Origin of the sequence: Micromonospora sp. WMMA1947, from assembly GCF_027497355.1 — a bacterium.
In the GTDB taxonomy this organism is placed as follows: Bacteria; Actinomycetota; Actinomycetes; order Mycobacteriales; family Micromonosporaceae; genus Micromonospora.
Window position 1 is genome coordinate 3,758,631 of the sequence record NZ_CP114909.1, and the last position, 57,142, is coordinate 3,815,772.

The 57,142-nt window shown below is 74.0% G+C and carries 55 protein-coding genes (2 of these 55 only partly in view); 42 read left to right on the forward strand and 13 right to left on the reverse strand.

The window, feature by feature from the left end:
* The 3 genes in view from O7604_RS18065 to O7604_RS18075 are tightly spaced (at most 16 nt apart) and all read right to left on the reverse strand, a layout consistent with a single transcriptional unit that may run on beyond the window.
* On the reverse strand, positions 1–938 hold the start of the coding sequence (locus tag O7604_RS18065) for a DUF3488 and transglutaminase-like domain-containing protein (protein ID WP_281577182.1). It extends 1,525 nt beyond the left edge of the window; 938 of the gene's 2,463 nt are visible here — the first part of the coding sequence; the start codon lies at positions 936–938; its stop codon lies beyond the left edge, outside the window.
* Positions 939–954: 16 nt separating this feature from the next.
* Positions 955–2,253, reverse strand: a complete 1,299-nt coding sequence (locus tag O7604_RS18070; RefSeq protein ID WP_269704887.1) for a DUF58 domain-containing protein — start codon at positions 2,251–2,253, stop codon at positions 955–957.
* Between the two features lies 1 nt (position 2,254).
* Positions 2,255–3,310 carry a MoxR family ATPase gene (locus O7604_RS18075; protein ID WP_269704888.1) on the reverse strand — a complete coding sequence of 352 codons (1,056 nt, stop codon included), beginning with the start codon at positions 3,308–3,310 and terminating at the stop codon, positions 2,255–2,257.
* 397 nt (positions 3,311–3,707) lie between these two features.
* Here O7604_RS18075 and leuS point away from each other — a divergent pair, with 397 nt between their 5' ends.
* On the forward strand, positions 3,708–6,548 hold the full coding sequence (gene leuS / locus O7604_RS18080; RefSeq protein WP_281577183.1) for a leucine--tRNA ligase: 2,841 nt from the start codon (positions 3,708–3,710) through the stop codon (positions 6,546–6,548).
* Positions 6,549–6,622: 74 nt separating this feature from the next.
* Here the strand turns inward: leuS and O7604_RS18085 are convergent, their stop codons facing one another.
* From O7604_RS18085 to O7604_RS18100, 4 genes are all read right to left on the reverse strand, one after another.
* Entirely contained in the window at positions 6,623–7,819 is a 1,197-nt protein-coding gene (locus tag O7604_RS18085) for a hypothetical protein (RefSeq protein ID WP_281577184.1), read from the reverse strand.
* Positions 7,820–7,937: 118 nt separating this feature from the next.
* Positions 7,938–8,657 carry a VTT domain-containing protein gene (locus O7604_RS18090; RefSeq protein WP_269704890.1) on the reverse strand — a complete coding sequence of 240 codons (720 nt, stop codon included), beginning with the start codon at positions 8,655–8,657 and terminating at the stop codon, positions 7,938–7,940.
* On the reverse strand, positions 8,654–9,376 hold the full coding sequence (locus tag O7604_RS18095; RefSeq protein ID WP_013287612.1) for a glutamine amidotransferase: 723 nt from the start codon (positions 9,374–9,376) through the stop codon (positions 8,654–8,656). The genes O7604_RS18090 and O7604_RS18095 overlap by 4 nt, the downstream gene beginning before the upstream one ends.
* Positions 9,366–10,613 (reverse strand): MurT ligase domain-containing protein, encoded by a 1,248-nt coding sequence (locus tag O7604_RS18100; protein ID WP_281579979.1) that lies wholly within the window; start codon positions 10,611–10,613, stop codon positions 9,366–9,368. Before O7604_RS18100 ends, O7604_RS18095 begins: the two co-directional genes overlap by 11 nt.
* A gap of 355 nt (positions 10,614–10,968) precedes the next feature.
* Between O7604_RS18100 and mraZ the strand changes: the two genes are divergently transcribed.
* From mraZ to O7604_RS18225, 25 genes are all read left to right on the forward strand, one after another.
* Positions 10,969–11,400: a division/cell wall cluster transcriptional repressor MraZ gene (gene mraZ, locus O7604_RS18105; protein WP_013287610.1), complete on the forward strand. Its 432-nt coding sequence runs from the start codon at positions 10,969–10,971 to the stop codon at positions 11,398–11,400.
* Between the two features lie 204 nt (positions 11,401–11,604).
* Complete coding sequence (rsmH, locus tag O7604_RS18110) at positions 11,605–12,714, forward strand: 16S rRNA (cytosine(1402)-N(4))-methyltransferase RsmH (RefSeq protein ID WP_269707050.1); 1,110 nt, start codon at positions 11,605–11,607, stop codon at positions 12,712–12,714.
* Complete coding sequence (locus O7604_RS18115; protein WP_269704891.1) at positions 12,711–13,292, forward strand: hypothetical protein; 582 nt, start codon at positions 12,711–12,713, stop codon at positions 13,290–13,292. Before rsmH ends, O7604_RS18115 begins: the two co-directional genes overlap by 4 nt.
* A gap of 3 nt (positions 13,293–13,295) precedes the next feature.
* The gene (locus O7604_RS18120; protein ID WP_269704892.1) at positions 13,296–15,509 is read left to right on the forward strand and encodes a penicillin-binding protein 2; all 2,214 of its coding nucleotides are present in this window, start codon (positions 13,296–13,298) and stop codon (positions 15,507–15,509) included.
* A gap of 52 nt (positions 15,510–15,561) precedes the next feature.
* On the forward strand, positions 15,562–17,124 hold the full coding sequence (locus O7604_RS18125) for a UDP-N-acetylmuramoyl-L-alanyl-D-glutamate--2,6-diaminopimelate ligase (RefSeq protein ID WP_269704893.1): 1,563 nt from the start codon (positions 15,562–15,564) through the stop codon (positions 17,122–17,124).
* The gene (gene murF / locus O7604_RS18130) at positions 17,121–18,530 is read left to right on the forward strand and encodes a UDP-N-acetylmuramoyl-tripeptide--D-alanyl-D-alanine ligase (protein WP_269704894.1); all 1,410 of its coding nucleotides are present in this window, start codon (positions 17,121–17,123) and stop codon (positions 18,528–18,530) included. The genes O7604_RS18125 and murF overlap by 4 nt, the downstream gene beginning before the upstream one ends.
* Complete coding sequence (gene mraY / locus O7604_RS18135; protein WP_047893347.1) at positions 18,527–19,654, forward strand: phospho-N-acetylmuramoyl-pentapeptide-transferase; 1,128 nt, start codon at positions 18,527–18,529, stop codon at positions 19,652–19,654. The genes murF and mraY overlap by 4 nt, the downstream gene beginning before the upstream one ends.
* A gap of 231 nt (positions 19,655–19,885) precedes the next feature.
* Positions 19,886–21,301: a putative peptidoglycan glycosyltransferase FtsW gene (locus O7604_RS18140; RefSeq protein WP_269707051.1), complete on the forward strand. Its 1,416-nt coding sequence runs from the start codon at positions 19,886–19,888 to the stop codon at positions 21,299–21,301.
* Positions 21,301–22,407 carry an undecaprenyldiphospho-muramoylpentapeptide beta-N-acetylglucosaminyltransferase gene (gene murG, locus O7604_RS18145; RefSeq protein WP_269704895.1) on the forward strand — a complete coding sequence of 369 codons (1,107 nt, stop codon included), beginning with the start codon at positions 21,301–21,303 and terminating at the stop codon, positions 22,405–22,407. The genes O7604_RS18140 and murG overlap by 1 nt, the downstream gene beginning before the upstream one ends.
* Before the next feature lie 31 nt (positions 22,408–22,438).
* Positions 22,439–23,920: a UDP-N-acetylmuramate--L-alanine ligase gene (gene murC / locus O7604_RS18150; RefSeq protein ID WP_281577185.1), complete on the forward strand. Its 1,482-nt coding sequence runs from the start codon at positions 22,439–22,441 to the stop codon at positions 23,918–23,920.
* Positions 23,917–24,735, forward strand: coding sequence for an FtsQ-type POTRA domain-containing protein (locus tag O7604_RS18155; protein ID WP_269704897.1), 819 nt, complete (start codon positions 23,917–23,919; stop codon positions 24,733–24,735). The genes murC and O7604_RS18155 overlap by 4 nt, the downstream gene beginning before the upstream one ends.
* 246 nt (positions 24,736–24,981) lie before the next feature.
* A complete protein-coding gene (ftsZ, locus tag O7604_RS18160; protein WP_135241281.1) occupies positions 24,982–26,097 on the forward strand; it encodes a cell division protein FtsZ in 1,116 nt (371 codons plus the stop codon).
* 9 nt (positions 26,098–26,106) lie between these two features.
* Positions 26,107–26,853 (forward strand): YggS family pyridoxal phosphate-dependent enzyme, encoded by a 747-nt coding sequence (locus tag O7604_RS18165; protein ID WP_269704898.1) that lies wholly within the window; start codon positions 26,107–26,109, stop codon positions 26,851–26,853.
* A gap of 193 nt (positions 26,854–27,046) precedes the next feature.
* A complete protein-coding gene (gene sepF, locus O7604_RS18170; protein WP_269704899.1) occupies positions 27,047–27,748 on the forward strand; it encodes a cell division protein SepF in 702 nt (233 codons plus the stop codon).
* A 28-nt stretch (positions 27,749–27,776) separates the two neighbouring features.
* Positions 27,777–28,082, forward strand: coding sequence for a YggT family protein (locus O7604_RS18175; RefSeq protein ID WP_013287596.1), 306 nt, complete (start codon positions 27,777–27,779; stop codon positions 28,080–28,082).
* 41 nt (positions 28,083–28,123) lie between these two features.
* Positions 28,124–28,927 carry a DivIVA domain-containing protein gene (locus tag O7604_RS18180; RefSeq protein ID WP_269704900.1) on the forward strand — a complete coding sequence of 268 codons (804 nt, stop codon included), beginning with the start codon at positions 28,124–28,126 and terminating at the stop codon, positions 28,925–28,927.
* 72 nt (positions 28,928–28,999) lie between these two features.
* A complete protein-coding gene (locus O7604_RS18185) occupies positions 29,000–29,803 on the forward strand; it encodes a hypothetical protein (RefSeq protein WP_281577186.1) in 804 nt (267 codons plus the stop codon).
* A 2-nt stretch (positions 29,804–29,805) separates the two neighbouring features.
* Entirely contained in the window at positions 29,806–30,114 is a 309-nt protein-coding gene (locus O7604_RS18190; RefSeq protein WP_091420767.1) for a DUF167 domain-containing protein, read from the forward strand.
* 22 nt (positions 30,115–30,136) lie between these two features.
* A complete protein-coding gene (locus O7604_RS18195; protein ID WP_281577187.1) occupies positions 30,137–31,642 on the forward strand; it encodes a potassium/proton antiporter in 1,506 nt (501 codons plus the stop codon).
* A 224-nt stretch (positions 31,643–31,866) separates the two neighbouring features.
* Positions 31,867–32,286: a TraR/DksA C4-type zinc finger protein gene (locus O7604_RS18200; protein ID WP_269704903.1), complete on the forward strand. Its 420-nt coding sequence runs from the start codon at positions 31,867–31,869 to the stop codon at positions 32,284–32,286.
* Positions 32,287–32,352: 66 nt separating this feature from the next.
* Positions 32,353–32,955 (forward strand): signal peptidase II, encoded by a 603-nt coding sequence (gene lspA / locus O7604_RS18205; RefSeq protein WP_269704904.1) that lies wholly within the window; start codon positions 32,353–32,355, stop codon positions 32,953–32,955.
* A complete protein-coding gene (locus tag O7604_RS18210; RefSeq protein ID WP_269704905.1) occupies positions 32,952–33,896 on the forward strand; it encodes an RluA family pseudouridine synthase in 945 nt (314 codons plus the stop codon). Before lspA ends, O7604_RS18210 begins: the two co-directional genes overlap by 4 nt.
* A gap of 1 nt (position 33,897) precedes the next feature.
* Complete coding sequence (locus O7604_RS18215; protein ID WP_281577188.1) at positions 33,898–34,746, forward strand: hypothetical protein; 849 nt, start codon at positions 33,898–33,900, stop codon at positions 34,744–34,746.
* Positions 34,747–34,886: 140 nt separating this feature from the next.
* Complete coding sequence (locus tag O7604_RS18220) at positions 34,887–36,425, forward strand: ATPase (RefSeq protein WP_281577189.1); 1,539 nt, start codon at positions 34,887–34,889, stop codon at positions 36,423–36,425.
* 48 nt (positions 36,426–36,473) lie between these two features.
* Complete coding sequence (locus O7604_RS18225) at positions 36,474–37,334, forward strand: DUF2567 domain-containing protein (protein WP_281577190.1); 861 nt, start codon at positions 36,474–36,476, stop codon at positions 37,332–37,334.
* Here the strand turns inward: O7604_RS18225 and O7604_RS18230 are convergent.
* Positions 37,300–38,004: an LON peptidase substrate-binding domain-containing protein gene (locus O7604_RS18230; RefSeq protein ID WP_269704909.1), complete on the reverse strand. Its 705-nt coding sequence runs from the start codon at positions 38,002–38,004 to the stop codon at positions 37,300–37,302. The genes O7604_RS18225 and O7604_RS18230 overlap by 35 nt on opposite strands.
* Positions 38,005–38,112: 108 nt before the next feature.
* Here O7604_RS18230 and hisD point away from each other — a divergent pair, with 108 nt between their 5' ends.
* From hisD to hisF, 12 genes are all read left to right on the forward strand, one after another.
* Positions 38,113–39,438 (forward strand): histidinol dehydrogenase, encoded by a 1,326-nt coding sequence (gene hisD / locus O7604_RS18235; protein WP_281577191.1) that lies wholly within the window; start codon positions 38,113–38,115, stop codon positions 39,436–39,438.
* On the forward strand, positions 39,435–40,508 hold the full coding sequence (locus O7604_RS18240) for a histidinol-phosphate transaminase (RefSeq protein ID WP_194801232.1): 1,074 nt from the start codon (positions 39,435–39,437) through the stop codon (positions 40,506–40,508). The genes hisD and O7604_RS18240 overlap by 4 nt, the downstream gene beginning before the upstream one ends.
* Positions 40,505–41,116: an imidazoleglycerol-phosphate dehydratase HisB gene (gene hisB, locus O7604_RS18245; RefSeq protein WP_030500263.1), complete on the forward strand. Its 612-nt coding sequence runs from the start codon at positions 40,505–40,507 to the stop codon at positions 41,114–41,116. Before O7604_RS18240 ends, hisB begins: the two co-directional genes overlap by 4 nt.
* Positions 41,117–41,121: 5 nt before the next feature.
* Complete coding sequence (locus O7604_RS18250; RefSeq protein ID WP_216936508.1) at positions 41,122–41,283, forward strand: hypothetical protein; 162 nt, start codon at positions 41,122–41,124, stop codon at positions 41,281–41,283.
* The gene (gene hisH / locus O7604_RS18255) at positions 41,283–41,903 is read left to right on the forward strand and encodes an imidazole glycerol phosphate synthase subunit HisH (RefSeq protein ID WP_269704912.1); all 621 of its coding nucleotides are present in this window, start codon (positions 41,283–41,285) and stop codon (positions 41,901–41,903) included. The genes O7604_RS18250 and hisH overlap by 1 nt, the downstream gene beginning before the upstream one ends.
* Positions 41,904–41,922: 19 nt before the next feature.
* Positions 41,923–42,243: a hypothetical protein gene (locus tag O7604_RS18260; RefSeq protein ID WP_269704913.1), complete on the forward strand. Its 321-nt coding sequence runs from the start codon at positions 41,923–41,925 to the stop codon at positions 42,241–42,243.
* A 19-nt stretch (positions 42,244–42,262) separates the two neighbouring features.
* Positions 42,263–42,991, forward strand: a complete 729-nt coding sequence (gene priA / locus O7604_RS18265) for a bifunctional 1-(5-phosphoribosyl)-5-((5-phosphoribosylamino)methylideneamino)imidazole-4-carboxamide isomerase/phosphoribosylanthranilate isomerase PriA (RefSeq protein ID WP_269704914.1) — start codon at positions 42,263–42,265, stop codon at positions 42,989–42,991.
* Positions 42,988–43,404 carry a RidA family protein gene (locus tag O7604_RS18270; RefSeq protein WP_269704915.1) on the forward strand — a complete coding sequence of 139 codons (417 nt, stop codon included), beginning with the start codon at positions 42,988–42,990 and terminating at the stop codon, positions 43,402–43,404. The genes priA and O7604_RS18270 overlap by 4 nt, the downstream gene beginning before the upstream one ends.
* 82 nt (positions 43,405–43,486) lie before the next feature.
* A complete protein-coding gene (locus tag O7604_RS18275; protein ID WP_281577192.1) occupies positions 43,487–43,933 on the forward strand; it encodes a MarR family transcriptional regulator in 447 nt (148 codons plus the stop codon).
* Between the two features lies 1 nt (position 43,934).
* Positions 43,935–44,360, forward strand: coding sequence for an organic hydroperoxide resistance protein (locus tag O7604_RS18280; protein WP_281577193.1), 426 nt, complete (start codon positions 43,935–43,937; stop codon positions 44,358–44,360).
* Complete coding sequence (locus O7604_RS18285; RefSeq protein ID WP_281577194.1) at positions 44,357–45,349, forward strand: NADP-dependent oxidoreductase; 993 nt, start codon at positions 44,357–44,359, stop codon at positions 45,347–45,349. Before O7604_RS18280 ends, O7604_RS18285 begins: the two co-directional genes overlap by 4 nt.
* Positions 45,350–45,434: 85 nt before the next feature.
* Positions 45,435–46,202, forward strand: a complete 768-nt coding sequence (hisF, locus tag O7604_RS18290) for an imidazole glycerol phosphate synthase subunit HisF (RefSeq protein ID WP_281577195.1) — start codon at positions 45,435–45,437, stop codon at positions 46,200–46,202.
* Between the two features lie 16 nt (positions 46,203–46,218).
* On the opposite strand, the gene O7604_RS18295 is transcribed toward hisF, so the two are convergent.
* On the reverse strand, positions 46,219–46,680 hold the full coding sequence (locus O7604_RS18295) for a hypothetical protein (protein WP_269704919.1): 462 nt from the start codon (positions 46,678–46,680) through the stop codon (positions 46,219–46,221).
* A gap of 116 nt (positions 46,681–46,796) precedes the next feature.
* The gene (locus O7604_RS18300) at positions 46,797–47,432 is read right to left on the reverse strand and encodes a hypothetical protein (protein WP_281577196.1); all 636 of its coding nucleotides are present in this window, start codon (positions 47,430–47,432) and stop codon (positions 46,797–46,799) included.
* 59 nt (positions 47,433–47,491) lie between these two features.
* Here O7604_RS18300 and O7604_RS18305 point away from each other — a divergent pair, with 59 nt between their 5' ends.
* Both O7604_RS18305 and O7604_RS18310 read left to right on the forward strand, forming a co-directional pair.
* On the forward strand, positions 47,492–48,943 hold the full coding sequence (locus O7604_RS18305) for a PLP-dependent aminotransferase family protein (protein WP_281577197.1): 1,452 nt from the start codon (positions 47,492–47,494) through the stop codon (positions 48,941–48,943).
* A gap of 78 nt (positions 48,944–49,021) precedes the next feature.
* Entirely contained in the window at positions 49,022–50,323 is a 1,302-nt protein-coding gene (locus O7604_RS18310) for a low temperature requirement protein A (RefSeq protein WP_281577198.1), read from the forward strand.
* A gap of 63 nt (positions 50,324–50,386) precedes the next feature.
* Here the strand turns inward: O7604_RS18310 and O7604_RS18315 are convergent, their stop codons facing one another.
* From O7604_RS18315 to O7604_RS18325, 3 genes are all read right to left on the reverse strand, one after another.
* On the reverse strand, positions 50,387–52,213 hold the full coding sequence (locus O7604_RS18315) for a long-chain fatty acid--CoA ligase (RefSeq protein ID WP_281577199.1): 1,827 nt from the start codon (positions 52,211–52,213) through the stop codon (positions 50,387–50,389).
* A gap of 138 nt (positions 52,214–52,351) precedes the next feature.
* Complete coding sequence (locus O7604_RS18320; protein WP_281577200.1) at positions 52,352–53,302, reverse strand: terpene synthase; 951 nt, start codon at positions 53,300–53,302, stop codon at positions 52,352–52,354.
* A 128-nt stretch (positions 53,303–53,430) separates the two neighbouring features.
* Positions 53,431–54,060, reverse strand: coding sequence for a TIGR03085 family metal-binding protein (locus tag O7604_RS18325; RefSeq protein ID WP_281577201.1), 630 nt, complete (start codon positions 54,058–54,060; stop codon positions 53,431–53,433).
* 193 nt (positions 54,061–54,253) lie between these two features.
* Here O7604_RS18325 and O7604_RS18330 point away from each other — a divergent pair, with 193 nt between their 5' ends.
* Together O7604_RS18330 and O7604_RS18335 are read left to right on the forward strand one after the other, a co-directional pair.
* On the forward strand, positions 54,254–56,128 hold the full coding sequence (locus O7604_RS18330; protein ID WP_281577202.1) for an ABC transporter ATP-binding protein: 1,875 nt from the start codon (positions 54,254–54,256) through the stop codon (positions 56,126–56,128).
* Positions 56,125–57,142: the 5' portion of an ABC transporter ATP-binding protein gene (locus O7604_RS18335; RefSeq protein ID WP_281577203.1), read on the forward strand. 758 nt of this gene lie beyond the right edge of the window; only the first 1,018 of its 1,776 coding nucleotides appear in the window; the start codon lies at positions 56,125–56,127; the stop codon falls past the right edge of the window. The genes O7604_RS18330 and O7604_RS18335 overlap by 4 nt, the downstream gene beginning before the upstream one ends.

The following is a 57,142-nucleotide window of genomic DNA, read 5'->3' on the forward strand; positions in this document are numbered from 1 at the left end:
GGCACCCGCGCCTGGAAGCCGCTCGGCCGCAGGTCGTCCACCACGCCCAGGCGCAGGTAGAACGGGGCCGTCTCGTTGGTGCTGACCTTGACCAGATCGACTTCCTCGCTCTGGTTGAGCTGACCGCTGAGCGCCGCGAACAGGTCGACCCGGCCGGAGCTGCCGCCCTGGCCCGGCCGCCCGTTGCCCTCGCCGGGCCCGGCGCCGACGTTGTTCAGCAGCCCGCCGGTCATCCCGGGCACTGCCAGCGGCAGCGCCACCGCGGCGATCACACCGACCACCGCGAGCCGCCGTCCGGCCGCGGCGAGCGGGGACGCCTCCCAGACGTCGACGTCGCGGCCCTCGCCGGTGAACCGGCGGCCGAACCGGCGTACCCGGTCGACGTTGTCGGTGACCAGCAGCCAGAGGTAACCGGCAGCACCCACCACGAACGGGGTGGCCGGGACGCTGTCCACGTACACCGCGACCGGCACCGAGTAGATGGCGAGCATCGGCAGGCCGGCCAGCGCGGGCCGGCGCAGCCCGACCGCGAGCACGTCCACCACCACCGCCACCGCGCCGATGCCGAGCACCGCGAGGAACAGCAGCGAGTCGACGTCCGGCACCTGTACGCCGTACGAGCGCATGTCCTGCAGCGACGCCTGGAGCAGGTCGCCGAAGTGGCCGAACGTCGCCGGGGTCGGCACGAACGCGAGCAGTTCGGTGCCGCCGGGGAAGACCCAGGTCAGGCCCAGGGTCAGCCCGGCCAGCATGGCCAGCACCTGCCCCCACAGCGGTAGCCGGCCGAGACGGCTCAGCGCGGCCGAGCCGGCCACCACGGCGACCACGACGGCGGCCTGGATCAGCCAGGTCCAGCGCTCGAAGATCGCCGACAGCGGGGCCGCCGCCAGCAGCGTCGCCGCCGCGGCGACGAAGCCGATGTTGCGGTGCGGGGTCACAGGACCATCCCTCCGGTCATCGTCGTCCGCCGGCCACCGTCTCGGCCATGGCCGCCCGCAGCGCGAAGCCCTGCGAGCCCCGTCCGGCCTGCGGCCACAGCATCGGCAGCCGGGTGCCGTGCTCCACCCCGATGACCCGCCAGCCGCTCTGCAGCAGCGTGAGCGCGGCGGCGCCGTGTGCCCGCTCCGCCTCGGCCCGGGCGTTCGGCGGCAGGTTGAGCCAGGTGTTGCTGTCGAGCAGGAACGCCACGCAGGTGGCGCCGTTGCCGCGCAACCCGGCCAGCAGTTCCGCCTCGGCGGTGCCGAGCGTGCCGAGCAGCGCGATGATCAGGCCGCCGTCGGCCCGTTGCCGGACCTGCTGCACCAGCGTGGTGATCTCACCGCGCCGGTCCAGGTGAACGTCGGCGAGGTGGTCGAGAAGCAGTCCCTCACCGCCTGCCTCGGTGGCACCGACATCGGCGCCGTTGCCGGTGACCAGCCGCAGCTTGTAGCCGGCCTCGCGCAGGTGCACGGCGATGCTGGCGGCCGCCGACACCGCCCACTCGAAGCTCGCAGTCGGGCCCTCGCCCCGGTGCCCGCCGGCGCGGGTGTCGAGCACCACCGTGGCGCGGCTCTCCCACGGCTGCTCCTCGCGGCGCACCATCAGCTCGCCGGTGCGGGCGGTGGACTTCCAGTGCACCCGGCGCAGGTCGTCACCCATCCGGTACTCCCGGGTGGCGGCGTCGTCCTCGCCGTGCACCGCCACCGAGCGGGCCCGGCTGTCGCCGCTGCCGGCGTACTCGCCGGGAAGCCGCACCGACGGCAGCGGGGTGACCTGCGGGATCACCGTGAGGTGGTCGGTGCTGGGGAACGACCGGGTCAGCTCGCACAGCCCGAACGGGTCGGTCAGCCGGATCACCAGCGGGCCCACCTCGTAGCGGCCGCGCACGTCCGCGCGGACCGTGTACGCCACGGAGCTGGCCTGGTGCGCGCCGAGCCGCTCCAGCACCACCCGGGGCCGGCTGCCCAGCGCGTACGGCAGGCGGTCCTCCAGCAGCAGCGTGCCGGTGGGCAGCCGGGACAGGTTCTGCAACCGCAGCACCACCCGGGAACTGGCGCCGACCGGCACCCGGTGCGGCTCCAGTGACCGGTTGCAGGCCAGCTTGTATCGGCTGCGCCCGACGTACGCGGCGGCCAGCAGCGGCAGCACGGCGAGCAGGACCGCCACCCGGAGCAGGTCCTTCTCGCCGAGGATGCCGGCGGAGATCGCGGCGGCCACCGCGGCCGCCAGGAAGGAGCGGCCGCGGGTGGTCAGCCCACGCAGGCCGTCGCGCACCTCACGGCCTCCGCGGCTCGTACGGCCCGCGGCCGTTGTTCGCGCCGCCGGGCCGGGTGTCGTACGGGGAGCGCTGCCGGTCGTGCGGGAGCGGCAGGCGGTGCACCAGCTCGGAGACGATCGCGTCGGTGGTGCGCCGGGCCAGCTGCGCGTCGGCGGTGGGGATGATCCGGTGCGCCAGCACCGGCACCGCGAGCACCTGCAGGTCGTCGGGCAGCACGTAGTCGCGGCCCTCCAGGGCGGCCACCGCGCGGGCGGTGCGCAGCAGCTGGAGCGTGGCCCGCGGGGACGCGCCCAGGCGCAGGTCGGGCGCCTCCCGGGTGGCGGTGACCAGGTCGATCGCGTACTGCTTGACGGCGTCGGCGACGTGCACCTGCCGGACGTGACCGATCAGCCGGCGGACGGTGGCCGCGTCGGAGACGGGCCGCAGCCCCGGCAGCGGGTCGGTGGCGCCGTGCCCGTCGAGCATGGCCAGCTCGGCGCGCGGGTCCGGGTAGCCCATGGCGATGCGGGCGGTGAACCGGTCGCGCTGCGCCTCGGGCAGCGGGTAGGTGCCCTCCATCTCGATCGGGTTCTGCGTCGCGATCACCATGAACGGCGTCTGCAACTGGTAGGTGACCCCGTCGACGGTGACCTGCCGCTCCTCCATGCACTCCAGCAGCGCCGACTGGGTCTTCGGCGAGGCCCGGTTGATCTCGTCGCCGACGACCAGGTTGGCGAAGACCGCGCCGGGGCGGAACTCGAAGTCGTGCGTCTCCTGGTTGTAGACGCTGACGCCGGTGACGTCGCTGGGAAGCAGGTCGGGGGTGAACTGGATCCGCCGGACCGAGCAGTCGATGGACCGGGCCATCGCCTTGGCGAGCTTGGTCTTGCCGACGCCGGGCACGTCCTCGATGAGCAGGTGGCCCTCGGCCAGCAGCACCGCCAGGGCGAGCCGGACGGTGGCGGTCTTGCCCTCGATGACCTGCTCGATGTTGGCCACGATGGCCTCGCTGGCGGCGCGGAACTCGTCGTGCGGCAGCAGACCGCCCACCTCGTCCCAGGTCTGTTGTGTCACGGGCCTCCTCCTCGTCGCCTGGACGGCAGCTCTTTATAGAGCACCTGGACCCGCCGTTGGGTTCGCGACGCCGAGCCACGTCTGCCGCAGTAATCTCACTGGCCTCTCAGGCTAACCATGTTTGTCGTTACTGCCGACTCCCGCAGGTGGTCGGTCGGTTACGCCCGGAATATTCGCCGGACCGGGGGACCGGCCGCCGAGGGTGGAACGGGCGCGCCGCCGCCGAGGGGTGCGAGGTACACTGCCTGCATGGCCGGGTTCTTCCTGCTTCTTACCGAGCCGTGTTGATGCGCTGAACGCGCGACAGCACGGCCGCCCCTCCTGCGCGAGGGGCTTTTTTGTGCCCGCAGCAGACCGCCCACAATTTTTTCGAATCGTTCCGCGCCGAGGAGACGCCATGAGTGAGGCAGCCGCACCGGCGACCGACATCCCCCCGTTCCGGTACACCGCCGCCCTGGCCGACGAGATCGAGCACCGCTGGCAGGACACCTGGGCGCGGGAGGGCACCTTCCAGGCGCCGAACCCGGCCGGTCCGCTGGCCGACCCCGGCCACCCGCGGGCGGGCGCCGAGAAGCTGTACGTGCTGGACATGTTCCCGTACCCGTCCGGCGCCGGCCTGCACGTCGGCCACCCGCTGGGCTACATCGGCACCGACTGCTACGCCCGCTACCAGCGGATGGCCGGGCGCAACGTGCTGCACGCGATGGGCTTCGACGCGTTCGGCCTGCCCGCCGAGCAGTACGCGGTGCAGACCGGCACCCACCCCCGGACCACCACCGAGGCCAACATCGAGCGGTTCAAGGCGCAGCTGCGCCGGCTGGGGCTGGGCCACGACGAGCGGCGTTCGGTGGCGACCATCGACACCGACTTCTACCGCTGGACCCAGTGGATCTTCCTGCAGATCTTCAACTCCTGGTACGACGCGGACGCGCGCAAGGCCCGGCCGATCGCCGAGCTGATCGCCGAGTTCGAGGGCGGCACCCGTGCCACCCCCGACGGGCGTCCGTGGGCCGAGCTGTCCGTGGGGGAGCGGCGGCGCGTCGTCGACGACCACCGGCTGGCGTACGTCTCGGAAGCGCCGGTGAACTGGTGCCCGGGCCTGGGCACCGTGGTGGCCAACGAGGAGGTCACCGCCGACGGCCGCTCCGAGCGCGGCAACTTCCCGGTCTTCAAGCGCAACCTGAAGCAGTGGATGATGCGGATCACCGCGTACGGGGACCGGCTGCTGGAGGATCTGGACACACTGGACTGGCCCGAGCCGATCAAGCTGCAGCAGCGCAACTGGATCGGCCGGTCGACCGGCGCGCACATCGACTTCCCGACCGACGCGGCCCCGGTGCGGGTGTTCACGACCCGGCCGGACACCGTCTTCGGCGCCACCTACATGGTGCTGGCGCCCGAGCACGAGCTGGTCGACGTGCTGACGCCGGCCGCCTGGCCGGAGGGCACGAAGGACGCCTGGACCGGCGGGCACGCCGGCCCGCGTGAGGCCGTCGAGGCGTACCGGAAGGCCGCCTCGGCCAAGACGGACGTGGAGCGGCAGGCGGACAGCAAGGAGAAGACCGGCGTCTTCGTCGGCGCCTACGCCACCAACCCGGTGACCGGCGGGCAGATCCCGATCTTCATCGCCGACTACGTGCTGGCCGGGTACGGCACCGGCGCGATCATGGCGGTACCCGCCCAGGACGAGCGGGACTGGGCCTTCGCCGAGGTCTTCGAGCTGCCGATCGTACGGACCGTGCAGCCGCCGGAGGGCTTCGACGGCAAGGCGTACACCGGGGACGGTCCGGCGATCAACAGCGCCGCGCCGGATCGCGGCATCGACCTGGACGGCCTGGGCGTGGCCGACGCGAAGGCGCGCATCATCGAGTGGCTGGAGGCCAACGGACACGGCGCCGGCGCGGTCACCTGGCGGCTGCGCGACTGGCTGTTCTCCCGGCAGCGCTACTGGGGCGAGCCGTTCCCGATCGTGTACGACGAGACCGGCGCGCCGATCGCGCTGCCCGAGTCGATGCTGCCGGTCGAGCTGCCCGAGGTGGAGGACTTCTCGCCGAAGACGTTCGACCCGGAGGACGCCGACAGCGATCCGGAGACCCCGCTGTCGCGGCGGCGCGACTGGGTGGAGGTGGAGCTGGACCTGGGCGACGGGCCCAAGCGCTACACCCGTGAGACCAACGTGATGCCGCAGTGGGCCGGCTCCTGCTGGTACGAGCTGCGCTACCTGGACCCGACCGACTCGCAGCGCTTCGCCGACCCGGAGAACGAGGCGTACTGGATGGGGCCGCAGCGTCCGGGGGACTGCGGTGGCACCGACCTGTACGTCGGCGGCGCCGAGCACGCCGTGCTGCACCTGCTGTACGCCCGCTTCTGGCACAAGGTGCTGTACGACCTGGGCCACGTCTCGTCGTTCGAGCCGTTCCGCCGCCTGTTCAACCAGGGCATGATCCAGGCGTACGCGTTCGTCGACTCGCGCGGCGCGTACGTGCCCGCCGAGGAGGTCGTCGAGGTCGACGGCCGCTGGTTCCACGGCGAGACCGAGGTCCGGCGCGAGTACGGCAAGATGGGCAAGTCGCTGAAGAACGTCGTCACCCCCGACGACATGTGCGCGGCGTACGGCGCGGACACGTTCCGGGTGTACGAGATGTCGATGGGCCCGCTGGAGGTGTCCCGCCCGTGGGACACCCGGGCCGTGGTCGGCTCGTACCGGTTCCTGCAGCGGGTCTGGCGTAGCGTCGTCGACGAGCAGACCGGCGAGCTGCGGATCACCGACGAACCGGCCGACGAGGCGACCCGGCGGCTGCTGCACAAGACGATCGACGGGGTCCGCGCCGACATGGACGGGATCCGCTTCAACACCGCCATCGCCAAGCTGATCGAGCTGACCAACGGCCTGACCCGGCTGGCGCGTACGCCGCGCGAGGTGGCCGAGCCGCTGGTGCTGATGGTGGCCCCGTTCGCCCCGCACATGGCCGAGGAACTGTGGCGCAAGCTGGGCCACGAGACCTCCCTGGCGTACGCGGACTTCCCGGTCGCCGACCCGGCTCTGCTGGTGGCCGAGTCGGTCACCTACCCGGTGCAGGTCAACGGCAAGGTCCGGGGCCGAATCGAGGTGCCGGCCGACGCGTCCGAGGAGACCGTCCGCGCGGCGGCGCTGGAGGCGGTCACGGGCGCGCTGGCCGGCAAGGAGCCGCGCAAGGTCATCGTGGTGAAGGGCCGGATGGTGTCCGTGGTCGCCTGACCGGCGGCCGTGTGCCGGAGGCGCGTCCCGTACGCGGGGCGCGCCTCAACCCGCCGGCGGCTCCCCGTGGTCCGTCACGGGCACGCCGGCAGCGGCGGCAGCCGGTCCAGGCGAAGCAGCGAGTAGGCGTGCCGCTCCGGGGGGACCTCGTTGTCGTCCGGGTCCATCAGCAGCGCCGAGCCCGAGACCACCGCGTGGGCGTGGTCCGCGGTCAGCCGGACGTACGAGCCGCTGCGCAGGTCGGCCACGTACCAGCCCTCGTGGTAGTCGAAGAGCACCAGATCGCCGACGGCGGTGGGTCCGGCGATCCGGTGGAACGGGTCGTCGATCGGTGGCCTGGCGCCGGGCGGCAGCGACGGCGTGGCCGGCGGGGGAGGGGTGACCCGCAGGACCCGCACGGGTGCCGTCCAGCCCGGCCGCCAGACGGTCAGGTCGCGCTCGTCCCGGGACACCCAGGCCGTGGTGCGGCCGTCCGTGGTCATGTCCACCGGGGTGCCCGGTCCCAGGGCCGGCGGTGCCGGAGGGCCCGCCGTCCCGTCCGGGCCGATCGCGTTCAGGCGGCCCGTGGCCCTGTCGAACCAGATCAGGTCGGCGCCGCGGAACCCGACAGCGCTCACCTGTCCGGTCGCCACAGCGCGGACCGTTCCGGCCGCCAGGTCGTGCAGGGTCAGCTCGGCCCGGTCCTTGTCGAGGATCCGGGTCACGGCGAGCTTCCCGTCCTGCAACAGGAACGGGACGGCCCTCTGCCCGGCGTTCGCGACCTGCCGTGGCTCGGCCCCGGTCTCCGCGTCCCAGACGAAGAGCTCGGCGCTTCCTTCCCCGTGCGGCGCCGCACGGGACAGGTCGGTGCGCGCGTAGACCAGCCAGCGCCCGTCGAAGTCGCCCCACAGCAGGAAGGTGAACAGGTCCGGCATGGTGGCCACGACCCGTCGGTCGCCGTTCTTCTCCTGCTTGACCAGCAGCATCGGGAGACCGTCGCGCTGCACGGTGGCGAACGCGGAGCGGCCGTCCGGTGCCGGGGCGAACCCTGACCACCTCTCCCCGGGCTCCTTCGGCAGCCGGCTGTCCCGGACCGCGTCCTGCCAGCTCTGCGGCACGGTGACCAGGCAGAAGTCGGCACGCGGCGGGGCGGTCACCTGCGTCGACGGCGTTCCCTCGGTGACCGGGGCGGCCGTCGGGTCTCCCGGAGTGCAGGCGGCGAGCAGCGCCGCCGCGAGGACCGGAGCGAGGACGGCGGCGCTCCGGACGCGGGCTCGGGACGAGGGCCTCATGCTCGCGAATGCTAGGGAGCGCCGGTGCCGCGCGGTGCCCGGCGGGCGGGATCGTCGTGCGGTCGTTACCGGGCCGGTCCGGAGCTCCTCCGCGTGCTCGTGCGCCTTCGCCGCCGGGTCAGCCGGCCGGTCCGGCAGACCGGCGCCGTTCGGCCCGCCACCAGCGGTGGATGATCAGCACGCTGGCGATCAGGCCGAGGCTGGCCGGCGCGGCCGCGTACCAGTTGATCGAACCGGGCGTGGTCACCGCCGCGCCGATCGCCGCGTAGCCGATCGCGGTGGGGGCGGAGGCGATCACGCTGCCGGCCAGGAACGGCGCCACCCGGGCGGCGGTGGTGCCGTAGCCGTAGCTGACCAGCCCGAACCCGGCGATCGGCAGCAGCCGTACGGTGATCACGCCGAAGACGCTCTGCCGGGCGAACCAGCCGTCGAGGCGGGCCAGCCGGCCCCGTACCCGCTCGGCGACGAAGTCGCGGCCGAGCACCCGGCCCACAGTGAATCCGATGGCCGCCGCCAGCAACGCCGCGCCGAGCGCGTACGCGGCGCCCTGCACCGGGCCGAAGATCGCGCCCGCGGCCAGCGTGACGAACGTCCGCGGCACCAGCGCCACCAGCAGCAGCGCGCCGCCGACCACGGCGGCGGGCGGGCCGTAGCCGCCGAGCGAGTCGGCGAGCCGGGGCAGGTCGGCCGGGTCCGGCCGGGGCACCAGCAGCAGCGTCACGCCGAACCCGGCGAGCAGCAGGAGAAGCAGCCCGAACCGGCGCGCCGAGGGCTGCCGCAGCAACCCGGCGAGCCGGCGGGCCACCGGTCGCCGCCCCGGCCGGGCGGCGTCGGTCACGGCCTCGGTGCGGCGGCCACCGCGGTGCGGCGCTCGGAGCGGAGGCGGTCGGCCCAGGTGTCGTCGAGCGGCGGGAGCTGATGGATGCCGGTCGCCCAGCGCAGCAGCAGGTCCGCCAGGTCGGGGTTGCGCGCCAGCGCCGGCCCGTGCGAGTAGGTGCCGAGCAGCTTGCCCCGCCACGCGCCCTCGGTGGCGCCGTCGTTGCCGACGCCGGTGGTGACGCGGGCCAGCGGGGACACGCCCGGGCCGAGGTGGGTACGGCCGCCGTGGTTCTCGAACCCGGACAGGTGCGGGATGCCCAGCCGCGGGTCGACCTCGCCGGCCAGCTCGCCGACGGCCCGGGTGGGGCCGCGGTCGGAGGAGAGGTCGAGCAGCTCCAGGCCGGCGCACCGGGTGCCCTTGGCGAAGAAGGAGGTGCCGAGCAGCTGGTAGCCGGCGCAGACGCCGAACACCACCGAACCCTGGGCCACCGCCCGGTGCAGGCCGCCGTCGGCGATCAGGCGCTGGGCGCCGAGCGCCTGCGGGCCGTCCTCGCCGCCGCCGAGCAGGTAGATGTCGGCGGTGGCGGGCAGCCGCTGGTCGGAGCGGACCTCCAGCACCTCGACCGGCATGCCGCGCAGCTGGGCCCGGCGGGCCAGGATCAGCGCGTTGCCCCGGTCGCCGTAGGTGGACAGCAGGTCGGGATAGATCCAGACGATGCGCAGGCTCTCAGTTGACACGGTCCAGCTCCGCTCGGATGTCCTGGAAGGCGGTGTAGTTGGCGATGACCTCCAGCCGGCCCGGCGGGACCGCGCGGACGGCCTCGTCGAAGCTGCGGACGTGCTGGAACGGCACGCCGTTGACCTCCAGCCGCACCGCCAGGTCGTACGCCCGGTCGCCGGTGATCAGCACCTGCCGGCCGTTCAGCGGGGAGAAGTCCACGTCGAACAGCCAGGAGGTGTCCAGCCCGTCGGGGTCGCGGGCGTTGATGGACAGCAGTGTCGGCGCGACGTCGGCCATGTCGAACGCCTCCAGCCAGCTCGCCGGGTTCTTCGCCAGCAGCAGCCGGATGTTGCGCCCGTCGCGGTCCACCTGGGCGTAGCGGCCGGCCACCGAGGTCACCGTGCCGAGCCGGGACACCGCGTCCACCGGGCGTACGCCGAACTCGGCGGCGACGGCCAGGGCGGTGGCCGCGTTGCCGAGGTTGACCTTGCCGGGGAGCTGCAGCTGGATCTTGTGCCAGGCGCCGGTGGGGTCGAGCACACCGTCGTCCTCGACGGTCCAGTTCGGCTCGGGGCGGCGCAGCGGGCAGCCGGTGCACCACCACTGCTCGCCGGAGCGCTGGATGGTGGAGCCGCACTCGGGGCAGACCCAGGAGTCGTCGTGCCAGCGCTGCCCGGCGCTGAACCAGGTGACGTGCGGCGGCACGTGGCCCTGGGCCGGGTCGGCCGGCGGGCACGCGGCCCACACCACCATCGGGTCGTCGGCGTTGGCGACCACCCGTACCCGCGGGTGCCGGACCAGGGCGGCGCGCCAGAGCTGCGCCATCATGGCGACCTCCTTGGCGCGGTCGAGCTGGTCGCGGGAGAGGTTGAGCAGCGCCACCACGTGCGGCTCGGTCGCCTCCAGCACCTGGGCGAGGTAGTGCTCGTCCACCTCCAGCACCGCGTACGGGGTGCTGCCGGCCTTTGCGAGCGCCGAGGTGTGGCCGGTGGGCATGTTCGCGCCGAAGGAGTTGGTGGCGACCCGGCCGAGCACGCCGACCGCGGCGGTGGTGAGCCGGGTGGTGGTGGTCTTGCCGTTGGTGCCGGACACCAGGGCGATGGCGCGCCCGGCCGAAAGGTGGGCGAGCAGGTCCGGGTCGATCTTGAGGCCGATCCAGCCGCCGATCACCGAGCCGTCGCCACGGCCCGCAGCCCGCGACAGCGCCGCGGCGGTGCGCGACACGGAGCTGGCCACCTTTGCCCGCAAGGGCATCTTCGCGTCCGTCACGCGAGCGAGGTTACCGGACCACCACCTCCGCCAGATCGCGGCCGAGGGCGAACCGTTCGGCCGGGGAGGGCCCGGCGGACGGCCGGAGCGCGCGGGGCCGGACGGTGGCGGTCGATGTCGGGTAGCGGACGCTGCGCGGCCCTCCCCACCCCCTCCACTCCGCCCCACCCGCGTTGACGTGCGGTTTTGCGCGCGGAAACGCCACGCCACGCGGGCGAATCTGGTTGCAGGTGGAGGGAAGTGGAGTAGAGTGGGGCGCGATGGTGAGGCCGGGAGGGCCACACCGGCCCGGGGGGTCAGCGGCGCCGCGAACGCCGCTCAGGGCGAGGGGGTTGGGCCGATGTTCCTCGGCACCCACACTCCGCGCCTGGACGACAAAGGCCGGTTGATCCTTCCGGCGAAGTTCCGGGACGAACTGGCGGGGGGTGTCGTGATCACCAAAGGGCAGGAGCGCTGCCTCTACGTCTTCCCGATGCCCGAGTTCCAGCGGATCGCCGACCAGTTGCGCGCGCAGCCGATGACGAGCAAGGCGGCCCGGGCCTACAGCCGGGTCTTCTTCGCCAGCGCGCACGACGAGGTGCCGGACAAGCAGGGCCGGGTCACCATTCCCGGCCACCTGCGGTCGTACGCGGCACTGGACCGGGATCTGGTCGTGATCGGAGCGAGCACCCGGGTGGAGATCTGGGACAAGGCGGCCTGGGAGGCCTACCTCGCGGAGAGCGAAGACGACTTCGCCGACATCGAGGAGGGGGTGCTGCCCGGCGGTCTGTAGGGCGTGACGGCGCCCGACGTACTGCGAGATCTCCAGCCGCTTTCGAGTTCCTGGCACCCCTTCCCCGGTGCCAGGCGCACGATCCGACACGGAGGGCCGCGGCCTCCGGCGGGCGGGAGCGGATGGGGATCTGGCGGTATGGCGAGGCGTCGTGGCGACGACAGACACGTGACGGAACGGTTGGCGAACGGGGTGGGGGTCGAGATGGGGGAGCTACGCGGCACGCACGTGCCGGTGCTGCTCGAGCGGTGTCTCGAGCTGCTGGCCCCCGCACTGGGCCGGCCCGGTCGCACCGTCCACGTCGACGCCACGCTCGGCCTGGCCGGGCACGCCGAGGCGGTGCTCACGGCGCATCCGGACACGGTGCTGATCGGCCTGGACCGGGACACCGAGGCGCTCGCCCACGCGCGGGTCCGCCTGGCCCGGTTCGCCGACCGGATCCACCTGGAGCACGCCGTCTACGACGAGCTGCCCGAGGTGCTCGACCGGCTCGGTTACCCGGCGATCGACGGGGTGCTGTTCGACCTCGGCGTCTCGTCCCTGCAACTGGACGCGCCCGACCGCGGGTTCGCCTACGCGCAGGACGCGCCGCTGGACATGCGGATGGACCAGACCCGGGGGGTGACCGCCGAGGAGGTGGTCAACACCTACTCCCACCCGGACCTGGCCCGCCTGCTGCGGGTGTACGGCGAGGAGAAGTTCGCCGGGAAGATCGCCTCGGCGATCATCCGGGAACGGGAGCGCACCCGGATCACCTCCTCGGCCCGGCTGGCCGAGCTGGTGCGGGACGCCATTCCCGCACCCGCCCGACGAACCGGTGGACACCCGGCAAAGAGAACGTTTCAGGCTTTACGGATCGAGGTAAACAGAGAACTGGCAGCGCTGGAGACGGCGCTGCCGGCTGCTCTGGACAAGCTCACAGTGGGCGGCCGCATGGTGGTCCTGTCCTACCACTCGCTGGAGGACCGGCTCACCAAGCAGGCGCTCGCCGACCGGGTCCGCAGTAAGGGCCCGATCGACCTCCCGGTCGAACTGCCCGGGTCGGGCCCGACGTTCCGGCTGTTGAGCCGGGGCGCCGAGCTGCCCGGGGAGGCGGAGGTGGCCGCGAACCCGCGTGCCGCCTCGGTGCGGCTGCGTGCCGCCGAACGCCTCGACCCGGAGGCGACCCGGCAGGGGCGTACCGACCGCGAACGGTACCGCCGCCGGGTGAAGGCGATGCACCAACCGGGGACGGGGTCACCGGGGTCCGGCGAGGACCCGCGGTCGGCCCCGGGGGACGCGAACGGGACGGACGAGGAGGGGGAGGGGACATGAACGTCGAGAAGCGCGACGGCCGGGGAGCCGTCGGGCAGCGCGCACCGCGGTCGGGGGGCCGGACCGCGGCGCAGCGCACCACGCGGGACACGACGGCGGCCGACCGCCGGGAGACCACTCGTGCCCGGGGGGCGCGCGAGTTCCCGACGCAGGGCAGCGCCGCCCTGCGGCCGGCCGAGCGCACCCGGGTCACCGGTGCGCCCACGCCGCGCCTGCGGGTCGCCCCGCCGGCGCCGATCCGAGTGCCCCGCGCCCCGTTCGTCGCGCTGATCCTGGTGCTGGTGGTCGGTGGGGTGCTGGGCATCCTGGCGGTCAACACGAAGATCAACGAGAACGCGTTCAAGCTGGAGAAGCTCCAGCAGCAGCAGGCCAAGCTGGACGTGGACGAGCAGGAGCTGAAGAAGGAGATCGCCAAGCAGGAGGCGCCCGGCAACCTGACCGCCAACGCCCGGCGGCTCGGCCTGGTCGAGTCCGAGGACCCGGCGTACATCCGGCTGCCGGACGGGCAGACCATCGGGGTGCCGCACCCCGCGCAGGGCGCTCCGTCGGTCACCAGCCAGCAGGGCAACGGAGGCTGAGTCGTGCCGCCGAGATCGGATGATCCGCGCCGGGACGCCACGGGCTCCCGGCGCGGCTCGTCGCGGGGGTCGGAGCCGCGCGAGCCGGGCCTCGGGGGGATCTCCGACGCCCGGGCGTACACCCCGCGCGGCCGGACCGTGCGCGAGGGCGGCGGCGCCGAGCAACGGCGTACCCCCCGCAGCAACCGGTCCGGCGACCCGTTCCGGCCCGCGTTGCAGGTGCTCGACGGTGGCCGGGCCGGGCGTGCCGGCACGCGGGAGCCCGCGACCGACGGCGCCCGGGCCGGCCGCCGGTCCACCGCCGCGGGCGGCCGGGCCGGCGTGGTGCGGACCGTCTCGTCCCGGCCGGTGCGGGAGCCGTTCGACGACGAGGAGGACGCGCCGCCGCCACGCCGCCGGTCCCAGCCGCGCCGCCCGGATGCGCAGCCCCGCCGGCCGGTCCGCAAGCCGCGCCGGCCGCCGCGACTCGGTGACCCGCGCCGGCGCCTGCGGCTCGGCACGGTGCTGGCGCTGGCGTTGTTCGCCAGCATCGGCGTGCGGCTGGTCTACCTCCAGACCGTGGACACCCCGGCGTACGCCGACGGTGGCCTGCCCAACCGGCTCGCCGTGGTCGAGCTGCCGGCCCCGCGCGGGGCGATCCTCGACCGCGACGGCGAGCCGCTGGCGCACAGCGTCGAGGCCCGGTACGTGTTCGCCGACCCGACCCGGGTCAAGGACCGGTTCGCCACCGCGCGCCTGCTCTCCCCGCTGCTCGGCGTGCCCGTGTCCGACCTGGCCGAGAAGATGCGCAAGCGCACCCTGCCCGGCACCGACACCCCGTTGCAGTTCGTCTACCTGGCCCGCGGTGTGGAGATCGCCACCGCCAAGCGGATCATGGCGCTCGACCTGGCCGGCATCAACGTGCACCGCGACGAGCGGCGCGAGGTGCCCGGCGGTGACCTGGCCGCCAACCTGATCGGCTTCGTCAGCCAGGACATGAACGGCCTGGAGGGGCTGGAGGCCAAGTACGACGACGTGCTGCGCGGGCAGGCCGGCAAGCGGACCTACGAGGTGGGCCTCGGTGACCTGGCCGCGCCCATCCCGGGCGGCTACAGCCGCACCACCCAGCCGCAGCCGGGTAGCTCGCTGAAGCTCACCGTCGACCGGGACCTGCAGTTCATGACGCAGCGGATCCTGGCCAAGCAGACGGCCAAGGTGAAGGGCAGCGTCGGCGCCGCGGTGATCATCGAGGTGCCGAGCGGCGAGGTGCTGGCGCAGGCCAGCCAGCCGACGTACGACGCGGCCAACCCCACGAAGGTCGCCTCGCCGTCGGACCGGGACGACGCGGCCACCACGTTCGTCGTCGACCCGGGCTCGATCCACAAGGCGATCACCTTCGGCGCCGCGCTCCAGGAGGGCGTGATCACCCCGGACACCGCGTTCCCGGTCGCCAACACGATCGACAGGGGCGGGGTCACCTTCCGCGACACCCACCCGGTCGACGGCCGCACCATGAGCATCCCCGGCATGCTCGCCTTCTCCTCGAACGTCGGCACCATCGAGATCGGCGAGAAGCTCGGCAAGGAACGGCTCTTCGACTACCAGAAGCGGTTCGGGCTGGGCCAGGTGACGGGCGAGGGCATGCCGGGCGAGGCGGCCGGACGGCTGCTGCCGCCCGACCAGTGGAGCGGCTCGGCGTACGGGTCGGTGCCGATCGGGCACAGCGTGGACGCCACGCCGCTGCAGATGGCCGCCGCGTACGCCACCATCGCCAACAACGGCACGTACGTGCAGCCGCACCTGGTCAAGGAGACGATCGGCGCGGACGGCGAGCGCAGCCCCGCCGCCGCGCCCACCACGCGCTCGGTGCTCAGCCCGGCCAACGCGGCGGCGCTGCGCCGGATGATGGAGGCGGTCACCACCGTCGACGGCCCGGACGGTCAGGCGACCGGGCTGGCCGCGGCCGTGCCCGGCTACCGGGTGGCCGGCAAGACCGGCACCGGCCTGCGCTACGACGGCGGCAAGCAGCAGCCCGGCGAGGTCGGCTCGTTCATCGGCATGGCACCGGCGGAGAACCCCCGGTACGTGGTGGCGGTGTTCGTGTGGAGCCCCGGCGGCGGGGGCGGCGCGGTCGCCGCGCCCGCGTTCCGGGAGATGATGGGCTTCACTCTCCGCCACTACCGGGTGCCGCCGTCGCTGACCAACAAGTCCCCGAAGTTCGAGGTCTTTCCGCGCTGAGCGGGGGTGGCGGGACATCATCGGTGAGTGGCGACGAACCACCGGGGCGGCTGTGCGGTCGGAACCGGACGACCGGGTAGGGTCTGACGCCGTGCCCGGCAATCCACGTCCCACAACCGTGCGTCCCGTACGGCTCGGCGACCTCGCCGCCCGCGTCGCGGCGACCCCGCCGGAGGAGGCCGCCGAACTGGCCGTCACCGGCGTGACCCACGCCAGCCAGGAGGTACGCCCCGGCGACCTGTACGCCGCCCTTCCCGGTGCCCGGCGCCACGGCGCGGAGTTCGCCGCCGCCGCGGCGGCGGCGGGCGCGGTGGCCCTGCTGACCGACCCGGCCGGCGTGGCGCTGGCCGCCGGGACCGGCCTTCCCGTGCTCGTCGTCGACGACCCGCGCGACGCGCTCGGCGAGGTGGCCGCGACCGTCTACGGCGACCCGACCGCCGGACTGACGGTGATCGGGGTGACCGGCACCGCCGGCAAGACCTCCACCAGCTACCTGGTCGAGTCGGGACTGCGCGCCGCCGGGCACGTCACCGGGCTGATCGGCACCGTGGAGACCCGCCTCGGCGACCTGGTGATCGACAGCGTCCGGACCACCCCGGAGGCCACCGACCTGCACGCCATGCTCGCGGTGGCCCGTGAACACGGGGTGGACACCGTGGTGATGGAGGTGTCCAGCCACGCCCTCGCCATGGGCCGGGTCGGCGGCGTCCGGTTCGACGTCGGCGGCTACACCAACTTCGGCTCCGACCACCTGGACTTCCACGCCGACGAGGCGGACTACTTCGCGGCCAAGGCCAAGCTGTTCGACGGCCGCTGCCGGGTCGAGGTGCTCAACCACGACGACCCCGCGTTGCGCCCGCTGCACAAGCCGGGCACCGTCACCTACTCGGCGGCCGGCGACGCCGGTGCGACCTGGTGGGCCGACGGGATCGACGGCGAGGGCTACGCGCAGCGGTTCACGCTGCACGGGCCGGACGGGCTGACGCTCCCGACCGGCGTGGCGCTGCCCGGCCGGCACAACGTGGCGAACGCGCTGCTGGCGGTCGCCCTGCTGGTCGCCGTCGGAGTGGACCCGGAGACCGCGGCGCGCGGCGTGGCCGCCTGCGGCGGTGTGCCCGGCCGGCTGGAACTGGTCAGCGGCGACGCCCCGGTACGCGGGGTGGTCGACTACGCGCACAAGGCCAACGCGATCGAGGCGGTCCTGACCGCGCTGCGCGGCCTGACCGAGGGCCGGCTGATCTGCGTGCTGGGCGCCGGCGGCGACCGGGACCGGGGCAAGCGGCCGGTGATGGGCGGCGTGGCCGCGCGCGGCGCCGACGTGGTGCTGGTGACCGACGACAACCCGCGGACCGAGGACCCGGCCGCGATCCGGGCCGAGGTGCTGGCCGGCGCGTACGCCGCCGCGACCCCGGCCCGCGTCATCGAGGTGCCCGGGCGGCGGGCGGCGATCGAGGAGGCGGTCCGGGTGGCCGAACCGGGTGACGTGGTGGCGGTGCTGGGCAAGGGCCAGGAACGCGGCCAGGAGATCGGCGGCGAGGTGCTGCCGTTCGACGACCGGGTGGAGCTGGCGACGGCGCTGCGCGCCCGCTTCGGTGACCTGGTGGGTCAGCGGTGATCCCGCTGACGCTGGCCGAGGTGGCCGCGGCCGTCGACGGCCGGCTGGCCGGCGCCGACCCGGACGCCCGGGTCACCGGCACCGTCGAGTTCGACTCCCGCAAGGTGAACCAGGGCGGGCTGTTCGTCGCCTTCCCCGGCGAGCACGTCGACGGCCACGACTACGCGGCCGGCGCGGTCTCGGCCGGCGCGGTGGCGGTGCTCGGCACCCGGGAGCTGCCGGGCGTGCCGATGGTGCTCGTCGGCGACGCGCTCGACGCGATGGGCCGGCTGGCCCGCGCCGTCGTCGACCGGCTGCCCGGGCTGACCGTGATCGGGCTGACCGGCTCGTCCGGCAAGACCACCACCAAGGACCTGATCGCCCAGCTCGCGGTCCGGCTCGGCCCGACCGTGGCGCCGCCCGGCTCGTTCAACAACGAGCTGGGGCACCCGTACACCGCGTTGCAGGCCACCCCGGAGACCCGCTACCTGGTGATGGAGAAGGGTGCCCGCGGGGTCGGGCACGTCCGCTACCTGTGCGACGTGGTGCCGCCGCGGATCTCCGTGGTGCTCAACGTCGGCGTGGCGCACCTGGGCGAGTTCGGCTCGGTGGAGACCATCGCGCTCGCCAAGGGGGAGCTGGTCGAGGCGCTGCCCGAAGACGGGCTGGCGGTGCTCAACGCCGACGACCCGCGGGTCGACGCGATGGCGTCGCGCACCCAGGCCCGGGTGGTGCGCTACGGCGAGTCGGAGCGAGCCGACGTGCGCGCCGTGGACGTGACGCTCGACGGCCGGGGACGGCCCTCGTACACCCTGGTCACCCCGGAGGGCAGCGCGCCGGTACGGCTCGGGCTGACCGGTCGGCACCAGGTCTCCAACTCGCTCGCCGCCGCGGCGGTCGGCCGGGAGCTGGGCCTGCCGCTGCCCGAGCTGGCGGCGGCGCTGAACGAGCTGGGCCTGGTCTCGACCCGGCGGATGGACGTCTTCGAACGCCCCGACGGGGTGACCGTGATCGACGACTCGTACAACGCCAACCCGGCCTCCACCGGCGTGGCGCTGCGGGCATTGGCGAGCATGCGCGGCGACGGGCGTACCGTCGCGGTGCTCGGCTTCATGGCCGAGCTGGGTGACTTCGAACGGGAGGGGCATCAGCAGGTCGGCCGGCTCGCGGCCGAACTGGGAGTGGACCGGCTGCTCGTGGTGGGTGAGCCGGCGGCGCCGATCCACGAGGGCGCGACAGCGGTAGGCAATTGGGGAGGAGAGTCGGTGCTGCTCACCGATCAGGCGGCGGCCGTCGAGGTGCTGCGGAGCGAGCTGCGTCCGGGAGACGTGGTGCTGGTGAAGGGCTCCCGGTACCGGACCTGGGAGGTGGCCGACGCGCTGCGCGCGGACACCCGGGAGGGTGCGACGGAGGGCGGCGCCGCATGAGGGCGGTCATCGTCGCCATCGGCGTCGCGTTCCTGATCTCGCTGTTCTGCACGCCGATCGCGATCAAGGTGTTCGCCCGGCTGAAGGCCGGCCAGCCGATCCGATCGAACCTCGGGCTCGCCAGCAACGAGGGCAAGAAGGGCACGCCGACGATGGGCGGCGTGGTCTTCATCCTGGCCACCGTCATCGCGTACGTCGCCGGGCACCTGGCCCTGACCACGCTGCCGGACGCGCAGATCGCCCAGGTCGAGCCGACGATCACGGCGCTGGTGCTGCTGGGGTTGATGGTGTTCTCCGGCGCGGTCGGCTTCATCGACGACTTCCTGAAGGTGCGCAAGCGGCACAGCGGCGGCCTCAACAAGCGGGGCAAGCTGGCCGGGCAGATCCTGGTCGGTGCCGTGTTCGGCGCGGTGGCCGTCTACTTCCCGTCGAGCATGACCGACGCCGGCGGCAACGCGACGAACACCGAGACGGTGGGCAGCACCACGCTGAGCTTCATCCGGGACATCCCGGCGCTGGAGATCGGCAAGGTCGGCGCGGTGATCGTCATCATCATGGTGGTCATGGCGGCCACCAACGGCGTCAACCTCACCGACGGTCTCGACGGCCTGGCCACCGGCGCCTCGGTGATGGTGCTGGCGGCGTACGCGCTGATCGCGTTCTGGCAGTACCGGCACTGGTGCGCCGACCCGAACTACACCGAGTCGTACTGCTACACCGTGCGCGACCCGCTGGAGATCGCGCTGATCGCGGGCGCGGCGGCCGGTGCCTGCGTGGGCTTCCTGTGGTGGAACACGTCCCCGGCGCGGATCTTCATGGGTGACACCGGCGCGCTCGGGCTGGGCGGCCTGATCGCCGGCATGGCGATGTCCACCCGCACCATCCTGCTGCTGCCGATCCTGGGCGGCCTGTTCGTGATCATCACGATGTCCGTGGTCATCCAGATCATCTCCTTCCGCACCACCGGCAAGCGGGTGTTCCGGATGTCGCCGCTGCAGCACCACTTCGAGCTTGCGGGCTGGAGCGAGGTCAACATCGTGGTCCGGTTCTGGATCATCGCCGGTATCGGCGTGGCCATCGCGCTGGGCCTGTTCTACAGCGAGTTCCTCGCCGCGGTGAGCTAGGTGTAAGGAAGGGCCCCTTATTAACAGACGTCTGTTAATAAGGGGCCCTTCCTTCAGATCCGACACGCCGACCGGGCGGTTGCGCCACGGGCGGGCGGGTCGAGCGGCCATGATGGGCCTGTGGGGGAGGGACGAGACATCCAGGTGACCAGCGACCCGCCGGCCCGTCGTGCGCCGGCGGCCACGCCACCGGCCGACCCGCCGGAGGCGCGCTGGGACCCGGCGGGTGGCCTGGCCGCGCTGCGTGGCCTGCTGGCCCGGCCGCTGGCCTCCTACTACCTGCTGCTGTCCAGCGCCGGCCTGCTGCTGCTGATCGGCCTCACCATGGTCTTCTCCGCGACCAGCGTGCGGGACTACGTCATGGACGGCGACGCGGCGGCGTCGCTCACCAAGCAGACCGTCTTCGCGGTGATCGGCATCGGTGCGTTCTGGGCCTGTCAGCGGCTGCCCGCACGTACGTTCCGGGCGGTCAGCCGTCTGGCGCTGGGTGTGGCGGTGGCGCTGCTGCTCCTGCTCAACCTGCTGGTGGCTCTGAACTCGCTGTTCGGGGTGACGTCGATCGGGCCGTTGAAGGCGCAGCTGCTCTGGCTCTACCTCGGCCCGATCTCCGTGCAGCCGGTCGAGGTGGCGAAGTTCGCGCTGGTGCTGTGGGGTGCGCACGTGCTGGCCCGCAAGGGCGCGGCACTCGGCTGGTGGAAGGAACTGGCCACGCCGCTGTTCCCGGTGGTCGCCCTGCTGTTCGTACTCGTCGGCTACAACGACCTGGGCAGCATGCTCTGCCTGCTCGCGCTGGTGGTCGGGATGCTCTGGGCGGCGGGCGTGCGGACCCGGGTCTTCGCCGCGCTCACCGCGATCGGCCTGGCCGGCGTCGGCCTCCTGGTGGCAGCGGCCTCGCTCGGCGCCGGCTCCGGCTCCCGGGGCGCCGACAACTACCGGCTCGGCCGCCTCACGATGTGGCTCGACCCGCCCTCCCCGCGGACCTGCTTCGAACAGGAGCTGGACTACTGCTACCAGCTCGTGCAGGCCCGCTACGCGATCGGCAACGGCGGCTGGTTCGGCGTCGGCCTGGGCCAGAGCAGCTTCAAGTACGGCTGGCTGCCCGAGGCGCACAACGACTTCATCTTCGCCATCCTCGCCGAGGAGCTGGGGGTGGTCGGCTGCACAGTGATCCTGGTGCTGTTCGCCGTGCTGGCGTACACCGGGATGCGGATCGCCCGCCGGGTCGAGGACCCGTTCCGCCGGCTCGCCGCCGCCGGCGTGACCGCCTGGCTGGTCGGCCAGGCCGTCATCAACATCGGCGGCGTGACCGGGCTGCTGCCGCTGACCGGCGTACCGCTGCCGTTCATCTCCGACGGCGGCAGCGCCCTGGTGGTGACGCTCGCCGCGATCGGCATGCTCGCCTCGTTCGCCCGCGCCGAGCCGGACGCGGCGCGCGCGCTGCATGCCCGTCCGCCCGCCCGATGGGTCCGACTAGTGTGGGCCCCGTTGCCGCCGCTTCCCGGCCGGCGTCGCAAGGCGGCGCCGCCCCCGGCCGACCGAGGGTCCGTGCCCCGGTCCCGGCAGCGGCGGCAGGACGACCAGGCCGCGCCCCGCGGCGCCCGGCCCGACCGGGCGCGCGCCGGCGCGGCGAGCGAGAGGAGACGCTGATGGGTCCGCTGCGTTCGGTGGTGCTCTGCGGAGGGGGTACGGGCGGGCACATCTACCCGCTGCTCGCCTTCGCCGACTGCCTGCGCCGACACGACCCGAGCGTCCGGATCACCTGTCTGGGCACACCCAAGGGGCTGGAGAACGAGCTGATCCCGCCGGCCGGCTACGACCTGCGGCAGATCCCGGCGTACCAGCTGCCCCGGTCGGTGAACATGAGCCTGGTGCGTACCCCGGACCGGATGTGGAAGGCGGCCCGCGCCGCGGGCAAGGTGATCGACGAGGTCCAGGCCGACGCCGTGGTCGGCTTCGGGGGGTACGTCTCGGTGCCCGGTTATCTGGCCGCGTGGCGGCGGGAACTGCCCATCGTCATCCACGAGGTGAACGTGCCGCCGGGCGTGGCGAACCGGCTCGGGATGAAGTTCACCAAGAACGTCGCGGTGGGCTTCCCGCACCAGCCGGCCCAGGCCGAGGCGCTGCGCGACGCCCGGGTGGTCGGCGTGCCGCTGCGCCGGGGCATCGCCGGGCTGGACCGGGCCGCGCTGCGCGACGCCGCCCGCGCCCACTTCGGACTCCGCCCCGACCTGCCGGTGCTGTTCGTCGCCGGTGGCTCGCAGGGCGCCCGCTCGATCAACCTGGCCGTCTCCGGCGCGGCGAAGGAACTGGCCCGCAACGGTGTGCAGGTGCTGCACGTCATCGGCGCCCGCAACGAGCCGGTCTCCGTGCCCACCGACCTGCCGGTGCCGTACGTCACGCTGCCGTACCTGTCCGAGATGGAGCTGGGTTACGCCGCGGCCGACCTGATGCTGGGCCGGGGCGGCGCGATGACCTGCGCCGAGGTGGCCGCGATCGGCCTGCCCACCGTCTACGTGCCGTACCCGCACAGCAACCAGGAGCAGAAGCGCAACGCGCTGCCGGTGGTGGAGGCGGGCGGCGGTCTGCTGGTCGACGACGCCGAGGTGACCCCGGCCTGGGTGGAGCGGACGGTGATCCCGCTGATCCGGGACCCGCAGCGGCTGTACGCGATGAGCCACGCCGCAGCCGGGTACGGCCGCCGCGACGGCGACGTGGCGTTGCTGAACTTCGTCTACGAGGCGGTCTCCCGCTGATGAGGGACACCGCGACGGGAAGGTACGTCTGATGAACACCGCGCAGTTCACGCCCGCCGGCACCATGACGGCGGAGGACCTGGGCCGGATCCACCTGATCGGGGTGGGCGGGGTCGGGATGGCCGGGCTGGCCCGGCTGTTCCTCACCCGGGGTCTGCCGGTCTCCGGCAGCGAGCTGCGGGAGTGGCCGTCGCTGGCCGGCCTGCGGGCGCTGGGCGGCACGATCCACTCCACCCACGAGGCGTCCAACCTCGACGGCGTGGACACGGTGGTCTACTCCTCGGCCATCCCGCAGGACCACCTGGAGATGGTGGAGGCGCGCCGGCGGGGCCTGCGGGTGCTGCACCGCTCCGAGGCGCTCGCCGCCGCGATGACCGGCCGTCGCACGGTGGCGGTCGCCGGCACCCACGGCAAGACATCCACCACGTCGATGGTCACCATGGTGCTCCAGCAGGCCGGCACCGACCCGTCGTTCGTGATCGGCGGCGAGATCTCCGAGGTGGGTTCCGGCGCGCACCACGGCACCGGCGAGCACTTCGTGGTCGAGGCGGACGAGAGCGACCGCTCCTTCCTCATCTACCGTCCGTTCGTGTCGGTCGTCACGAACATCGAGGCGGACCACCTCAACACCTACGGCGACCTGGCCACGCTGGAGGCGGCGTTCGCCGAGTTCGCCCGGCTCACCGACCCGGCCGGTTTCGTGATCACCTGCGCCGACGACGCGGGCGGGCGCCGGCTGGCCGAGACGCTGCGCGCCGAGGGCCGCCGGGTCTGGACGTACGGCGAGTCCACCGACGCGGACCTGCGGATGAGCGAGGTCGTCTCGTCCGCGCACGGGGTGCGCTTCCAGGCCGAGGTCGAGGGCCGGCCGCTCGGCGAGATCCGGCTGCCCGTACCGGGCAAGCACATGGCCCTGAACAGCGCCGCCGCGGTGCTCACCGCGTACCTGCTGGAACTGCCGGTGGCCGCGGCGGAGGCCGCGCTCGGCGCGTTCCCGGGCGTGCGGCGGCGCTTCGAGCGCAAGGGCGTGGCCGACGGCGTGCTGGTCTACGACGAGTACGCCTACCACCCGACCTCGATGACGCTGGCGTTGCAGACGCTGCGGGAGGTCGCCGGCGACGGCCGGCTGATCGTGGTGTTCCAGCCGTACCGGCTCTACCGCACCCGCGACAACCAGGCGGAGATCGCCGCCGCGCTCGGCATCGCCGACGAGGTGGTGCTGCTGGAGGTCTTCGGCCCCGGTGAGACGCGCCGCCCGGGCGAGGGCTCGGCCGCGCTGATCCAGGAGGTGTCGCTGCCGGCCGAGCGGAAGGTGTTCGTCGAGTCGTGGGACGACGTGCCGGCCGAGGTGGCCCGGCGGGCGCGGACCGGCGACGTGGTGGTGACCATGGGCGCGCCGCCCATCTCGCTGATGGGTGACCAGCTGCTCGACGCCCTGCTCGCCCGCTCCGGCGGTGGCGCGGGGCTGGGCGCCGGCGTCGACCCGGACGGCGCGGCGACCCCGGCCGGATGAGTCCCGGCCCGGCCCGCGGCCGTACCCCCGGACCGGACGGCGGGGCGGGGCGGCGCAGCCCGGCCCGGCGCTGGCAGCTCGTGCGGGCGAACGCGGACGCCGTGCCGCCGTCGACCCGCCGGTTCATGGCCCGGGCCCGGCAGCGGCGGATGCGGGCCGCGCTGCCCTGGGCGGTCGCCGCCGCGGTGCTCGCCGTCGCGGGCCTGGTGGCGTGGACGGTGCTCGGCACCGGCCTGTTCGGCGTCCGCGAGGTACGGGTGGTCGGCGCGCGGCTGGTCACCCCGGTGCAGATCCGCGACGCGGCGGCGGTGCCGGACAACGCGCCGCTGGCCAGGGTGGACCTGGACGCGACGGCGCGCCGGGTCGGCACGCTGCCGCCGGTGGCGGACGCCACCGTGGAACGGGAGTGGCCGGGCACGCTCGTGATCCGGGTGCGGGAACGCACGCCGGTGGCGGTGGTGCCGCAGGGCGACGGCTTCGTGGTCGTCGACGGCTCGGGCGTGGTCTTCCAGCGGCTGGACCGGGCGCCGGACGGGTTGCCGCAGGTCCGGGTCGCCCGGCCCGGCCCCGACGACCCGGGTACGCGGGCCGGGCTGGCGGTGCTCGACGCGATGGGGGAGAAGCTGCGCGCGGAGCTGGTCGCGGTTGACGTGGCCGGCCTGGCCCGGATCACCCTGCTGCTGCGCGGCGAGCGTCAGGTCTTCTGGGGTGACGCCTCCCGGGGGGCGCAGAAGTCCACCGTGGCCACCGCGTTGCTGAGCCGCAAGGCGGACCGGATCGACGTCAGCGCGCCGGACGTGGTCACGTTCGAGTGACCCGCGGCTCAGCGAGCGGGCGTTGTGTCCCCTGTCGCTCGGTCGGCGACACGCCGGAACAGGTCCTTGGCTCCTGGCGCGGCGGCGCATACGTTGCCCCGAAGAGATCAGTGGTTGACATAACTCTAAGCCTCTAGTAGAGGGTGAGGGTTCAGCCGTCGGAGGCCACCGGGGAGTGTCCGACCGCTGATCCGGCCAAGCCGTGTGGGGTCGGCCCATGCCAATCTCGAAGGGAAAGGACCGGAGATGACACCTCCGCACAACTACCTGGCGGTCATCAAGGTCGTCGGCATCGGGGGCGGCGGCGTCAACGCCGTCAACCGGATGATCGAGGTTGGGCTCAAGGGCGTCGAGTTCATCGCGATCAACACCGATGCGCAGGCGCTGCTGATGAGCGACGCCGACGTCAAGCTCGACGTGGGCCGGGAGCTGACCCGGGGACTCGGCGCGGGCGCCAACCCGGACGTCGGCAAGAACGCCGCCGAGGACCACCGCGACGAGATCGAGGAGGTCCTCAAGGGCGCCGACATGGTGTTCGTGACCTGCGGCGAGGGCGGCGGCACCGGCACCGGCGGCGCGCCGGTCGTGGCGAACATCGCCCGTAAGCTCGGCGCGCTCACCATCGGCGTGGTCACCCGGCCGTTCTCGTTCGAGGGCAAGCGCCGGCAGGTCCAGGCCGAGGCGGGCATCGAGGAGCTGCGCAACCAGTGCGACACGCTCATCGTGATCCCGAACGACCGGCTGCTCGCGCTCGGCGACCGCAACATCTCCATGATGGACGCGTTCCGCACCGCGGACCAGGTGCTCCTCTCCGGTGTCCAGGGCATCACCGACCTGATCACCACGCCGGGTCTGATCAACCTGGACTTCGCCGACGTCAAGAGCGTGATGAGCGGCGCCGGCAGCGCGCTCATGGGCATCGGCAGCGCCCGGGGCGAGAACCGGGCCGTCGAGGCGGCCGAGGCGGCCATCTCCAGCCCGCTGCTCGAGCAGAGCATGGACGGTGCGCGCGGCGTGCTGCTCTCCATCGCCGGCGGGTCGGACCTCGGCCTGTTCGAGATCAACGACGCGGCGCAGCTGGTCACCGACGCGGCCCACCCGGACGCGAACATCATCTTCGGCGCGGTCATCGACGACGCGCTCGGCGACGAGGTGCGGGTCACGGTGATCGCGGCGGGCTTCGACGGGGGTACGCCGGCGTACAAGGCGGTCGAGCCTCCGCGCAAGAGCAACCAGAACCCGCCGGCCCAGCCGAACGCGCCGGTGAGCCCGCCGGCCACCATGCCGGCGCCGCAGCAGCCGTCGCGCCGGGTGCTCTTCGACGACGTCGACGTGCCCGACTTCCTCAAGAACGGGTCCTGAGCCGCGCCGATGACGGAGTCACAGACGGCGGTGCGGCCCGAGCGGCGCGCCGAACTCGCGGCCGGACTGGCCCGGGTCCGGGCCCGCATCGCCGACGCCTGTGCGGCGGCCGGGCGGCAGCGCGACGAGGTCACACTGGTCGCGGTGACCAAGACGTACCCGGCGGCGGACGTGGTCGCGCTGGCCGGGCTCGGCGTGACCGACGTCGGGGAGAACCGCGACCAGGAGGCGGCGCCGAAGGCGGAGGCGGTGTCCGCCGCCGGGGCCGCGCCGCGCTGGCACTTCATCGGCCAGTTGCAGCGCAACAAGGCCCGCTCGGTGGTCCGGTACGCCGACGTGGTCCAGTCGGTGGACAGCGTCCGGCTGGCCGCCGCGCTGGACACCGCCGCCGGTGCGGTCCGGGACCGGCCGCTGGACGTGCTGGTGCAGGTGAGCATCGACGGCGACCCGGCCCGGGGCGGGGCGCTGCCGGGTGTGGCCGATCCGCAGCGCGGGCTCGACCCGGTGGCCGCCGCGGTGGCCGGCGCCGACGGCTTGCGCCTGGCGGGCCTGATGGCGGTGGCGCCGCTGGGCTGGGAGCCGGACCGGGCGTTCGCCCGGCTGGCCGAGGTGGCGGCGCGGCTCCGGGCCGACCATCCGGACGCGACGGTGCTGTCGGCAGGCATGAGCGGAGACCTGGAGAGCGCGATCGGGTACGGCGCGACACATGTCCGTGTCGGCAGCGCGTTGCTCGGAATGCGCCCTGCGCTGCGGTAGCCTCAGCAGGACGGAAGCAAATTACATCAGTGTTGTTCAGGACGGCGTTCCCGTAGCCGGGGGCCGTGACGGGCGGACCGCGAACCGCACGTCAGGGGATTGCCGATCCGGTCCGGTGGGCATGATCGTCCACTCGTGATCAAGCGACACGGCACGGGGGCGCGTGCCGCACGGCGGACGGAAGGGCGCGGGGATGGGTGCACTGCGCAAGGCGGGGGTCTGGCTCGGTCTCGTCGAGGAGGACGACGAGCGGGCGTACGAGGACGGTGGCTACGACAAGGGTGGCTACCGGGACTCGTCGCGCTACCGGTCGAGCCGGTACGCCGAGGAGTTCGCCGACGAGGACGACGACGAGGCCGAGGAGCCGCCGACGACGCGCGGCCGGCTCAGCGACCGTGGCCGGCTGTCCGAGCGCGCCTCCAGCCGCGCCGTCGACGCCGACCGGGCCGAGGGCGAGCGCCCGGAGCGGGCCGAGCGGTCCAGCGTGCGGTCGATCACCCGGTCCTCCGCCGGTGACACCTCGGGCGCCCTGAGCTACCACACCCGGGACAACCTCGCGCTCGCGCCGCAGGCCCAGCCGCGCGAGCGGGAGCGCGTGGCGCCGGAGGACGAGCAGCGCTACCAGATCACCACGCTGCACCCGACCACGTACCGCGAGGCGCGGACCATCGGCGAGCACTTCCGTGACGGCGTACCGGTGATCATCAACCTCACCGAGATGGACGAGGCGGACGCCCGCCGGCTCGTCGACTTCGCCGCCGGGCTCGCGTTCGGTCTGCGCGGTACGATCGAGCGCGTGACCAACCGGGTGTTCCTGCTCTCACCGGCCAACGTCCAGGTCACCGCGGAGGACAAGGCCAAGATCGCTGAGGGCGGCTTCTTCAGCCTGAGCTGAGCCGCACGACCGAGGGACGTCGCCTGCCGTGTTGTCGATCCTGTTCCAGGTGCTCTACCTGCTGCTGTACATCTTCCTAATTGTCCTTTTGGCGCGATTTGTTCTTGGCGCGGTGCTGGCCTATGGTCGCCGCTGGCAACCGGGGCGCGGAGCGTCGGCGGGACTGGAAGTCGTGTGGAGCGTCACTGATCCGCCCCTGCGAGCGTTGAGGCGTGTGATCCCACCACTGCGAATTGGTACCGTGAGCATCGACCTGGCCTCCCTTGTGCTCCTGGTTATCCTGTTCGTGCTGATGGAGTTCGTGTTTAGGCGCCTGATCTTCGCGTTTGCCTGACCAGAGCGCTTTCGCGGCCGCAACTGACCCGAGGAGTTTCGATGCCGCTGACCCCGGCCGACGTCCACAACGTCGCCTTCAAAAAGCCGCCGATCGGCAAGCGGGGGTATGACGAGGAGGAGGTTGACGCCTTCCTGGACGAGGTCGAGCGTGAGCTGGCCCGTCTGATCGAGGAGAACAACGAGCTGCGCGCCCAGGTGGAGCGCGGCGGTCGGGGTGGCGCTCCCGCCGGCCCCGGCGGCGACGCCCGCCTCGCGGCGGAGCTCAACGACGTCAAGGCCCAGCTCGACCGGGTGCAGCGCGACAAGGCGGCCGCCGAGCAGGCGGCCCGCGCGATGCAGGCCGAGCTGGAGCAGGTCCGCACGCAGGGCGGCCCGGCCGGCGTGACCGCTGACGGCGAGCAGCAGGCGCTGCGGGTGCTCATGATGGCCCAGCGCACCGCCGACGACCACGTCTCCGACGCCCGTCGCGAGGCCGACCAGCTGCTCTCCGAGGCCCGTTCGAAGGCCGAGGAGGTCACCCGGGAGGCGCGCGCCAAGGCCGACGCCCTGGAGCGGGACGCCCGCCAGCGGCACCAGGAGGCCATGGGCGGCCTGGACGCCAAGCGCACCGCGCTGCAGAAGCACATCGAGGAGCTCAAGCAGTTCGAGCGCGAGTACCGCACCCGCCTCAAGGCGTACCTGGAGAGCCAGCTGCGTGACCTCGACGGTCGCGGCCAGGGTCTCGAGGTGGAGATGAACCGCACCGAGGGCACCCGTGCCACCGGCAGCAACGGTCTCGCCGCGGCCGGCCTCGCCGGTTCCTACGGCGGTGGCCGCGCGGGCTCGCTCGAGTCCGGCCGCTGATCCCGCGTCGGTGGCCGTCCCCGTGACGGCCACCGACCGCCCAGACCGACACGACGCGGCCGGGGGTGAGCCGTGGTAGCCGCCAGCATCCTGCTCATCCTCGTCGCGGTCGTGCTGCTGATCGCCGGTCTCGCCGGCGGGTCCAGCCTCCTGCTCATCGTCTCGATCGCGGCCAGCCTGCTGTCCGCCGTCGCCTTCGTCGCGTTCGCCCGCCAGGCCGCCGCGACGCGGGCCACGGCCGGCCGGGAGACCGGTCCGCGCGTACGGACCGCGCACACCTTTTCGTCCCCGGACGAACCGGTGAGCCCGGTCCCGCACCACACGTCCACGGTCGGCGCCGGCGGATCCGGGTGGCGGCAACCGCCCGGGTCTCCGGTGACCGAACCGGACGACGTCCCGCCGCCGGCCGCGTACTCGCCGCCGGCCGAACCGGCCGCCGGGCCGTACGAGGCCGAACCGGCCGCGGGGCCGTACGAGGCCGGGCCGTACACGTCGGCGTTCGACGCCGAGCCCGCCGGGCCGTACGCGGCGACGGTGGACACGGACCCGGTCGTCGCGGACGCGGCGCCCTACTCGCCGCCCGGCCCGCGTGTGCCGGAGACCGCCCGGCCCACCTCGCCCGCACCGGGCGGGCCGTTCGACGGCGACCCGCCGGCCGAACTCCTCTCCGACGGCGAGGTTGCCCGGCTGGTCCGGCTGCCCGGCGAGGTCCTGGTGGTCGACGGCCACCCCCGCTTCCACATGCCCGACTGCCCGCACCTGGTGGGCCGGGACGACGAGCCACTGCCGGTCGCCGAGGCGGTCGCGCTGGGCTTCACCCCGTGTGCGCACTGCGCCGCCGCCACCACCCTGCTCGCCGAGGCCCGGCCGCGCTGACCATGACGATCGCGGACGACACACTCACCGTCGCGGTGCGGGTGAAGCCCGGAGCGTCCCGTGCCCGGGTGGGCGGGCGGTTCGACGGGCCGTACGGTCCCGCGCTCGTCGTCGCGGTGCACGCGCCGGCGGTCGACGGCCGCGCCACCGAGGCGGCCCGGCGCGCGCTCGCCGACGCGCTCGGCGTCCGGCCGGCGACCGTGTCGCTGCGGTCCGGCGCCGCCAGCCGCGACAAGCTCTTCCTGGTCGAGCGCCCGCACGACGGGCTGCCCGAGGTGCTGCGCCGGCTGCGCGACGGCAGCACGGCGTGAGGTCCGGTCGGGCCGGCCGGCGATGACCCCGGGGCTCGACGTCGCGTTGCTCGTGGGCGCCGCCGTGCTGCTGGTCGCGGTGGGCGCGGTGCGGTTCTCCACCCGGCTCGGCGTGCCGAGCCTGCTGGTCTACCTGGCGCTGGGGGTGCTACTCGGCGAGGCGGGGCTGGGCATCCGCTTCGACGACGTCGAGCTGACCCGGGTGCTCGGCTTCTGCGCGCTCATCGTGATCATCGCCGAGGGCGGCCTGACCGCGCGGTGGAGCACGTTGCGGCCGGTGCTGGGCCTGGCCGCGGCGCTGTCCACCGTCGGTGTGGTGGTCAGCATCGTGGTCGTCGGCGTAGTGGTGCACCTGCTGCTCGGCCTGGACTGGCGGCTGGCCCTGCTCTACGGCGCGGTGCTCTCCTCCACCGACGCGGCGGCGGTGTTCGCCACGCTGCGCCGGTTGCGCCTGCCGCCCCGGCTGGTCGCCGCGCTGGAGGCGGAGTCCGGCGTGAACGACGCCCCGGTCGTCCTGCTGGTGCTGGTGCTGTCCCGCGCCGGGGCCGGGGTCGCCCACCCCTGGTGGTACGAGGTGCTGCTGGTCGGCTACGAGCTGAGCGCGGGCGCGGCGGTCGGGGTCGGCGCCGGGCTGGCCGGCCGGTACGCGCTGCGCCGGGCCGCGCTGCCGTCGGCCGGCCTGTACCCGATCGCGGTGGTCGGCTTCACCGTGCTCGCGTACGCGGCCGGCTCGGTGCTGCACGCCTCGGGTTTCCTCGCCGTGTACGTCGCGGGCGTGCTGCTCGGCAACTCCCGGCTGCCGCACCGGCAGGCCATCCTCGGTTTCGCCGACGGGCTGGCCTGGCTGGCCCAGATCGGGTTGTTCGTGCTGCTGGGCCTGCTGGTCTCGCCGCGCCGGCTGGACTCGGCGGTGCTGCCGGCCGTGATCACCGGGCTGGCCCTGCTGCTGCTCGCCCGGCCGCTGTCGGTGGCGATCTCCGCGCTGCCGTTCCGGGTGAACCTGCGCGAGCAGTTGTTCCTGTCCTGGGCCGGGCTGCGCGGCGCGGTGCCGGTGGTGCTGGCGACCATCCCGCTGTCGCTGCACGTACCGGGGGCGGACCGCCTGTTCGACGCGGTCTTCGTCCTGGTGGTGATCTTCACGTTGCTCCAGGCGGGCACGCTGGCGCGGGCGGCCCGGCGGCTGGGCGTGACCGCACCGGCCGAGGCGAGCGAGATCCTGCTGGAGACGGCCCCGCTGGAGCGGATGCGCGCCGATCTGCTCCAGTTGGAGGTGCCGCCCGGGTCGCGGCTGGCCGGGGTGCACGTGGACGAGCTGCGGCTGCCTGTCGGTGCCGCGGTCACCCTGGTGCTGCGCGACGGCGTCGGTTTCGTGCCGGGCGCGGACACCCGGCTCAAGGTCGGGGACAGCCTGCTCATCGTGGCCACCGCCGGTGTACGGGACGAGACCGAGCGGCGGCTGCGGGCGGTGAGCCGCCGGGGCCGGTTGGCGAGGTGGTTCGGGGAGTACGGCGAGGAGCCGGCCCGCTGATCTGCTACCGTTCCTTTTGCCCCGATTGATGGCAGTCCGGGGCGAATACGTGGGACTACGGTGCGGCACGTTGTCGGACGCCTGTACGTTCCGTATTCTTGCCAACCTCCGGAGTGCACGGCGGGCCGCTCGCCGTGCACCCTTCCGTACGCGGGGGACGCCGACGTGGGCGTCCCCGCCCACGCACCGCTGACCGCCGCTCCGCGCGGCTGAGGGAGCTGACGATGGCGAAGCCAGCCGACACCAGGACCGCCGGTCGCAAGCCGGTGGCGAAGGCCACCCGCAGCGCGGCGGAGACCGAGAAGATCCGGGCCGCCCTGGCGGCACGGCGGGACGAGCTCACGGCCGAGTACGATCAGACGCTGAGCGAGATCACCGAGCTGCAGCGCGAGCGGCTGACCGACTCGGCCGGGGACGACCAGGCCGACACCGGGACCAAGACGTTCGAGCGGGAGCAGGAGATCTCTCTCGCCAACAGCATCAAGGAACGAATCACGCAGGTCGAGCGCGCCCTGGAGCGCCTCGACGAGGGTGGCTACGGCTGGTGCGAGCGGTGCGGCAACCCGATCCCGGTGGAGCGGCTCGCCGCGTTCCCGTCGGCCACCCTCTGCGTGACGTGCAAGCAGCTGGAGGAGCGGCGCTGATCACCGCTCCCCGGCGGCCGTACGGCAGACGGTGACCACACCGTCGCGAACGTCGATGGGGAGCAGATGACCGCAGCACCGCCCGCCGGGGCCGGCACCACCGAGTCGGGCGCCGGCGCGCCTCGCCGTAAGGCCGTCGGCCTGCTGCTCGGCGTGTCCCTGTTCTCGCTGCTGGCGGATCTCGGCACGAAGCAGCTCGCGCTCGCCGAGCTGACCGGCCGGGAACCGGTGTCGCTGCTCGGTGGCGCGGTCTACCTCAGCCTCACCCGCAACAGCGGCGCGGCCTGGAGCATCGGCTCGGACCACACCTGGGTCTTCCCGATCATCACGTTCGTGGTGGTCGGGTGGATCGCCTGGATGGCGTTGCGGCTGCGCTCGCTGCCCTGGGCGGTGTCGCTGGGACTGGTGCTGGGCGGTGCGCTGGGCAACCTGATCGACCGGATCTTCCGCGCGCCGGGGCACTTCGTCGGCCACGTGGTCGACATGATCAGCCTCTTCGACCCGTACGGCCAGGTCTGGCCGGTGTTCAACCTGGCCGACAGCTCGCTGGTGTGCGGCGTGGTGCTCGCGGTCTTCCTGGAGCTGACCGGCCGCCAGCGCGACGGCTCCCGGCTGCGCGACGAGAAGCGCGACGACGCCGCCCCGGCCGAGCAGCGGGAGAGCGCGTGACCTCCGCGTTCGCCGCCGCCGGCGACACCCGCTCCCTGCCCGTGCCGGACGGCCTCGACGGGATGCGCCTGGACCAGGCCGTGTCCCGGCTGTTCGGGCTCTCCCGCACCGCCGCCGCCGGCCTGATCGACGCCGGCGACGCGCTCGTCGACGGCGTGGTCCGGCCCAACTCGCACAAGGTCAAGGCGGGCTCGTGGCTGGAGGTCACGCTGCCCGCGCCGCCGGCACCGCCGACTGTGGTGCCGCAGGCGGTGCCCGGCCTGACCGTGGTGTACGCCGACGACGACATCGTGGTGGTGGACAAGCCGGTCGGGGTGGCGGCCCACCCCAGCCCGGGCTGGACCGGCCCCACGGTGATCGGCGGGCTGGCCGGCATCGGCCACCGGATCTCCACGAGCGGCGCCGCCGAGCGGCAGGGCGTGGTGCACCGGCTCGACGTGGGCACCACCGGGATCATGGCGGTGGCCAAGAGCGAGCGCGCGTACACCGCGCTGAAGCGGGCGTTCAAGTACCGCGAGGTGGAGAAGCGCTACCACGCCGTGGTGCAGGGCCACCCGGACCCGCTGAGCGGCACCATCGACGCGCCGATCGACAGGCACCCGCACCACGACTACCGCTGGGCCGTGGTCTCCGGCGGCAAGCCGAGCATCACCCACTACGACACGATCGAGGCGTTCCCCGCCGCCAGCCTGCTCGACGTGCGGCTGGAGACCGGGCGTACGCACCAGATCCGGGTGCACTTCTCCAGCATGCGGCACCCCTGCGTGGGTGACCTGACCTACGGCGCGGACCCGACGCTGTCGGCCCGGCTGGGGCTGGCCCGGCAGTGGCTGCACGCCCGCTCGCTGAGCTTCGCGCACCCGGGCACGGGCGACGAGGTGACGTTCGTCAGCGAGTACCCGGACGACCTGGCCCGCGCGCTGGAGATCCTGCGCGACTGACGTGAGCGACGATCCCGCGCCGCCGCGCCGGTCCCGGTCCGCCGCGCTGACCTGGATCGCGCTGGCCTGCGCGCTCGTGGTGCTGGTGGTCGCGGTGGCCCAGCGGCGGGACCGGCCGGTGAGCGACCGCACTGTCGGCGAGGTGACCCGGGTCGGCGTGAGCGACGGCGCGAGCATCCCGGCGTACCTGCGGGCCGCCGGGGACGAGCTGGCCCGCCTCGACGCCCCCGACGGCTACGCGCTCGTCTCGTTCGACGGCTACCTGACCCCGGCGCGGGCGGCCGCCGCGCTGGACGGCACGCGGGTCTCGGCGGTGGTGGCGCGGGTACCGCTGCCCGGCCGGCAGACCGAGATCGTCCGGATCGCGGCGCTGCGCCTGCCCCAGGACCTGGTGGCCGGCATGGCCGGCGTCGCGACGCGCAAGGACGCCGAGGCCGCGGACTACCGCTCCCGCGCCGCCGCGACCACCGCCGATCCGGAGCTGCGCCGGGTGTACGACAGTGGCGCCGAGGTCGCCGCGCGCGAGGCCGAGGCGTACCGGACGGGCTGCGCCTGCGTCTACGCCGCGGTGGTGAGTGCCGCACCGGAGGCCCTGCGCGCGCTCGCCGGGCGTCCGGGCGTGCGGGTGGTGGACCCGGCGCCGGAGGTCCGCCGCCTGGACCGGACCGTGTTCACCCCGCCGCTGCCCGAGCAGCGTGACGTGGTCCGCCCACCCGCCGACGGCGAACCCACCGAGGCAGGCGGAATGGGCGATTCGTCGGAAGCTGCACGGACGGTGAGCGGACCTTCACCCACCGCCCCGGCGCCGGGCGGCGGCTCCGGGGCACCCAACCCCGCTCCCACCTCCTGAGACATCGGGGCCCGCGGTGACCGGGCCGATCCCATGGTGCGGCAGGCCGCCGGGCGATGTGCGGCGCGGGGAGTGGTCCGAATAGGGTTTCGTTCGTAGCCTGTCAGGCGGAGATCGATGGGCTGGGGGAGGGCGAATCCTTGGACGGCAGCGAGACCGGCTGGGGTCGGCAGGGCGAGCCGGCACCGCGGTGGCGGGCGCTGCTCGACCGGGCCCGGCTCGGCGGTCGCGGCGCGGAGCACGCCGACGCCGACCGGCACGTCGAGGAGCAACCGGCGCCGCCGCCCGACCCGCTGCCCCGTCGTGCCGCGGGCACCGGGTGGACCGGGCGCGCCACCGCCGTCGGCCGCGCGCCCGACGGGTCGTACGGCGCCGAGCCCGGCTACCGCGCCGAGGCCACGTTCCGGGTCGACCCGGCCTTCCGCGCCGATCCCCGCCACGACGGCGAGCCGGCCTACCGGGCCGAACCGGCGTACCGCAGCGACCCGGAGCCGTCCTGGCGCACCGGGCAGCCCTACCCGGCCGAGCCGTCCTGGCGCGCCGAGCCGTCGATCGCGCCGGACCCGCCCTTCGCCGCCGAGCCCCGGCCGGAGCCGTCATGGCGCGCCGAACCGGCACGGCCGGAGCCGCACGGCCGGGCCGAGGCGCCGGCCGAGTCCCGGTACTCCCTTCTCGACAGCGGCTACCGGCCCGCGCCGCCGCCTGCCGAGTCCCGGTACGCCCTGCTCGACCGGGGCCGCTACCGGCCGGACGTCCCGCCCGCGCCGGAACCGGTGGTGCCCGCGCCGCGCAGCCCGCTGGAGGGCCGCTCCGGCCGGGCGGGCCGGGCCGCGCCGGCCCAGGCGAAGTGGCGTGCCCCCGAGCCGGACGCCGAGCTGGAACGCGCCACCAGCGTGCTGCGCCGCGAGCTGGGCACCCCCCGGGTGCTCGCCTTCGCCAACCCCAAGGGCGGCGTGCACAAGACCACCGCGACGGTGCTCGCCGCCGCCACCGTGGGCAGCGTCCGCGGGCGCGGCGTGCTCGCCTGGGACGACAACGAACTGCGCGGCACGCTCGGTCTGCGAGCCGGCAGCGCCCGGCACGCCCGTACCATCCGCCACCTGATCCACGACCTGGCGCAGATCGAGATCCTCGAGGGCAACACGCTGCTGTCGCACCTCGACGACTACCTGCGGCACGCCTCCGACGGCTCGTACGACGTGCTGGCCGGCGAGGAGAGCCCGCGCTTCGCCCAGCGGCTCGACCAGTTCACCGTCAAGCGGGTGCTGGAGCTGCTGCGCCGCACCCACGAGGTGGTCTGCGTGGACACCGGCAACAACGTGGAGAGCCCGAACTGGCGCACCGTCATGCAGGCCGCCGACCAGCTCGTGGTGACCACCGTGCCGCGCGAGGACGCGGCGTTCAGCGCGGACTGGATGCTCGACCTGCTGCACGAGGAGGGCATGGGGGAGCTGGCCGACAACGCGGTCACGTTGATCTCCTGCCCGACGCCGGGGCGTACCTCGTTGCAGGACGACCTGGAACGGCACTTCGCCACCCGTACCCGGGCGGTCGCCGTGGTGCCCTACGACCCGGCGCTGGAGACCGGCTCCTCGATCGAGTACCACCAGCTCCAGGCCGAGACCCGCAACGCCTGGCTCAAGGCGGCAGCGGTGATGGTGGAACCGTTCGCGCGCTGAGCGGTGACCACCGCCCCGCGCCGTGCCCGGGCCTGAGAGGATCAACGGGTGAGTCCGGACACCCCTGAGCCCGAGCGGGCGCGCGAGCGCACCGACGGCACCGACGCGCGTACCGGCGACGCCGTCCCGCGTACCGGAAACGCCCCGTGGCCCGGCGACGGCGCGTGGCCCGCGCGCGAGCAGCCGCCCGGCTGGCCCGGCGGCCTGCCGGTACCGGCAGGCACGCCGGTCACCGCGCCCGGCGCCGACCCGCTAGCCGGGTACCCCGGCGTGGTGGCGCAGCTACCTGGCGCCGACGCCGGCCGGTCCGGCCGCCCGCTGCTCACCGCGCTGGCCGTGGTCGCGCTGCTCACCGCGCTCGGCGTCCCGCTGGGCCTGCTGTGGGCGTGGGCGGCGCCCGCCACCCCGGTACGGCAGACCCCGGCGGGCGCGGTCTACGCGACCACCCAGCCGGAGCAGCCGATCGCCGCGGACGGCTGGTTCAGCCTCCTGACGCTCGGCTTCGGTGTGCTCGCCGCGATCGCCCTGTGGGTGGTGCTGCGCCGCCGGCGCGGCCCGGCCGGCCTGGTCGCGGTGACGCTCGGCGGTCTCGGCGCGGCAGTGGTGGCCTGGCAGGTCGGCCGCCGGATCGGGCTGTCGACGTTCCAGCGGCTGGTGGAGACCGCGCCGCCGGGAACCGCCTTCACCAAGCCCGTCGACCTGCGCGCCGGTGGCGTCGACTGGTACGGCCCGCTGCCGTTGCCGCACGGGAACCTGCTGCTCGCCGCGTTCGGCGCCGCCGTCACGTACACGCTGCTGGCGGGCTGGTCGCGGTGGCCGTCGCTGCGGCCGGAGCCGGAGCTCGACGCGACCTGGCCGCCGCCCCCGCCCGGGTTCAGTTCGGCGCCGGGGGACCAGCCAGCTCGCTGAGCGGCACCGGCACCGCGCGCACCTGCCGCAGCAGCGCCGTCTCCCGGTTGAGCAGGCGCAGCTCGGCGCGCAGCCGGCCGGCCGTGTCGTCGGCGGCGAGCAGCCGCTGCCGGTCGGCGACGGTCAGCGCGGCGGTCGCGGCGACCAGGTGCGACAGGACCGTCGGATCCTCCGGCAGCTGCTCGGTGATCTCCTGCTGGTCCGGCCGGATCAGGCCGAGATATTGCCGGAACACCGAGATCACCCGGGCCGCCAGCAGGTCGGAGACCTCGTCCGGGCCGTCCGGCTCGGGCAGCCACTCCACCTCGGCGGTCAGGTACGGCTCGGCGGAGTCGTCGACCTCGGCGACCCGGAAGCGCCGCCGCCCCACCGTGACGATGTCGAAGCCGCCGTCGGCCAGCTCGGTGACCTGCCGCAGTTCGGCGGTGCAGCCGACCTCGTGCAGGGTGACCTCGCCGCCGGCCGGCCCGGCGCGACCCGGCGGCCCGGCCGGCGCGACCTCCCAGCCGGCCTGGATCGCGACCACGCCGAACTCGCGCGGCGCGCCCTCGGGCAGCCCCACGAGGTGGCGCACCAGCGCCTTGTAGCGCTCCTCGAAGATGTGCAGCGGAAGGACCAGCCCGGGGAAGAGGACGGTCCCGAGCGGGAACACCGGCAGCCGTGCGCTCACGTGATCGAGCGTATCGCCAACGCGCCCACCCGCGCGTGTCCCGGCTCACCGTCCCGGCGTGCGGGCGGGCCCGGCCGGTGACACCGGTGGCGGCCTAGACTCGCAGGCGTGCTGAATCGGATCGACCTGCGCGGCGGTGTCCGTGACCCGCGCCGCCTGCTGCCCCGTGCCCAGCTCGACGTCTCCGTGGCGGTCGAGCGGATCCGCCCGCTCGTGGAGGCGGTCCGGGACCATGGGTACCCGGCGATCCGGGAGGCGAGCGAACGGTTCGACGGCGTCTCCCCGGAGCGGCTGCGGGTGCCGGTCGAGACGATCCGCGCCGCCGAGGGCGAGCTGGACCCGCAGGTCCGCGCCGCGCTGCTGGAGTCGATCACCCGGGCTCGCAAGGTCCACGACGACCAGCGCCGCACCGACCACACCACGACCGTGGTGCCCGGCGGCACGGTGACCGAGCGGTGGGTGCCGGTCGACCGGGTCGGCCTCTACGTCCCCGGCGGCCTGGCCATGTACCCGTCGACCGTCGTGATGAACGTGGTGCCGGCCCAGGCGGCCGGGGTGCGCTCCCTGGTGGTGGTGAGCCCGCCGCAGAAGGACAACGACGGCCTGCCCGACCGCCGGGTCCTCGCGGCCTGCGCGCTGCTCGGCGTGGACGAGGTGTACGCCGTCGGCGGCGCCCAGGCGGTCGCCATGCTCGCGTACGGCGCCACCGTCGACCCGGCCGGGGACGAGCGCTGCGAGCCGGTCGACATGATCACCGGTCCGGGCAACATCTGGGTCACCGCCGCGAAGCGGCTGCTGCGCGGCGTGGTCGGCATCGACGCCGAGGCCGGCCCGACCGAGATCGCGATCCTGGCCGACGACACCGCCGACCCGGCGCACGTCGCCGCCGATCTGATCAGCCAGGCCGAGCACGACCCGCTGGCCGCGAGCGTGCTGGTCACCCCGTCCACCGCGCTGGCCGACGCGGTCGACGCCGAGCTGGCCCGGCAGGCGCCCGCGGCCAAGCACGCCGAGCGGATCGGCACGGCGCTGCGCGGCGAGCAGAGCGGCGTGGTCCTGGTCGACGACCTGGAGGCGGGCCTGCGGGTGGTCGACGCGTACGCGGCCGAGCACCTGGAGATCCAGACCGAGAACGCCCGCGAGTGGGCGCTGCGGGTACGCAACGCCGGTGCGATCTTCGTGGGCGCCTGGTCGCCGGTGTCGCTCGGCGACTACTGCGCCGGCTCCAACCACGTGCTGCCCACCGGCGGCTGCGCCCGGCACTCCTCCGGCCTGTCCGTGCAGTCCTTCCTGCGCGGCGTCCACCTGATCGAATACACGCAGGACGCGCTGCGCGACGTGGCCCCGCACGTGGTCACCCTGGCGACCGTGGAGGACCTGCCCGCGCACGGCCAGGCGGTCAGCGTCCGGTTCCCCGACGGCGGCGCGTCGTGACCACGCTCGACGACCTGCCCATCCGCGACGACCTGCGCGGGCGCACGCCGTACGGGGCGCCGCAGCTCGACGTGCCGGTGCGGCTGAACACCAACGAGAACTCCTACCCGGTGCCCGAGCCGGTGGTGGAGGCGATCGGCAAGGCTGTCGCCGCCGAGCTGCGCGACCTCAACCGCTACCCGGACCGGGACGCGGTGGCGCTGCGCGCCGACCTCGCCGCCTACCTGGGACACGGGCTCACCGCCGACCACGTGTGGGCGGCGAACGGCTCCAACGAGATCCAGCAGCAGCTGCTCCAGGCGTTCGCCGGTCCCGGGCGTACCGCGCTCGGCTTCACCCCGGCGTACTCGATGCACCCGCTGCTGGCGCTCGGCACCGGCACCCGGTGGGTGCCCGCCCGGCGCGGCGCGGACTTCGGTCTCACCGCCGGCGAGGCGGTGGCCCAGGTCCGCGAGCACCGGCCGGACGTGGTGTTCCTCTGCTCGCCGAACAACCCGACCGGCACCGCGCTCGACCCGGCGGTGGTCGCCGCCGTGCTGGACGAGGCGCCCGGCATGGTGATCGTCGACGAGGCGTACGCCGAGTTCGCCCGGCCCGGCACGGTGAGTGCGCTCGCCGTGCTGCCCGGCCACCCGCGGCTGGTGGTGACCCGCACCATGAGCAAGGCGTTCGGGTTCGCCGGCGGCCGGCTCGGCTACCTGGCCGCCGACCCGGCGGTGGTGGACGCGGTGCAGCTGGTAAGGCTGCCGTACCACCTGTCCGCGCTCACCCAGGCCGCCGCCCGCGCGGCGCTGGCGCACCGGGACGCCCTGCTCGGCACCGTGACCGCGATCATGGAGCAGCGGGACCGGATCGTCGCCGAGCTGCGCGCCCGGGGCCACCGGGTGGCCGACAGCGACGCCAACTTCGTGCTGTTCGCCGTCGAGGGGGACCAGGCGGTGGCCTGGCGTACCCTGCTCGATGCCGGCGTGCTGGTGCGCGACGTCGGCCTGCCCGGCTGGCTGCGCGTCACCGCCGGAACCCCGACCGAGACCGACGCCTTCCTCACCGCGATGGAGACAGTTTCATGAGCCGGATCGCCCGGATCGAGCGGGTCACAAACGAGACGAAGGTGCTCGTCGAGATCGACCTCGACGGCACCGGCAAGGCCGACATCGAGACCGGCGTCGGCTTCTACGACCACATGCTCAACCAGATCGCCCGGCACGGCGGCTTCGACCTGACCGTGCACACCGTCGGCGACCTGGAGATCGACGCGCACCACACGATGGAGGACACCGCGCTCGCGCTGGGCGCCGCGTTCGACCGGGCGCTGGGCGACAAGGCCGGCATCCGGCGGTACGGCTCGGCCACCGTCCCGATGGACGAGGTGCTGGTCCGCGCCGCCGTCGACCTGTCCGGCCGCCCGTACGTGGTGCACGACGAGCCGGCGCTGGCCCCGTACATCGGGCCGGTCTACCCGACGAGCATGACCCGGCACATCTGGGAGTCGTTCGGTCAGTCGGCCCGGATCACGCTGCACGTGGACGTGCTGCGCGCGGCCCGTCCCGGCGGCCACCCGGACGCCCACCACGTGGTCGAGGCGCAGTTCAAGGCCGTCTCCCGCGCGCTGCGCGAGGCCACCGCGCTGGACCCGCGTAACGCGGGTGTGGTGCCGTCCACGAAGGGTGCTCTCTAATGAAGGTGCTGCCCACCCTTCTGTTGATCCTGGCCGGCCTGCTGGTCGGCGGGACGTGGTCGCTGCTCAAGCAGGGCGCTCCCCGCGCCGCCGTGGTGATCACCGGCCTGCTGGCCGTGCTGGCCACCGTCGCCGGGGTGCTCTGGCTGCTGCCGGGGGAGAGCTGATGGCACGGGTGGTGGTGCTCGACTACGGCTCGGGCAACCTGCGTTCGGCCGAGCGCGCGGTGGAGCGGGCCGGCGCCGACGTGACAGTCACCGACGACCTGGACGCCGCCGCGTCGGCCGACGGCCTGGTGGTGCCGGGCGTCGGCGCGTTCGCCGCGTGCATGGCCGGGATCGAGGCGCTGGGCGCCGGGCCGGTCATCGCCGACCGGGTCGCCGCCGGGCGGCCGGTGCTGGGCATCTGCGTCGGCATGCAGATCCTCTTCGGGCACGGCGAGGAGCACGGCGTGGTCACCAAGGGGCTGGGGCTGCTGCCCGGCGGCGTGACCCGGCTGCCCGCGCGGCGGTTGCCGCACATGGGCTGGAACACCGTGCGCCCGCCGGCCGGCTCGGCGCTGTTCGCCGGGCTGCCGGACGGCACCCGGTTCTACTTCGTCCACTCCTACGGGGTGACCGACCCGGTGGCGCTGGCCGAGGCGGGCGCCACGGTGACCACGGCGCACCACGGCGCGGACTTCGTCGCGGCGGTGGAGCGGGGGCCGCTGTCGGCCGCGCAGTTCCACCCGGAGAAGTCGGCCGACGCCGGGGCCGCGCTGCTGCGCAACTGGCTCGGCACGCTGTGACCGGCCCGCGGGCGTCCGCGTGAGCAAGGAGCGGGCCCGCCGCCGCGCGGAGCGCGAGGCCGAGCAGGAGCGGGCGCGCGCCGCCCGGGCCCGCCGGGTGGCACGCCGGGAGCGGCGTCGTTCTCTGGTACGCCGGCTGACGCCGTCGCCGCGGCGCGGCCGTACCGGCCGGTTGCATCGGCACACCCGCCGTGAGCGGGCGACGATCCTGGTGCTCACCGCGGTCGCGGTGGTCGCCATCTGGAATCTGGTCGACGACCTCGCGCTGCGGCTGGTGCTGGTCGTGTTGTTGTTGCTGGTCCTGCCCGCGGTCGTGGTGATCGCGCTGGACCGTCGCTGAGGATCCGAGGAGAGAAGCGTTGAGCCTCACCCTGTTGCCCGCCGTGGACGTCGCCGACGGCCAGGCCGTCCGGCTCGTGCAGGGCGCCGCCGGTAGCGAGACCACGTACGGCGACCCGCTGGACGCGGCGCTGGCCTGGCAGTCCGACGGCGCGGAGTGGATCCACCTGGTCGACCTGGACGCCGCGTTCGGGCGGGGCTCCAACGCCGCGCTGCTCGCCGAGGTGGTCGGCAAGCTGGACGTGAAGGTGGAACTGTCCGGCGGCATCCGCGACGACGAGTCGCTGCGGGCGGCGCTGGGCACCGGGGCGGCCCGGGTCAACATCGGCACCGCCGCGCTGGAGGACCCGCAGTGGTGCGACCGGATCTGCGGCGAGTACGGCGACCGGGTGGCGATCGGGCTGGACGTGCGCGGCCGTACCCTGTCGGCGCGGGGCTGGACCCGCGACGGCGGTGACCTGTACGAGGTGCTGGCCCGGCTCGACGCCGCCGGCGCGGCGCGGTACGTGGTCACCGACATCACCAAGGACGGCACCATGCGCGGTCCCAACCTGGACCTGCTGCGTGAGGTGTGCGCCCGCACCGACGCCCCGGTGATCGCCTCCGGCGGCGTGTCCACGCTGGACGACCTGCGGGCGCTCGCCACGCTGGAGCCGATCGGTGTGGAGGGCGTGATCGCCGGCAAGGCGCTCTACGCGGGCGCGTTCACCGTCGCCGAGGCGCTGGCGACGCTGCGGGCCGGCGCGTGACGGCGGAGCCGCCCGCCGACGCCGCGGTGGTGACCCGGCTCGGCTCGGGCGGCCCGTGGGAGGCGCTGTACGGCTACTCGCGGGTGGTCCGGGCCGGTTCGCTCGCGATCACCGCCGGCTGCACCTCCACAGTGGACGGCCGGGTGGCGCACGCGGGTGACGCGGCGGCGCAGACCGCGCAGGCGATCCGGATCGGCCTGGACGCGCTGGCGGAGGTCGGCGCCGGGCCGGGGGACGTGGTGCGGACCCGGATGTACGTGACCGACCGGATCTACGCCGACGAGGTGGGGCGGGCGCACAACGCGGTGTTCGGGCCGGTGCGGCCGGTCGCCACGATGGTGGTGGTGGCCGGGCTGATCGACCCCGATCTCCTGGTCGAGGTCGAGCTGGAGGCGTACCTGCCGGAGCGCTGACCGGTGCCCGGGTGGCCGGCGCCGTCCCGCTCCGCGCCCGGATAAGTTGTGCACAACTCAATTGCACGCTACGGTTCAACACGTGACCGATGATCTGGTACTGCGCCGGCAGGTGTGCTTCGCGCTCTACGCGGCGTCGCGCGCCCTGACCGACGTCTACCGGCCCATCCTCGACGAGCACGGCCTGACCTACCCGCAGTACCTGGTGCTGCTGGTGCTCTGGGAGCGCGGCGACGACGCCCCCACGGTCTCCGAGCTCGGCGGTCAGCTCCGGCTCGACTCCGGCACGCTCTCCCCGCTGCTCAAGCGGCTGGAGGCGGCCGGTCTGGTGGTGCGTACCCGCTCGGCGGCAGATGAGCGCCGGGTCGAGGTGGGCCTCACCGGCCAGGGCCGGGCCCTGCGGGAGCGGATGGGTGACGTGCCACGGCGGGTGGCCACCGCCACCGGGCTCACCGAGGCCGAACTGGTCTTCCTCCACGGCATCCTCACCCGGGTCACCGAGACGATCCACCGACAGAAGGAGCAGTGACATGCAGGTGCTCTACACCGCCTCCGCCCGCGCCACCGGCGACGGCCGCGACGGTCACGTCCGGACCTCCGACGGCACGGTCGAGCTGGACCTCGCCGTCCCGAAGGAGATGGGCGGCGCCGGCGGCGCGGCCAACCCGGAGCAGCTCTTCGCGGCCGGCTACGCGGCCTGCTTCCACTCCGCGCTGCGCGTGGTGGCCCGCCAGGCCAAGGCGGACGTCTCCGGCTCCGTCGTCGAGGCCGAGGTGGGCATCGGCCCGAACGGCAGCGGCGGCTACGGCCTGGCCGTGACGCTCGTGGTCGACCTGCCCGCGATCGAGCGCGCCGCCGCCGAGCAGCTCGTCGACGCGGCCCACCAGGTGTGCCCCTACTCCAACGCGACCCGTGGCAACGTCGAGGTCACCCGCACGGTCCGCGAGGCGCGATGAACCGGGAGATCCACCTGGCGTCCCGGCCGCAGGGCTGGCCGACCGCGGAGAACTTCCGGCTGGTCACCACCGAGGTGCCGACGCCGGGCCCGGGACAGGTAGTGGTCCGCAACCGGTTCATGTCCGTCGACCCGTACATGCGCGGGCGGATGAACGACGTCAAGTCGTACGTGCCGCCGTTCGCGCTCGACGCCCCGCTGGACGGCGGCGCGATCGGTGAGGTGGTGGCCGGCGAGGCCGGGGGCGTCAAACCCGGCGACACCGTGCTGCACGGGCTCGGCTGGCGCGAGTACGCCCTCGTGGACGCCAAGGGCGCGCGCAAGATCGACCCCGACCTGGCGCCGGTCACCGCGTACCTGGGCGTGCTCGGCATGACCGGGCTGACCGCGTACGCCGGGCTGCTGGACGTGGCGGCGATGAAGCCGGGGGAGACGGTGTTCGTCTCCGGCGCGGCCGGCGCGGTCGGCAGCATGGTCGGCCAGATCGCGAAGCTGCGCGGCGCCGGCCGGGTGATCGGCAGCGCCGGTTCCGCCGCGAAGGTGGAACGGCTCACCGCGCTGGGCTTCGACGCCGCCTTCGACTACCACGACGGCCCGGTGTCCCGGCAGCTGCGGGCCGCCGCCCCGGACGGCGTCGACGTGTACTTCGACAACGTCGGCGGCGACCACCTGGAGGCCGCGATCGGGGCGATGAACGTGCACGGCCGGGCCGCGATCTGCGGCATGATCGCGCAGTACAACGCCACCGAGCCGCCCGCCGCGCCGCGCAACCTGGCGCTGGTGATCGGCAAGCGGCTGACGCTGCGCGGGTTCCTCGTGAGTGACCACGGTCACCTGCGGGAGCAGTTCGTGCAGGAGGTGGCGGGCTGGCTGCGCGAGGGCCGGCTGTCGTACGACGAGACGATCGTGGACGGCATCGAGCAGGCCCCCGAGGCGTTCCTCGGCCTGCTGCGCGGCGAGAACCTCGGCAAGATGCTGGTCCGTCTCTGACCGGCGCGACCCACTCCACCCCGGGCGGTGGTGACCGGCCTCACCGGCGGGTCACCACCGCCCGCGCGTTCGTTAGGCTCGGGGCATGACGGTGGCGGTACGGGTCATCCCGTGTCTGGACGTGGACGCCGGGCGCGTGGTCAAGGGGGTCAACTTCCTCGACCTGCGCGACGCCGGCGACCCGGTGGAGCTGGCGGCGGCGTACGACCGGGCCGGCGCGGACGAGCTGACCTTCCTCGACGTCACCGCCTCGTCCAGCGACCGCGGCACCATGCTCGACGTGGTGCGCCGCACCGCCGAGTCGGTCTTCATCCCGCTCACCGTGGGCGGCGGCGTCCGCCAGGTCGCCGACGTCGACACGCTGCTGCGCGCCGGTGCGGACAAGGTCGGCGTGAACACCGCCGCCATCGCCCGGCCGGAGCTGATCGCCGAGATCGCCGACCGGTTCGGCCGGCAGGTGCTGGTGCTCTCGCTCGACGTACGCCGCGCCCCGGACGGCACGGCGCCGAGCGGCTTCGAGGTGACCACCCACGGCGGCCGGCGGGGCACCGGCCTGGACGCGGTCGAGTGGGCGGCACGCGGCGCCGAACTGGGCGCGGGCGAGATCCTGCTCAACTCGATGGACGCCGACGGCACCAAGGCCGGGTTCGACCTGCCGCTGATCCAGGCGGTCCGCGAGGTGGTCGACGTGCCGGTGATCGCCAGCGGCGGCGCGGGCGCTGTGGCCCACTTCCCGCCGGCCGTCGGCGCCGGGGCGGACGCGGTGCTCGCGGCGAGCGTCTTCCACTTCGGCGAGCTCACCGTCGGCGAGGTCAAGGACGCGCTGCGCGGCGCCGGGCACCCGGTGCGCTGAGGCGGGCCGCCGGCTCTCAGGGCCGGCCGGAGTGCCCCTCGGGGGAGCGGCGCGGCATCGGGATCGACCGCACCACGTACTCCTGCACGGCGGCGGCGTGGTCGTCCTCGGCGAGCTGCCACTCGGACTCGGCGGGCGGGTGCCGCCGGGTCAGCACGCCCTGCACCGTGTCCACAGTGGTGCCGAGCCCGGCGCTGGGCCGGGTGCGCCAGAGCCGCTCACCGTCCGGGGTGACCCGGAACCAGCCGTCGGCGACGCTCACCAGGCCCGCGCCGACCAGCCGCCGGACCGCGCCCTCCACCTCGTGCCGCTCCGGGATGGCCTGGTTGAGGTGGTCGGCGGTGGAGAGGACGTCGGCCAGCCGTACGCCTTCGGGGCGGCGTGTCGCGGCGGCCCGCCGGTGCCGGCCGGCGCCACTGGCGATGACCAACGCGACGAAGATCCAGGCGTCGCTCCAACGCCATCCGTTCTCCCCCATGCAGGAATGATGCCCGGCCGCGACGGCGGAGGAAACACCTGGTTTCCGGGTTGTGCGTCGTCGCAGCTCAGCGCGTTGCGGATCGTCCCGGGCCGTGGCGGTCGGCCCGGCCGAGGTCACGTAGCGTAAGCGCCGGTCGCCGGCCGCCCGGGCAGCGCGAAGACCGGGATGAAGAACTGGGCCAGCGGGCCGATGGTCAGCGCGTACGCCACGGTGCCGAGACCGACGGTGCCGCCGAGCAGCCAGCCGAGCGCGAGCACGGCGACCTCGATGACGGTGCGGACCAGCCGGACCGAGAAGCGGGGGTGGCGGGCGACGAAGCCGGTCATCAGCCCGTCGCGCGGGCCGGGGCCGAGCCCGGCGCCGAGGTAGAGGCCGGTGGCGGCGCCGTTGGCGACGATTCCGGCGACGAGCAGGGTGACGCGGGCCGCCATGCCCTCGCCGGGCGGCAGCACGGTCAGGGTGGCGTCGACGACCAGCCCGATCACCACGACGTTGCTGACCGTGCCGAGGCCGGGACGCTGTCGTAGCGGGATCCAGAGCAGCAGCACGAGGGCACCGACGGCGATGGTGACGGTGCCGAAGGACAGGCCGGTCTGCCGGGCGAGCCCCTGGTGGAACACGTCCCACGGGTCCAGCCCCAGCTCCGACCGGATCATCAGCGCCATGCTCACGCCGTAGAGGACCAGCCCGGCGTAGAGCTGGGTGAGTCGTCGCGCCGGCCGGTGCCGGAGATTGCCAAGCTGTGCCATGCATGCCACCCTAGGGGCCAATCGTAGAGCCCAAGGGTGCCAATTTCGGAGGTGTGGCCATGACCAGCCAGGTTCGCGGCGTCCAATTGGCGCGGCTCCTCGGTCAGTGGCATGCCCTGCCGGGCCGTCGCCGCAGCCCCGACTACGCCGCGCTCGCCGGCGCCGTCCGGGGGTTGCTCGCCGACGGGCGGCTCCCCCTGGGGGTACGCCTGCCGGCCGAGCGGGAGCTGGCCGAGGCGCTGCGGATCAGCCGGACCACTGTCACCGCCGCGTACCGGGAACTGCGGGAGAGCGGCCACCTGGCCAGTCGCCGGGGCGCGGGGAGCTGGACCATGCTGCCCGGCGGGCACAAGGTCGCCAGCACCGGGCTGTGGACGCCGCTGGACGACCGCGACATGATCGACCTCGGCGTGGCCGCGCTGTCCGCGCCGCCGCAGCTCGTCCCGGCCGCCCGGGCCGCGGCCGAGGACCTGCCCCGCTACCTCGGCGGCGCCGGCTACCACCCGACCGGCATCATCGAGCTGCGCGAGGCGGTGGCCCGCGGGTACACCGAACGTGGCCTGCCCACCAGCCCGGAGCAGATCATGGTCACCAGCGGCACCCAGCACGCGCTGGACCTGGTGCTGCGGCTGGCCCTGTCGCCCGGCGGCGCGGTGCTTGTCGAATCGCCCACCTACCCCAACGCGCTCGCCGCGCTGTCCGCCCGCCGGGCCCGGATCGCCACCCACGGCCTGTCCGACGAGGGCTGGGACGCCGAACTGCTGCTCGGCAGCCTCCGGCAGACCCGGCCGAAGCTCGCGTACGTGATCCCCGAGTTCCAGAACCCGACCGGCCACCTGATGGCGGCCGACCTGCGTGAGCGGCTGGTCGGCACGGCCCACGCGGCCGGCACCGACCTGGTGGTCGACGAGTCCTTCGTCGACCTGCCGCTGGACGACACCCTGATGCCGCCGCCGGTGGCGGTCTTCGACAGGCACTCCCGGGTGATCAGCATCGGCGGCATGAGCAAGCCCTACTGGGGCGGGCTGCGGATCGGCTGGGTCCGCGCCTCCGCACCCCAGGTGCAGCGGCTCGCAGCGGCCCGGGTCGGGGTGGACATGGCCAGCCCGGTGCTCGACCAACTCGTTGCCGTGCACCTGCTGACCGAGGCGCCGGCCATCGTGGCCGCCCGCCGGGCCCAGCTCGTCGCCCAGCGGGACGCCCTGGTCGCGGCGCTCGCCGACCGGCTGCCCGACTGGCGGGTACGGGTGCCCGGCGGCGGCGTCACGCTCTGGGCGGAGCTGGACGGGCCGATCTCCAGCGCGCTGGCCCGGGCGGCCGAGGAGGTCGGCGTACGGCTGGCGCCCGGACCGCGGTTCGGCCTGGACGGGACGCTGGAGCGCTTCCTGCGGCTGCCCTTCACGCTGCCCGCCGAGGAACTGGTGGAGGCGGTGGGCCGGCTCGCCGCGGTGCGCTACGACCTGGACCGCACCAGCCGCCCGCAGTGGCGCGAGCCCAGCGTCATCGCCTGAGCGGGCCCGCCCGCCCGATCCGGTGGTGAAAGGTCCGAACCCCGGCACCGGCCGGACCGGTGCCCGCAGACTGCCCGGATGGGGAACGGGGTCCGGTGGTCGTGGACGGTGCGGCGCAGCGCGCCGGGCTCCCGCACCACCCGGCTGGAGCTCTTCTACGACCTGGTCTTCGTCTTCGCGTTCCTGAGCGTCACCACGCTCACCGCCTCGGTGCTCACGCCGGTCAACCTCTACCGCTTCCTGCTGGTGCTGGCGTTGCTCTGGTGGTCGTGGACCGGCTTCGCCCGCCTCGGCAACGCGTTCCGCGCCGACCAGGGGGTGCTGCCGCTGGTCGGCATCGTCACCGTGGCGGCGACGTTCCTGCTCGTGCTCAGCACGCCCAGCGCGTTCGCCAACCGCGGCGGCTGGCTGCCCGGGCCGCTCGTCTTCGCCGGGTGCTACTTCGTGATCCGGACGGCCCAGCTCACCGTCTTCGCCTGGGCCGACCGTGCCGACGCGGCCCGGCGCCGGGGACTGCGGATCCGTTTCCTGGCCCCGACCGTGGCCACGGCGCTGCTCGTCGTCGCCGGCATCCTCCCCGGCCGGCTGGCGCAGGAGCGGCTCGCGGTGGCGTTGCAACTGGCGCTCTGGACGCTGGCGCTGCTCGTCGAGTACCTCGCCGGGGTGATCCTGGGCCGCCAGTGGTGGGTGGTGGTCTCGGCCGGGCACTGGGCGGAACGGCACGCGCTGATCGTGCTCGTCGCGCTCGGCGAGTCGCTCATCGCGCTCGGCCTCGGCCCGAAGCGCGGGCTGCCGCTCACCGGCCCGGTGGCGGTCGCCGCGCTGCTCGGCGTGGTGATCGTGGCGACGCTGTGGTGGGCGTACTTCGACACGCTGTCGTTCGCGCTGGAACAGGCCGTGCACCAGGCCCGGGACCCGGCCGCGCGGCTGCGGCTGGCCCGCACCGCCTACACGTTCCTGCACCTGCCGATGATCGCCGGGATCATCCTCTTCGCCCTCGGCCTCAAGGACCTGCTGGCCGAGGCCACCTCACCGACGACGCCGGCGTGGGGCCCGCCGCTGGGCGCCTTCTGGGCCGGGATCCTGTTCGGCGGGGTCGGGCTCTACCTGCTCAGCATCGCCGCGTGCTGGTGGCTGGCGGAGCGCCGGGTACGGCCGCCGCTGCTGGTGACGGTGCTGCTGCTCGTCGCCGCCGTACCGGCCGTCGCCCCTCTCCACGAGCTGAACGCGCTCGTCGTGCTGGCGGTGCTCACCGGCGCGGGCGTGGCCTGGGAGACCCGGGGCGAGAACGGTCACCGGCGCCGCGTACGCCAGCTCGCGCTGGAGGAGCAGATCGCCGCCGAGGCCGAGCAGAGCCACTGGCGGCAGCGGCACCTGTGAACGGCGCGCGGCCGTGCCCCGGGACGGTGGGGCACGGCCGGCGCGACAGTACGGCGGTGCGGGTTACAGCTCGGCGAGCGTGCCCTCGTACATCTTGTCGATCTCGGAGGCGAAGTTCGTCTCCACACTGCGGCGCTTGATCTTCAGCGACGGCGTGACCTCGCCGTCCTCGATGGTGAGGTCGCGGGGGAGGATCGTCACCTTCTTGATCGTCTCCCAGCGGTTGAGCTTGGAGTTCAGCTCGGCCACGTACCCCTCGACCATCTCCCGCGCCTGCGGCGAGGTGACGATCGTGGTGTAGTCGCTGCCCTCCAACGGGGTGCCGGCGGCCCAGCCCTTGATCGCGTCCGGGTCCAGCGTGACGAGCATGGTGCAGTAGTTGCGCGCCTGCCCGATCACCACCGCCTGCGAGGTGTACGGGCACACCGCCTTGAACATGCCCTCGATGTGCGACGGCGCGACGTACTTGCCGCCGGACGTCTTGACCAGGTCCTTCTTCCGGTCGGTGATGCGCAGGTAGCCCTCGTCGTCGAGGGTGCCGATGTCGCCGGTGCGGAAGAAGCCGTCCTCGGTGAACGCGGCGGCGGTCTCCTCCGGCAGGTTGTGGTAGCCGCGCATGACCGGCTTGCCGCGCAGCAGGACCTCGCCGTCGGTGTCGATCCGGCACTCCAGGTCGCCCATGGCCCGGCCCACGCTGCCGATCTTCAGCCCGTCGGGCGGGTTCACGAACGCGCCCGCGCTGGTCTCGGTCAGCCCGTAGCCCTCGGAGATAGGCAGGTTGGCGGCGGCGAAGAAGGTGGCGATCTCCTTGCTCAGCGGCGCCGCGCCGGAGACCAGCACCCGCATCCGGCCGCCGAGCCGCGCCTGGAGCTTGCTGAACACCAGCTTCTCGGCGAGCGCGTACTTCATCCGCAGCCCGGCCGGGACCGGCTTGCCGGCCTGCTCCAGCGCGACCTTCTCCTTGCCGACCCCGACGCCCCAGGCGAAGATCTTGGCCTTGGCGCCGCCCGCGCCCTGCGCGGTGGTGACCGCCTTGTTGTAGACCTTCTCGAAGACCCGGGGCGCGCCGCACATGAGCGTCGGCTGCACCACGCCGAGCAGGTCGACGAGCTTGTCCACCCGGCCGTCCACGTACGTGGGCAGGCCGACGTGGGTGGCGCCGCAGAGCAGCGTCTTGCCGAACGAGTGCGACAGCGGCAGCCAGAGGTACTGCAGGTCGTCGACGCGCAGCAGGCCCAGGTCGGCCTGCGCCACGCCCTCCCAGCACCAGCCGCCGTGCAGCAGCTCCACGCCCTTCGGGCGGCCGGTGGTGCCCGAGGTGTAGATGAGCGTGGCCAGGTGGTCCGGGCCGATGCCGGCGACGAGCATGTCGATCAGGTTCGGCTCGGCGCTCAGCGCGGCCGCGCCGCGCTCCTCCAACTCGGCCAGGGTGAGCTGCGGTACGGCCGCCGCGGGGTCGGGCGTGCCGTCGAAGAGCACCACGTGGGTCAGTGCGGGCAGGTCCGCGCCGGCGATCTTCGCCGCCTGGGCCGGGTTCTCCGCGAACAGCACCTTCGAGCCGGAGTCGGCGATGATGTAGACCGCGTCGTCGGGCTCGGTGGTGGGGTAGACGGTGGTGGTGGCCCCACCGGCGCACATGATGCCGAAGTCGGCGAGCACCCAGTCCAGGCGCGTGTTGGCCAGGATCGCCACGGGGTTCTCCAGGCCGACACCGAGCCCGTGCAACCCGGCGGCGATCGCCTTGGCGCGCTGCCCGACCTGCTCCCACGTCAGCCAGACCGGGCCCGAGTCGTCGGGTGCGGGGTGGGCGAAGGCGTGCCGGTCGGGGGAGTCCGCCACGCGCTTGAGGAACATGTCCGGTACGGAACGGTACGGTACATCGAGAGCCATCGCTGTAGCCGCCTTCAGGGGTGGAGGGACGTGACGGGGGTCACGCCGGTCTGCGGTTACCGAAGGGTATTGCCTGCACCCGGCCAGCGGCTAGCCCCGATCGGCCGAGTCGCCACCGGTCCCGCCTGCCGGAACGGTTCAGGCGTACCGGCTGGCCGCCCGGGACCAGTCGTAGGTGGCCCGGATCCAGTCCCGGCGGGTGTCCAGGAAGGCCCGCATTCCCTCGTCCGCGACGGCGCTCAGCGCCGCGTCCCGCTCGGCGTACGCGGCGAGGGCCGAGTTGAACCGGTCCGCCGCCGCGTGCAGCGCCGCCGACTCGTCCTGCCCGGTCTCGCCCGCGATGGTGGTGACCAGGTTGTGCGCCTCCGGGGCGGCGCCCCGCTCCTTGCCGTACGAGAACAGGTCGTTGCACCAGCAGATCAGGTCCGTGGCGAGAGCGTCCAGCGCGGTGAGCGCCGGCGCGACGCGCTGGTCGGCGTTGGGCGCGGACGGGCGGGCCAGGTCGGTCACCGTGAAACTCGGGCGGACGCCGCCGGTGTGGCGGCGCATCTGGGTGTACTCGGCCACCCCCGGCACCCGCAGCCGCTCCCGGTTGGCGGCCTCCCAGAGCAGCGCCAGCAGGTACTCCCGCAACTGGCTGACCAGACGCAGCAGGTAGGCCGGCCGGCCCCGGCCGCGGGCCCGCCGGCACAGGTCGTGCAGCGCGAAGGCGATCGGCCCGCCGTCGGCGGGCGCCGGCGCCTCCGGGTCGCCGTGCCGGTCGAGCACCGCCAGCAGGGCGGCCAGCGTGGGTGCCAGCAGCGTCGGCGCCGCGCCCAGCCCGTCGTCGTCGCAGGCGTCGTCCACCACGAACAGCCAGTTGATCAGGTCGGTGAGCAGGCGCAGGCCGGACGGCGACGCCTCGGGGCAGGCCCGTGCGGCCAGGTCGGCGGCGTGCGCGCCGGCCAGGCGCCGGCGCCCGGCCTGGTCCGTCACCAGACCGAAGTCTCGTACCCAGGCGGCGCTCTCCGCAGCCGCCAGGTCGACAGCGGCGTGACGCCGGGAGGGAAAGGGCGGTTCGTGCAGTGCCGAGAGGGCGAAGTCGCGCATCGTCGTCCCCTGTCCGCCGCCCCGCGGGGTCGGGCCGGTGCGCAGGAGCGTACGGGAGGACGTAACCGTTATCGAAGTCCGGCCGTCCACTTTCCACAGTGCGAACGTGACCGGCTACGCACCCTCGGTCACAGTCCCAGCTCGGCGGTGCGCAGACGCTCGGCGCGGTCGGCCGGGCCGTCCACCTGGACCCGGGCCACCCGCTGCCGTCCGGTGAGGAACAGCACCAGCTCGCCCGGCGCGCCGACCAGCCGCAGCCGTTCGCCGCCGGCGCCGGCCCGCAGTTCGCCGTACCCCGGCGCCTGCACCAGCACCTCGGCCGGGAACCGCCGCAGCGCCATCCGGGCCAGCAGGGACACCCGCTTCCACAGCACCGCCTGCTGCCGGGCGGGCAGGTCACGCGGGTGCCAGCCCGGCCGGGCGCGCCGGACGTCCTCGTGGTGGATGAAGAACTCCATCCCGTTCGCCAGCTCGTCGGTGAGCGGGTTGCTCACCGGGCTCCACACCGGGGGACGGCGTACCCGGGCGATCAGGTCGGCGTACGGCCCGGCGGCGATCCGCCTGCGAACCGACTCGCCGTAGCCGCGCAGCGGGGGCAGCAGGATCCCGCCCGCCGCGTCCGGCCGGCGCTCCCGCACCAGCAGGTGCGCCGCCAGGTCACGGGTGCTCCACCCCTCGTTCACAGTCGGTGCGTCCGGTCCCAGTTCCAGCATCAGGTCGGCGAGCGCCTCGCGCTCCGCTCGGGCGTACCGCGGCATGACCCGATCGTAGGCCCGTCCCGGCCGATCGGCGCGCCACGCCCGGCGGGATCGCGCCGCCGGACCGCTCCCGGCCGCCCCCGGGCCAGGTCCGGCGGGAACGTGACGGCGGACATATCCGGGCCGGGTCGGCGGGACCGGCGGAGAGCGGTAAGGATGGGGGAGAAAACTGCGGCTTACGGCGGGGGAGAGCGTGGCGAGCGGGACAAGTCGGGACGTGCTCGGCAGGGGGCTACGGGTGCTCGGCCGGGCCATCCGGGAGCAGCCACGGATCTTCGCGGTCGCGGTCAGCGGCAGCGTGCTGTTCGGCCTCCTGGTGATCGCCAGCGCGTACGTGGTCGGCGCGGTGGTCGGCGACGTGGTCGTGCCGGCGGTGGAGCGCGGCGAGGTGGCGAGCGGGGCACTGGCGCTCGCCGCGGCCGCGCTGTTCGGCATCAGCGTGCTGCGGGTGGTCGGCATCTTCGGTCGCCGGCTCGGCGCCGGCTACATGCAGTACCGGCTCCAGGCCGCCTACCGCCGCCGGGTCACCCGCCGCTACCTGGAACTGCCGCTGGCCTGGCACCACCGCAACTCCACCGGCACGCTGCTGTCGAACGCCAACTCCGACGTGGAGGCCGCCTGGTACCCGATCGCGCCGCTGCCGTTCGCGGTCGGCACGCTGGTGATGCTGGTCGGCGCGGTGGCGTCGCTGTTCTTCACCGACTGGGCGCTGGCCCTGGTCGGCCTCGCGGTGTTCCCCGCGCTGTTCGCGCTCAACGTGGTCTACTCCCGCCGGATGGCGCCCCGGCAGGCCCGGGCGCAGCGGCTGCGCGCCGAGGTCAGCGGCATCGCGCACGAGAGCTTCGACGGCGCGCTGGTGGTCAAGACGATGGGCCGCGAGGCCCAGGAGACGGCCCGCTTCGCCGCCCGCGCCGGTGAGCTGCGCGACGCGCTGATCTCGGTCGGCCGGCTGCGCGGCGTGTTCGACCCGATGCTGGAGACGCTGCCCAGCCTCGGCACGCTCGCCGTGCTGGTGGTCGGCGCGATCCGGCTGCGGCAGGGCGCGATCAGCGTGACCGAGCTGGTCAGCGTCGCGTTCCTGTTCACCGTGCTGGCCTTCCCGGTACGCGCGATCGGCTGGGTGCTGGCCGAGCTGCCGCGCAGCGTCGCCGGGTGGGACCGCGTCCGCCGGGTGCTCGACGCCACCGGCGAGATGCCGTACGGCACGACGACGCTCGACCCGGCCACCCGGGAGCCGGCCACGCTCGCCTTCGACGACGTGCACTTCGCGTACGAGCCGGCCGAGGCGCACCTGCCCGGCGCCCAGGTGCTCGGCGAGGTGACGTTCACCGTGCCGGCCGGGAAGACGGTCGCCCTGGTCGGCCCCACCGGCGCGGGCAAGTCGACGATCGCGTCGCTCGCCGTACGCCTGGTCGACCCGGGCGCCGGGCGGGTCACCCTGGACGGCGTGGACGTGCGGGACCTGACCGCCGCCTCGCTCGCCGGCACCGTGGCGCTGGTGGCGCAGGTGCCGTTCGTCTTCGACGACACGGTCCGGGCCAACATCGCGCTCGACCGCGCCGGCATCGGCGACGACGAGGTGTGGGCGGCGCTGCGGCTGGCCGAGGCGGACGGCTTCGTGGCCGCGCTGCCGGACGGACTCGACACCATGGTCGGCGAGCGGGGCACGTCGCTGTCCGGCGGGCAGCGTCAGCGGCTGACGCTGGCCCGGGCGCTCGCCGGGCGGCCCCGGCTGCTGGTGCTCGACGACGCCACCAGCGCTGTCGACCCGCGCGTCGAGGCGGCCATCCTGGCCGGGCTGCGCGCGCCCGCCGACGGCGGCGCCCCGGCATCGATCCTGGTGGTGGCGTACCGCCGGGCCACCATCGCGCTCGCCGACGAGGTGATCTACGTGGAGCAGGGCCGGGTGGTCGCCCGCGGCACCCACACCGAGCTGCTGGCCGCCGTGCCCGGCTACGCCGACCTGGTCACCGCGTACGAGCAGGCCGAGCAGGAACGCGAGCAGAATCGGACGTACGACGAGGTCACGCCGTTGCCCTCGGGCCTGGAGATCGAGGTGGACCGGTGAGCAGTGTCGCCAATGAGGAGCGGGCCGAGTCGACCTGGCGGACGCTGCGGCGCGGGCTGGCGCTCTCCCCGGAGCTGCGCACCGGTCTCGCCGGCACGATCGCGCTGGCGCTTGTCTACATGGTCGGCCGGGTGGCCGTGCCGGTGGCGGTGCAGCGCGGCATCGACCACGGCATCGTCGGCGGGCTCGACCTGAACGTCATCTCGCTCACCGTGGCCATCACCGCCGGGGTGCTGGTGGTCACCACCGCCTGCGGGTACCTGATGATGCGCCGGCTGTTCACCGTCAGCGAGACCGCGCTGGCCGGGGTGCGAACCCGGGCGTTCCGGCACGTGCACGACCTGTCCATGCTGCACCAGCAGTCCGAGCGGCGCGGCTCGCTGGTCTCCCGGGTCACCAGCGACGTCGACCAGATCACCCAGTTCCTCCAGTGGGGCGGCGTGATCCTGATCGTCAACCTGGGCCAGCTGCTGGTGACCACAGCGGTGATGCTCGCGTACTCCTGGCAGTTGACGCTCGTGGTGCTCGTCGCGTTCGCGCCCGCGGTGCTGGTGATCCGGCAGTTGCAGCAGCGCCTCGCCGGGGCCTACGGCCTGGTGCGGCAGCGCACCGGCACGCTGCTCGGCGCGATCGGCGAGAGCGTGGTGGGCGCGCCGGTGATCCGGGCGTACGGCATCGCCGGGCGCACCGCGCGGCGGCTGGACACGGCCATCGACGGGCAGCGGGTGGCCCAGCAGCGGGCGATCCGGATCAGCATCATGGGCAGCTCGGTGGGGGAGCTGGCGGCCGGGCTGGCGCTGGCCGGCGTGGTGGTGGTCGGGGTCAGCCTGGGCGTCGGCGGCACGCTGTCGATCGGCCAGCTGACGGCGTTCCTGTTCCTGGTCACGCTGTTCATCCAGCCGGTGCAGATCGCCACCGAGGTCCTCAACGAGGCGCAGAACGCGATCGCCGGCTGGCGCCGGGTGCTGGACGTGCTGGACGTCTCCCCGGACGTGGCCGACCCCGGCGAGCAGG

Excerpts from the sequence above, each read along its gene's own strand:
- leuS (WP_281577183.1), top strand. The coding sequence starts at position 3,708 with ATGAGTGAGGCAGCCGCACCGGCGACCGACATCCCCCCGTTCCGGTAC.
- O7604_RS18085 (WP_281577184.1), bottom strand. The coding sequence starts at position 7,819 with ATGAGGCCCTCGTCCCGAGCCCGCGTCCGGAGCGCCGCCGTCCTCGCT.
- O7604_RS18100 (WP_281579979.1), bottom strand. The coding sequence starts at position 10,613 with ATGCCCTTGCGGGCAAAGGTGGCCAGCTCCGTGTCGCGCACCGCCGCG.
- mraZ (WP_013287610.1), top strand. The coding sequence starts at position 10,969 with ATGTTCCTCGGCACCCACACTCCGCGCCTGGACGACAAAGGCCGGTTG.
- rsmH (WP_269707050.1), top strand. The coding sequence starts at position 11,605 with ATGGGGGAGCTACGCGGCACGCACGTGCCGGTGCTGCTCGAGCGGTGT.
- O7604_RS18115 (WP_269704891.1), top strand. The coding sequence starts at position 12,711 with ATGAACGTCGAGAAGCGCGACGGCCGGGGAGCCGTCGGGCAGCGCGCA.
- mraY (WP_047893347.1), top strand. The coding sequence starts at position 18,527 with ATGAGGGCGGTCATCGTCGCCATCGGCGTCGCGTTCCTGATCTCGCTG.
- murG (WP_269704895.1), top strand. The coding sequence starts at position 21,301 with ATGGGTCCGCTGCGTTCGGTGGTGCTCTGCGGAGGGGGTACGGGCGGG.
- murC (WP_281577185.1), top strand. The coding sequence starts at position 22,439 with ATGAACACCGCGCAGTTCACGCCCGCCGGCACCATGACGGCGGAGGAC.
- O7604_RS18155 (WP_269704897.1), top strand. The coding sequence starts at position 23,917 with ATGAGTCCCGGCCCGGCCCGCGGCCGTACCCCCGGACCGGACGGCGGG.
- ftsZ (WP_135241281.1), top strand. The coding sequence starts at position 24,982 with ATGACACCTCCGCACAACTACCTGGCGGTCATCAAGGTCGTCGGCATC.
- O7604_RS18165 (WP_269704898.1), top strand. The coding sequence starts at position 26,107 with ATGACGGAGTCACAGACGGCGGTGCGGCCCGAGCGGCGCGCCGAACTC.
- sepF (WP_269704899.1), top strand. The coding sequence starts at position 27,047 with ATGGGTGCACTGCGCAAGGCGGGGGTCTGGCTCGGTCTCGTCGAGGAG.
- O7604_RS18180 (WP_269704900.1), top strand. The coding sequence starts at position 28,124 with ATGCCGCTGACCCCGGCCGACGTCCACAACGTCGCCTTCAAAAAGCCG.
- O7604_RS18190 (WP_091420767.1), top strand. The coding sequence starts at position 29,806 with ATGACGATCGCGGACGACACACTCACCGTCGCGGTGCGGGTGAAGCCC.
- O7604_RS18195 (WP_281577187.1), top strand. The coding sequence starts at position 30,137 with ATGACCCCGGGGCTCGACGTCGCGTTGCTCGTGGGCGCCGCCGTGCTG.
- O7604_RS18200 (WP_269704903.1), top strand. The coding sequence starts at position 31,867 with ATGGCGAAGCCAGCCGACACCAGGACCGCCGGTCGCAAGCCGGTGGCG.
- lspA (WP_269704904.1), top strand. The coding sequence starts at position 32,353 with ATGACCGCAGCACCGCCCGCCGGGGCCGGCACCACCGAGTCGGGCGCC.
- hisB (WP_030500263.1), top strand. The coding sequence starts at position 40,505 with ATGAGCCGGATCGCCCGGATCGAGCGGGTCACAAACGAGACGAAGGTG.
- hisH (WP_269704912.1), top strand. The coding sequence starts at position 41,283 with ATGGCACGGGTGGTGGTGCTCGACTACGGCTCGGGCAACCTGCGTTCG.
- O7604_RS18280 (WP_281577193.1), top strand. The coding sequence starts at position 43,935 with ATGCAGGTGCTCTACACCGCCTCCGCCCGCGCCACCGGCGACGGCCGC.
- O7604_RS18285 (WP_281577194.1), top strand. The coding sequence starts at position 44,357 with ATGAACCGGGAGATCCACCTGGCGTCCCGGCCGCAGGGCTGGCCGACC.
- hisF (WP_281577195.1), top strand. The coding sequence starts at position 45,435 with ATGACGGTGGCGGTACGGGTCATCCCGTGTCTGGACGTGGACGCCGGG.
- O7604_RS18295 (WP_269704919.1), bottom strand. The coding sequence starts at position 46,680 with ATGGGGGAGAACGGATGGCGTTGGAGCGACGCCTGGATCTTCGTCGCG.
- O7604_RS18300 (WP_281577196.1), bottom strand. The coding sequence starts at position 47,432 with ATGGCACAGCTTGGCAATCTCCGGCACCGGCCGGCGCGACGACTCACC.
- O7604_RS18305 (WP_281577197.1), top strand. The coding sequence starts at position 47,492 with ATGACCAGCCAGGTTCGCGGCGTCCAATTGGCGCGGCTCCTCGGTCAG.
- O7604_RS18310 (WP_281577198.1), top strand. The coding sequence starts at position 49,022 with ATGGGGAACGGGGTCCGGTGGTCGTGGACGGTGCGGCGCAGCGCGCCG.
- O7604_RS18315 (WP_281577199.1), bottom strand. The coding sequence starts at position 52,213 with ATGGCTCTCGATGTACCGTACCGTTCCGTACCGGACATGTTCCTCAAG.
- O7604_RS18320 (WP_281577200.1), bottom strand. The coding sequence starts at position 53,302 with ATGCGCGACTTCGCCCTCTCGGCACTGCACGAACCGCCCTTTCCCTCC.
- O7604_RS18325 (WP_281577201.1), bottom strand. The coding sequence starts at position 54,060 with ATGCCGCGGTACGCCCGAGCGGAGCGCGAGGCGCTCGCCGACCTGATG.